We start from the raw sequence: 56,137 nt of genomic DNA, 5'->3' as shown, positions 1-56,137 counted from the left end.
ATCCAAGCACCTCAAGAACAAAAAACCGAAACACGCCAAGCCAGAGAAACCCGTGGTCCGCCAGTTATTCTGCGCTGCAAGCAGTGGGAAGATTTCTTGACGCTCGCTTACCAAGCTGAAACCTTGTCTTTCCTATATCGCGAAGCTGAGAAGAGTTTTCAGGCAGATGCTTTGAAGAATGGGCAGATAATAACATACAGTGGTGAGCTTCCGAAGTATACTTCTCTTTTGAAGACGTGGCTTGCGAAACAGTTGGATGTACCGGAAAAGAAGATTTTGGAAGGTATTTTGGCTATCGGCTGAGTTATGCGTTCATGTTTGTATGTTCTTTTTATTCAGTAATCTTTTTATAGCTGGCTTGTGTCTTAAGTCTTACGATGCAATTGGAGGGCTAAGGTTGAAGGCTAAGCCACAATCAGCCGAGAATCGGTTTTTCCGTTTTTCGAAGCCTTCTCCTTTCTCCTCGATGACGGAAAGTGGCTGGTTGGACTTGCCGACAAACAATGAAAGCCCTCCACAAAAACGTTAAGGCGAATAAGCTAATGAGCGAAAACGAACGTGTAATACGAAAAATTCGCGAAGAATTCTTAAAATTCGAAAAGACAATGGAAGAACTACATTTCCTCAGAAACGTAGCGCAAGACCTTAAAAGTTTCAGAAAAATGATGAAATTAAAAAGATACGACTAGAAACCGCTTACGTTTTGTTATGTGAAAACACTTAGTCTCTCTCTTATAAATAGGTTCAAATGCAGGCTGGACTTTAGTGGATTGTCCATTGACTTTCTCCTTTCGGAAAGGTATCGATTTCTGTTATTGCATAAATTTCATAGAATAAGACAACCCATGTTTTAACTGTTAAGAGGTTTATGTGGCTGTGACCGCTACTACAAAACCTGTGGCAATGTTATTCAGTGTTTCACCTGAAGAGTTTAATCCTGACCCCTCTATGTATTTGACCGCTGGGGTTTGGGCTTTTACGCTTGACGAGCAACAATTCGCAGCCTGCACAACAGTCCAGTACGGCTTAAGCCTTCACCCAACATGACCATAAAATTTCTTTTCTTTCATTTTTATATTTGTATTTCACATCTTTCACAGTTTTGTCTGCATGTAATATGGTTGAACCTTTATGTTAGAAGTTGAATGTGAATGGGTAGTTTAGTGTGGTTTTGCGTTTTGTGGACGGTATAGCCTCTCTAAAAATAGGTTGAACGGTCGGTCCTATTTTGATGGGAAGAATAGTCGGTAGGAAAACTTGCTCTAGAGAGCTGGTAGGTAATTGTCCAAAAAGGGTGATGTTTGTTTATTTCTGAATTCATGAGAGGTGGATGGATATATTATTTTTAGGCAGTATTACAATACACCTATACATCTCAGGAGAATTGCGGAGAAAATTTGGCATTTAGTGTAAGTAGTGGACGTTTACTTTAAGAATCATTATGGATGTTTCGCAAGACTTAATAAACGCTTTATGCTCTAAACTATTGTACACGTGTAAAACACATAGGGGAACCAGCGTGGCTAAACAGGAATCTCTTGGGAAAAAACCTTTACAGGTACTTGAGAAAATCAGGGAAAATCTGGAAAGGTTAAACGAGAAAATGGAAGTTATGATTGAATTGCAAAAACATGGCAGAAAGGACATTCAACCCCTTCCAGAAACACCCTTAGACGTTATGACCTTACTTTCCATGCCAGATCACTTAAGAAAAACAGCCATGACCGTTTGCAGGCTCGGACGTGCCACAGCCGATGAGATAGCTCAACAAACGCACAGAGCTAGAGCTGTGGAAAGCGCGTATCTTAACCAGCTTGTCATTATGGGGTACTTGAAGAAAGAAAGGAAAGGACGAAAGGCGTATTTCTACGTGGATAGAGAAAGTCAAGGAGGGTAAGCATTGGGCAAGATAATTGCGGTTCATTCCTATAAAGGTGGAACGGGGAAAACTCTTCTTTCAGTTAATTTGGCCGCAACATTCGTTAAGCTTGGAAAGAAAGTTTGCCTGTTTGACCTTGACTTTCGAGCTCCAAGCCTTGCCACGCTCTTGAAGATTGAAAAGGCGGAACATTGGTTAAACGATTATTTGAATGGAACATGTGAAATCGACAAAGTCTTGGTGGACTTAAGCGACAGAATTCACAATGGCGGCAAGCTTTTTGTAGGATTCGCTAATCCAACAACAGAAGCAATCAGAGACATGACCGCGAAAGATAGGAAGTGGGAAATGCGCGCTTTAGGAAGACTATTATCTCTTAGAACTTCTCTTTTAAATGATAAAGGCTTTGACTATCTAATTTTTGACACAAGTCCTGGCTTGCAGTACTCTTCTATAAATGCTATTGTAGGCGCTGATATTGTACTTGTAGCGACAACCTTTGACAGGTCTGATGTTGATGGCACTCGACGCATGTTGCGGGAACTTTACGATTTATTCGAGAAGAAGACGGAAATTGTGCTGAATAAGGTTTTGCAGGATGTTGTCTCAAAGTCTGGAAAAGAGGCGATGCAAGCTAAGGTTAAAGATTTGTATATGGTTCCTCTGTTAGGAGTTATTCCTTGTTTCTGTGACATTTTAAAAGGGGAAGGAAACATCATTTTTGCTCAAGAGAAACCAGAACATCCATTCACGAAAATCTTGGAAGAAATAGCAAGTAAAATAGATAAAATGCCTTAAGTGTTCATTGTCCTGCTATTTTATTCACTAATTGGTAGATTTTGCAGGTTTTGCACTTTTCGTATTCTTTTTCCTCGCATTGTTTGCATATTAGACGGTTTAGTTCTTTGATTTCGGAGTTCATTGTTTTCTCCCTTCTCGGTGGATATATTAGTTCTGTGTTTGGTAATATACTGTATTCCGTTCTCGTAATATTTCATACACCGAACTTATTTATTATCATACATTCAACACAAAACACGATAATTTTATATCCGCTTTGCATGTTAACATTTGATGGGGTGTTTAAGCTTGAACAAGAACGTAGCTTTAACAGCGCTGGCGTGGGGTTTGTTTTTCGTCCTCATTGGTATAAGCTGGGCGCTGACAAACTATTATGTTATAGATATTGTGCCTTATGTGGCTTTAGGGGCAGGTTTGATTTTGATAGGGCTTAATATCGCGAGAACAAGTATGGAAATGGGCTTGAGCAAGTTCAGCTTGTTTATCGGGATAATAGCGTTTGCTTTTGGTGGAGCAGGGTTAATGGGATATAAATTGCCATTGCTTGAGACAATTATAGTGTTGATTGGTTTGTTCATTATCGCTGAAGCAGTAAGGTCGCTAACAAAATCTTGATAAGCATCATTCAATTAGAAACTGGAGACTAGCCTTTGAATAGGTCAGCAATTATTCTCGCAGGCGGGTTCTCAAGCAGGCTTGGACAAGATAAGGGATTGCTGCAGTTAGCAGGCAAACCTCTTGTGGAGCATGTCTTGGATGCTGTTTCTTCTGTTATTGAAGAACGGATAGTTGTTGTTAGCTCTGGTTTGCAAGCCGATAGCTACAAAAAACTTCTCGATTCGAGTGTGAAAGTTGTTGTTGACGATGGAGAATTGCATGGACCGCTTGTGGGCACGAAATCAGGTTTTAAAGTGGCGTCTGGAGATTTTTCTCTTCTTCTTCCATGTGATATGCCTTTTCTTTCTAAAGATGTTCTTTCTCTTCTTTTTGAGTTGTGTGTGAATAGGTCGGCTGTGATTCCGAGGTGGCCGAATGGTTACATAGAGCCTTTGCATGCGGTATATCAGACTAGAATGGCTTTGGAAGCTGCTGAAAATGCGTTGAGAATGGATGAAGTGAATATTCGCTCTATGGTGGATAAGCTGAAGGGTGTGCGTTTTGTTTCTACGCTTGTATTGCAGCAATTAGACCCTGAACTTAGAACATTCTTTAATGTTAACACTCTGCTTGACCTTAAGAAGGCTGAAAACATGCTTAAAATGCGAAAGGGCAGAATTTAATGGAATTTTTAGGCAGCTTTGTTTTGTTTTGCGTATTTTTCCGTTTCTGCAAACAGTTTCTCTACGTCTGCCTTTGAGTGAGCTGTGCTGAGGGCTCCCGTGTGTGCTGGCAAGAAGAAAATTCCATTAGCTATCAGTTTTAAATCATACTCAACAAGCTTTTTTCTGTCAGCCTTGAACACTGCAGTGGCATCTTTGACGGTTTCTCGCGTGAAATGAATGTTGAACAGTGAGCTTGCGCCGACAACTTGCACGTCAACGCCATGCGCTTCAAAGATTGCTCTTAATTGTTCTCGTATCTTGTTTCCCAACTTGTTCAGCTTATCTATTGAAAGGCCATCTTCCAAGATTTTTAATGTGGTTAAGCCAGCTGTCATGGTTATCGGGTTTGCCGTGAATGTTCCGCCGTGAAATGAGAAATGTGGGCGTTCGTAAATGCGTGAATCTATTCTTTCCATGATTTCGTGTGGTCCACAGAAAGCGCCAACCGGGAAACCTCCTCCGAGAATTTTTCCGAAAACTGTCAAGTCTGCTTTTACGCCGTAATATTGTTGGGCACCACCTGGAGCTAAGCGGAATCCGGTGATTACTTCGTCAAAGATTAATAGTATGTTTTTTTCGTTGCAGAATTCTCTTAGTCCTTTCAAAAACTCTTTTTCGGCGGGAATCCCTCCGCCTGCGCCTAATATTGGTTCGATGATGATGGCTGCGACTTCCGTGTCTTTCAGTTTTTTCTTTGCTCCTTCTAGGTCGTTGAAGGGTAAACAAATGGTGTCTTTTACTGCGCCTTCTGTTAATCCGGCAGATTCTGGAATGTCAAAGGGATGTTTGACGCCTACGTGAAGTGCGTCGTAGCCTCCGTGCCATCCTCCTTCGAATTTTGCGATTTTCTTTTTGCCCGTGTATGCTCGTGCGAGTCGTGTGGCGTACATGTTTGCTTCTGTTCCGGAGTTTGTGAAGCGGGTCATTTGGGCGTTGGGAACCATTTTTTTGATTTGTTCTGCGAGTGTGATTTCTAGTTCGTGGCATGTTCCATAGTGGGTTCCGTTTTCTAATTGTTTTTTCACTGCGTTTATGATTTTGGGTGGACTGTGTCCGAGTATGAGTGCGGTGTGTCCGAGCCAGAAGTCGACGTATTCGTTTCCGTCTACGTCGTAGAGTTTGCTTCCTTTGGCTTTTGCGGTGTAGAATGGGTATGGTTCGAAAAATCTTATTCCGTATGAAACTCCTGCTGGGAGAACTTTTTGGGCGCGTTCATGTAATTTTTTTGAGGTTGGAGTTTTTGATGTGTAATCTTCAAACATTTTTTATTGTCCTTCTGGCTTTTTTGTTTATTATTGAATTTTCTTATTATGTTTTCCATGTTTTCTTTTTTAAACTATTTTGCTTGTCAAGTTTGCTTTTCCAATTTTTATAGGAGAAATTATGTGCGTTGTGGAAATATAGCCCCTCCCTTATAAATAGGTTGAACCTTGACTTCTAACGTGTTTAGTCGTGTGTTGTTGCGTAGGCTTTATTTGTGTGGAGTTTTGTGTGGTTGGTTGGTGTCGTTTATGTGTGCAGAGGAGATGAGTTTGACAGAGGTTGAGCAGTTTTTGTGTTGTGCGCGTGTTGGCAGGTTGGGTGTGGTGCTTGAGGATGGGACGCCTTATGTTGTGCCAGTTGGTTTTGGGTATACCAATGGTAAGGTTTTCTTTCACACTTGCAGTAAGGGTTTGAAGATGGATGCGTTGAGGCGAAATGCGAATGTGTGTTTTGAAGTGGATGAAGCGTTGTCGAATGCGTCCATGTTCAAGAGTGTGATATTGTTTGGCAAAGCAGAGATTATCAGCGACAAAGAGAAGATGATACCTTACCTGCAAAAGCTAATAGACAAATACCGCGTTCCAGAAAACTTTGACACATGTATGAGCAAGCCGGGAAGAAATAGAGAAAAAGAGCTAGAAGCAGTAAGAATAATCACAATAACACCAAACAAAATCACAAGTAAAAAATGGATTATGAAACCGTAAAAGAATGAAAAGCTCTATTATGTCTTGGTTAGTTCTATGACTTTTTCTCTGATTTGCTCATAAGTTTTCCATGCTTCTTCTTTGTTCATGCCGTATGGGTCTTTGATGTTCCACACTATTATCTTGTCTTTGCATTCTGGACATAAGCTCAACACGTAATCTTTATGCCTATCTTCCATTGCTACGATAACATCATACTCCATTAACCGCTTACTGCCTAGGCTTTCTGGCTTACTCTTCAAAAATTGCTCCGCACCTTCCATCGCCAAATACTCTTTAACCTCTTCAGCTATAGGAATAGCCACATGCACACCAGCAGAATCCACCGTCCAATCAGGCTTAAACTTCCGTAACAAAGCCTCCGCTAAGGGGCTTCTATGCGCGTTACCAGAACACACAAACAACACACGCACGCTCAACCACCATGCCTTAACTATTCATTGAAGTTTTATAAACACAAACCACAAAATAAAGCAATAGAGGAAGAAAGGAGCATGACAGTAGAAGCCTACATCCTATTCAAAGTCGCCTCAGGCAGAGAAAGAGAAGCCTGCCAACAAATTGCAAAAATAAAAAGAAGTCACAACAGCAAGTGTAGTCTATGGCGAATACGACTTAATAGCAAGAGTCGCCGTTCCAGAACTCCACGCACTAGAAGATTTCCTATCCGAAAAAATAAGAAAAGTGCCAAGCATCATCCTAACATCCACAATGGTCATAGCCCAAGAATGCAAACAAAAACAAACCAAAAAATAATCATGAAATCATGACGGCGGCCTTTTCTGTGCATATTGATATCTGCGTGGTTTTCCTTCTCTTGTTAGTATTCCATCTTTTACTAAGTCTATCAACGCATGAGCCACCGCAGTTCGGTCGTAATGAAAGCCACGCTTTGCCATTTCACTGTGCACTTCACTTAGACCTTTAGGCGTTGAGAACCATCCTTCCTTCCAGAGTTTCTCAATGACTGTTTTGCACGTTTCTGCTCTCGGTTGCGCTTGAACCCGCTCGCTTATCAACGATGTCTCTTTCAGCTTCTCAGTTACGGTGGAAAGGATTTTATCCACTGTCGCTTGCAACTGGTCTTCTTGGCATTCTATTTCGAATTCCACGTCGCCTATTTTCATTTTTACGCGTATTGGTGGTTTTTGGCTTGTTTCTGTCAATTTTCCACCTTGTTGCTTATTGTATTGTGCATCTTGTTCATGCACAACACTTAAATATACCTTACGCAAACAATTGCGTATTGGTGAATCAAGGTGATTCAACAACACACTATAACAACAACACAGAAATATAATTTTCCACACCCAACCACCGACACAATGTTACCCCAACGCCTCATCCAACTAAGCCTACACACACTAAAAACCGTCCAAAACAACACCATTCAACTAAATCAACAAACCATTCAACAACCCAACACAGAAACCCACACAATACAACTAAACCCAAAACCCATCACGCTAAAACCAAACCGTACACAAACAACAATAGCAGCAGTAGACACCTCAAACATAAAAATCGGCGAAACCCCAACAGGCATAATCGCAGCCGTCAGAGGAGCAGCAGTCTGGAAACAAAACAAACACTACCACTACACACGCTTAGGACCATTCCTATTCCACATAACAGAAGAAAACAAACGCCAACTCTACCAAACACTCGCAAACGCCTACCTCAACACAAACAACACAATACACGCGTATCCACTAAACCTCACACAAATGCCAAACCGCATCGCAAACCTACTCGAAAAATGGCTCCAAACAACACTAACAAAAACCCTCACAAACAGCCTAATCCTACTCGACGGTTCACTAACCGCAGGAACTCCAGATACGCCCACGCAACTAATGAAAGAAACATTAGACAATGCAAGAAAACGAAACAACACAGTCCTAGCCTTCTCAAAAATGACAAACCTAAGAGCAAATGGCTACCTAATAACAGACGCCCTACCACCACACACACCGCCATACATGCTGGAAACTTACGGATTAAAACCAAAACCGCCAACGGTGCTCTTAGGCGAAGTTTACGTGGCAAAACTAACAAACGGAAACTACGCATTCAGACTTGACATAGACAAAGAAATAGCCTATGAACAAAAAATAGAAGCAGTCCAAAAACTCTTAGGAAACGACCACCTCCAACAAAGCTATCCAGAAACACTACGCTTAGCCCATATACTCTGCACTTTCACAGCTAACGAAGTCATAGCCATGCAACACTTCACCACACGCCACTACAACCTCAAAATAGTAAACCGTCCAGACATGCACCGCCTACTCTTCGGACCATACGGCAAAGGAGACCTAAACGCATGAAACTCTACAAAAAAGAAGGCAACATCCTCCAAATCCTAAGCTTCCCAAACGAAACCGCTGAAAAAGGAGACTACTTGCTTGTCGAAGACGCAGACGCCGGAAAAGCTCTAATCGCACAAGTAATCGACATGCAATTCGCAAGCATCCCAGGCGTTTTAGAAGAGCTATTGCGTAGTTTGCCAGACGGCGGAGAACTCATCCAAGGCGAAGACTTCGACCCGCTGGAAATCGCGCCACACATCACATACATTCAAGACGCAAGCTTACTCGTCTGCAAAATCCGCGCAACAATAGAAGGCGAAACCCTAACACCAAGCAGTAGCTGGCTCCCGTCCCGTTCACAATCAACAATAAAAAAACTCCCAATCCCAACACTGCTTAAACTAGCGAAAGTTGACGGAAAACTCCCAATACTCATGGGCAGCACAAAAGACGCCTCGCCATTAACAATCGACGCTTCATCACTAGACGGAAGACTAAACATTATAACAGGCAAGAAAGAAACAGGCAAATCTCACTTAAGCAAACTTTTAATGCTGAATCTAATTGGCTATGGAGCAACGGTTGTCGTTTTCGACCTAAACGGTGAATACCACAGTCTAGGCATGACATCAGACGGAAAAAGAAACACTTACTACGACAAAATCCACGTCTTAACACCCGCACAAAACTTCAAAGTAGCCCTAAAACAACTCAACCTTCAAGTCTTACTAGGTATACTCATCCACGCACTTCACTTGCCAGGCACATCAGCCCGCGAATTCCGACGCATATGGCAATCACTCAAAGAACGCGACATGCTCACATTGCATGAGCTCGGCGAAGCCATCCGCAACTGGCACTGCAACCAACATGTTCGCGATGCTCTTTTCTCACGCTACCACGCACTGGTTAACTCGGGCTTCTTCACAGACGAAACAGGCGGAACCACGCTACTAGAAGAATGCCTATTCAAAGCCAAAGAACACGGCGGAGCCATTATAATAAACCTTCGCAACACATCAACAATCGACCGCCAAATAGTCGTCGAATACGTCCTAGGAAAACTCGTAGAATTACTCACAAGCTGGAAACTTAAAGCGGCTTTTCTATTCGCTGAAGAAGCACATCTTTACCTTCGCGAAACCTACTGGGACGACATCGTCACACGCATGCGCCACTTCGGAATATTTACAACCTTCATAACAAACCAGCCGGACACGATCCGTGAAAACATTTACCGCCAAGCAGACAACATATTCCTCTTCAACTTTACAAACGAGCACGACTTAGAAGTGGTTTCACGAGCAGCACGCGTAGACGCAGAAACAGTAAAATCCATCGCCAGAGACTTGCCGCCACACTATTGCCTAACGCTTGGAAAAGTTGTAAAAGATTTCCCAATGGTCGTCAAAGTTAAGACTTTAGACGTGAAAACAATGGGAGAAACACGGCTTTTCTTCAAAAACGCCGACTAAAATGCACATTACAAACTTAACTTTTCGTCTCCCTAAAAAGAGTGAAAGAGGACACAGATGCGCATTTTTGGGTATGGGTGTCCTCTCCAACTCTTAAGTTCTCTATTGTTTCCAAAATCAGCTAACAAAAGTGATTATAAAGGATTATGAAGCGACAATTTGAATCAGTAAAATCTACAATTTCGAATCGGACCTAGAACATTAACCAGAAAATATTACTGGATAAACCGCAAAAAATCTTGAACACGGCATATTTAAGCCTTAATCTGCATAGTTTTTTGCGTGTTCGAACATTTCAAATGACCGTTCGAAAGTATCGTTTTAATAAACTAATACACTATAACATTTTTGAGGAGGCCCAGTTCAACAATAAGGTGTACACTATTGTCTTCTGATAGCGAAAAGAAGTATGAAGAAATTTCAAAAAGCACACTACTTGTGTATTTATATCTTCTCAAGAAAAGACGAAGCTGCGGCGTCAGAGAGATACAGAGGGCCTTAGGTTTTTCAAGCTCAAGCTCTGCCCATTACCATCTTGAAAAATTGGTGCAAGAAGACATTCTGACCAAAGATTTATATGGAAACTACAAAATCAAATACGGCGCAAAAGTTGAATTAATCAATCGCTTCTTTGTCATTCATGGTTTCCTGTTACCTAAACCACTTATTTACGCAACTATAACCACCATAATGTGCCTACTCTACATGTCAATATTCTGGAATCTCATCACACCAACTGTTATACTTGCTTTACTTCCAGGAGTCTTGGCTTCAGGAATTTTCTGGTACGACACAGTTAAAACATGGTTAAGTTTGCCCTCATTCAAAAATGACCGTTCGATAACCGCGAAAAATCGTTCGAATATGTAGATTAAAATTTCTGAAAGAAATTTAAAAAGAATAGGAATGAGAGAAAAATGGTAAAGAAGTTAAGACATGTTAAGGCAAATCTGTTGATGGAAAAATTATGTGCTTTAATTCTCTGCATTTTTCTAGTTATTTCTTCGCAGACGCATACAAGCACGGTCACTGCAGAAGAGACGTCAAATACGACAATTTTCACTGACCCATTAATAATTCAAACAACCGAGCCCAATGAGAGCCTTACTGTGAACATTAACATATCTAACGTAGTAGACCTTTATGCATGGCAGGCGGGCATCACATTTAATCCGAACATTTTGGAGTGCACAGGCTTTTACGAAGGCGATTTCCTAAGGAATGGAAGCATGGCTCCGACTATTTTCGTGGAACATTATAAGGACATGGACAATATGTTAGGCATAGTGTATTTCCGAGGTTGTTGTCTTCTTGGACCAGTGCAAGGGGTAAATGGAAGCGGACAGTTAGCGTACGTGACTTTTAAATCGATTGGAATAGGTGTTTCTGAGCTTCACTTAACTGATATAATATTGCTAAATTCAAAGTTAGAAGATATCGAGTTTGAGGTTGTAGAGAGCTTGAATGTTTTTCTAAGTGGAACATATCACTTGGTGGAGATTGTGAATAATCTAAAAGGGTTACAGAATGCTGAGCAATCGCCTGTTTCGGGAGTATTCGGCACAAGCTTCAGCATGGGCGACAAAGAAATAAGCTTTAATATTATGAGCGAGAGCGCTTGGTTCTGCCAAGTTAATGTTCCAAAATCGGTCTTAATGTGTAGCATTCCATCAGAGTGGACGATTAAGTTGAATGGAACGCCCATATCTTATACCGCTAGTGAAAACGCAACGCACACTTCGCTATACTTTGAATATGATAAGGGTAATTATAGTATTGAGATTGTCGGAAAAGAAATTCCAAGCGGACCTCCTCCTGCTCCACCCCTTTCTCCTTCAGTCCCACCCTTAATTTTGGCAGCAACTGCAGTTCTAGGTTTCTTTGCTTTAACAGTAGCTTTGTTAGATTTTAAGAAAACAAAAAGATTAACATGGTATCAAGTAGTGAATCCATCAACAACTTCTTTCATTTAAACTCCCCTATTTTTTGAAAAGCTTCAAAATAATTGAAACATGTCCACAGCTTAAACACATGAATTAAGTTTTTCCAGTTTCTGTTTATTTCTTTGGAAAAACGCCCTAAAAGTTTTTGTCAAATCATACTTTTCCACTTCATTCAACGAGACCCATTGTAATTCGTCTGCGTCGCTTCCAACAGTGAGCGTTCCGCCTTTCAGTTTCACGAAATAATCAAGTATTATAAAGTGGTATTTTATTTCTCCATTTGCATCTTTAGTTATGTTGTCAACAATGTCGATTTGTTCTGGCTTTTCAACATCTAAACCCGTTTCTTCCTTAACCTCTCTAACAACAGTCGCTTCTACGCTCTCGCCCAGCTCCACCAAACCGCCTGGAATACTCCATTTTCCCCTTCCAGGCTCACCCTTTCTTTTCTCAAGCAAAATTTTGCCATCACAGATTATTATTGCGCCGACGCCGACGATTGGTTGCTTAGGGTAAAGCCTTTTCACCAAAGCCGAAGCCTCACACGCTCAGAGAATTATCTTACTCATACCTTAAAGCTTCTACGGGTTTAAGTTTTGAAGCGCGCCACGCAGGATAAATCGCAAAGATTACGCTGACTCCTACGCCGAAGGCTAACGCAAGCATAGTCACGGTTGGAGTTAAAACTGGGTTAATTGACATTGCGTTAAAATTGCCGGTTTGAGAGACTTGATTTCTCAGTCCGAAGCCTCCGCCACTCAAGGCATATGCGACTATATTCGCCAAGCCCCAGCCAGACACTACGCCAATCACTGCGCCTAACAAGCCAATTATTATGGATTCGCCCAAGAAAATAAGAAGTACCGTACGACTTTTCATGCCCAACGCTTTGAGAATGCCTATTTCACGTGTGCGCTCCATTAACGAAACAATCATAATGTTCATTATGCCTATGCCGGCTACTAGAAGCGAGATTGCGGCAATCCCAGCCAAGAAAAGCTCTATGATTGAAAAGACGCTCGAAAGAGTGTTAAGCACTGCCGTGGCGGATGTCACTGAGACTTGGTCGCCGAGAGCAGCCTTTATGGCTTTGGAAACACTTTCAATTGTATCCTTATCATCGTTTGTCAATTTTACAATTATTACATCGCATTCGTCTGTTCCAAAGAAGCTTTGAGCTTGAGAAATTGGAATGTAAACGTTGAAGTCTGACGGTCCGCCTATGCTGAAGCCTCCTATTTCTTGGAGAACAGCTGTGACGTTGCCAGTGTAGTTTTCATATTTTGGTGGGCGTGCGGTTGCGTTAAGCCAGACGATTGTTGCTGTGTCATTTGCGTTGCATAGTATTGTTCCATTTTTCCACGGGTCACTTACGCGTTTGCCAACTACTATAGCGTCATTTGCAGGGTTACTCGGTATGTTTCCTCCTTCTTCTGGTGCGAAGGTAGTTCTGTAAATGCTTGCATATTCAGCGAAGTCAACACCTACTATGGTAACATTTCGAGCCCCAGCGGTAAAATTAATAGCGCCCGCTCTTTGAATTATCGCAATCGACAATTCAACATTTTCTAATTCATTAATTGTTTGCGTGTCATTAATGAATAATTTAAAGCCAGAATCACCACCGCCGAAAACCCCGCCTCCACCAGCAGAAACAATCAATGTGTCAGTTGCAAATCCCCTCTGAAGCTGCGTAGTAATGGTTTCCTGTAAACCTTGAGTGATTGAAAGCAAGGCGACTATGGCGGCGATGCCTATTACGACGCCTAGAGTCGTTAAACCCGCCCGAAGTTTCCTTAATCTTATTGCACTGAAAGAGTAGGAGAGAATGTCGCTTGCTTTCATTTGTGATTCACCCTTTCATTAATTATTAAACCATCAAACATCTGCAGTGTTCTCTGTGCTTGCGATGCTAAGCGCTGATCGTGTGTGACCATTATTATGGTTACGCCTTTCTCTTCATTGAGCCTCTTGACTAGTCCCATTATTTCGCTTGCAGCCTTAGAATCGATATTTCCAGTCGGCTCGTCCAACAACAAAAATCTGGGGTTATTCGCTAAGGCGCGTGCAATTGCCACACGCTGCTGTTGGCCACCGCTGAGCTCGGCTGGCTTATGATTCATTCGCTCCTTCAATCCCACAATTTCAAGAAGCTCTTCCGCGCGTTTTCTTCTTTCAGCTTTGCCTACATCAACTATAGACATTGATAACTCCACGTTTTCTCTCGCTGTAAATCGAGGAATCAAATTAAAGAATTGAAAAACAAAGCCTATGCGGCGTCTAAGGTCTGCCAATTGATTGTCATTAAGCGTTGAGACATCCACTCCTTCAATCAGCAATTTTCCTTCTGTCGGCTTATCTAAAGCGCCTATCAAATTCAGCAGTGTTGATTTGCCGCTTCCAGAAGGCCCGAGAATAGCGACGAAGTCACCGCTTTCAACCTTTAGATTAACACCGCGAAGGGCTTCCACTGGAACCTTGCCCAGCATGTAAGTTTTTTTAAGGTTAGCCGCTTCAACAATTGTTGTCATGCTAAGTCTCCATTTTTGTCTTTAGCTTTTACTTTGTGAGATACTTCCATGAGAGCAGTATGCCGATTATGGAGAACACAACTGCGAAGATGCCGAGAAAAGCAAAGTCAAACATCAACGATGTCGCGTTTAATTCGTACACTGTTAGTTGCCTAATAGCGTCTGTCAAGTAGCTTATTGGATTCACACGTGCTATTGCTTGTATCCAGTCTGGCATCTGAGAGATTGGAAAGAACGTGTTGCTCGCAAACATCAATGGCAAGTTAATAAGGTTCACAATCGCCATCTGCGTTTCCCATTTAGTAGACCGCAAAGCGAGCGCCAAAAACACGGAGGACAACCCTAGACAAAGAAGGAATATTGCAGCGTATAATAAGAGTATGTTTAGTGGAGTAAAGGTTGAACTGACTTGCAAACCAAATATTACCGCGAGCACTAGGATTATTGTGGCTTGAAACATTGCTCTCAAAGACGCATTAAGAACCTTTGAAAATATGATTGCTGCTCTCGAGACAGGCGTGCTGAGTACTTTGTTTAAAAACCCCAAGCGTCTGTCCCAGACTATGGACATGCCACTGAACATTGTGGTGAACAACACGATGAAAGATATCATGCCCACTGACATGTAGCTGAAGTAATCCGTAACGCCGAAAATATTTTTCATCACGCTTGGACCCATATTGCTAAACATGTTTTGAAAAATCGGCGAGAGCACTGAACCGGGAATTGTTATGTTTCCAGCAATTGGTGGGTAATAAAAAGTAACGTCTGGCATATTTAAATTGAAGTTGCTGCTTGAGAACATGTTGCCCAAGTTCATTGCCTTTCCGAACAGACCCATCCATATTATCGGTTGAAGTATGGCCATAAGAAGTATTACGGGCTCGTTTAGCCATTTTTTAAGTTCTCGGTTAGTCAAAGCCCAGAGTCCATGAAGTTTCTTCGGATGATGCTCATTCTGTTTGCTCATGCTCTTGCCCTCCTCATGGTCATTCTATGCGCCCTAAAAGTTTCGCGAGACTCTTCAGTATCACGCATTGACCTGCCAGTATATTCCAAGTAAACCTCGTTCAATGTTGGTTCCGTCATTGAAAGCTTCGTTACCGTGTATCCTCTACTTCGCAGAGCTTCAATTATAAATGGGGCGGTTATTTCGCCATATTCAACCTTAATTCTGTATGAGCCATCTTCATTCTTAACTTCCTTCACGTGCTCCACAGAGCGGATAAGTTCGCTTACATCCGCATTCTCCTTAATACTTAAGGTTATGATGTCGCCACCTAAGCTGTGCTTAAGCTCTTCTGGCGTGCCAATCACAACTATTTTTCCATGGTCAATTATTGCAATACGGTCGCAAAGAGCATCTGCTTCCTCAAGATAATGTGTAGTCATGAAAAGCGTCATCCCATACTCCTTCTTCAACTTTCGAATGTAGTCCCAAGTTGCAGCTCTAGTTTGAACATCCAACCCTAACGTAGGCTCATCCAAAAAAAGCACTTTTGGTCTATTGACTAATCCGCATGCAAGCTCGAGCCTGCGGCGCATCCCGCCAGAATAAGTTTGAACCTTCTTGTCTTTAAACTCGGTTAACTCCACCAGCTTAAGCAGTTCCATAGCTCGTTCTTTTGCGATGTCTCGTGGAATCCCGTAAAGGTAAGCGCATAAGAGAATGTTTTCTAAACCGGTTAAGTCTTCGTCAGCAGTATATTCCTGCGGCACAACTCCAATCACGTTCCTAACTTCATTGTTCTGTTTCACAATATCAAAGCCTAACACTGATGCTTTGCCTTCGGTAGGCTTCAAAATCGTTATCAACATGTTAATCGTCGTTGTTTTTCCAGCACCATTAGGACCCAAAAAACCGAAAATTTCGCCTTGCTTCACACTGAAGCTCACGTGGTCAACAGCTACTAAACTCTTATTGAAAACTTTCGTCAAGCCTTCAGTCTCGATTACATTTTCACTCATCGGATTTCCTCTCCAATTTTTTATTCAACTCTTCAATTTTTTCTGCTGTTTCATCCAAAATTTTCTGAACTTCCTCCAACGCTTTTTCAGAAAACTTTTTCTCTAAATTGCTTCCAAGCTCGAAGAAGGCAGAAAAAACTCTATGCATAGACTTGCGCAGTTGGATGGTTTTTTCCGGAGGAATACGGAACCACAAGGCGCCTAAGAAAGGCGGCGGCATAAAACGCACTTCTTTTCTGAACTTCATCTTTATCTGCCGCTGTTCCTCGAGAAGTTTTTTGCCTTTATCAGTAAGCGCGTAACGTTTCATGCCATTTTCTTCAACGGGCAACTCTTTCACGTAAGCGTTATCCTGCAACCATGACAAGAGCGGATAAATCGAACCGGGGCTCGGTCTCCACCGCCCATCCGTCCTCTTTTCAATTTCGTCCATTATTTCTGAGCCAGACATAGGTTTTTCGCTTAATAGTTCGAGAACTTGATAACGTATGAAGCCCTTGGGAACAAGTGCTGTGTGTTTCATCCAATGTCTTCCAAAGGGACGCATATATTTATCACCATTGATATCGATAGCGATATCGACAGTGATATTTAAACTTGTCGCAAACAACCAGCTTACTCTATTAACGTTCCAATATGCTCGCCATTAACAGCGGCCAAAACATTTTCGGGTTTAAAGCCGTTCAAAACAATCATCCTAATTCTCTTACGTCCCAGAATTTTAATCGCTTCTGGGTCAATAATCTGGTGTATACCCGCTTTGTGCTTATTCTCGGCAAGCACATGTGACAAATCCTTAAACTTTAAACGCTCAAGTTTAACAGCGTCTGCGTATTTCCTCGGGTCTTTATCATAAACGCCCTCTTGGTCAGTAGCCTTAACCAGCAAACTAGCATCTGCTTTCTCGGCGATTAAAGCAGCAACAGTGTCCGTTGTCATGCCAGGCTTCAAACCTCCCATGACCGCAATTTTCCCTTTACGCACGCATTCTACAGCATCCTCAACCGTCAAGGGAACATGTTCGCAGCCTAACTTTCCAAGTGCTTTAAGGAAAAGTTGCGCGTAGAGTCGCGAAACGGAAATGGCAACTTCGTCTTGAGCCTTTTCATTCAAGCTCAATTCTTTTGCGGCTTTAATGAATTCTCGGGCTAAGGTGCCGCCGCCAACAACAACCGCCACTTCATGTCCCTTTTTACGCAAATCGTTCAATAAACCCACATATTTACTGATTAAGTCGGAATTCAACGGAGAAGCAACAACCGAACCGCCTATCCTCAGCACGACACGCATTGCTTTTACATCCTTCAGCCCATTATACAAGTGGTTCTAGTTAAAAATTCTTTAGAAAAACCTGTCTAAGCCCTGCTGCGTTTTTCTAGACGCTTGAATGGCTATTGCTTCACCGAAATCTATCAGCATACCATCTGTAGCGGCAACTGTGGGAACCCCTGTCTTCTCTTTGATTAATCCTGCCTCGTTCGCTGGTCCCTTAAATATCATTTGCATTCCAAGATGCGTTAAAACCGCCTGCTCCGGACGCGTATTCTCAATTATCTTTATGGCATCGTTTGTTGTCATGTGTCCCTTCCAAGGTTTTCCCGCTGGTCGCATGACACACAGTAACAGAAGTCTCACATCCTCGTAGTATTTGCTTATACCCTCAAAATATTCAGTGTCACTTGTATACGCGAAGTCACCAAACTCTTGAGTTTCAAACCTAAAACCCACAGCGTCCGGATCAGTATGCCGCGCTTCAGTGACTAAAACATTAACATCTCCAACTTGAAATTTCACGCCAGGCAAAGTCACAATTTTCTGCTCCGGCATTTGCTGATGATATTTCGATATTGAAGGTTCACACACATCGCTCCCATTCAAAACGCTACGAGCAGCGGCAAGCACGCCTCGCTTTCGGGTCATACCCCGCGTCATAGCCTCAATCAGAACCTCAGCATCCGTATAATGGTCAGGATGGCAATGAGAAACAAAAACGGCGTTAATCTTCTGCGGATCCAATCCTTCATTAATGGAGTATACAAGAGCCCCAGGTCCAGGATCCAAATGCAAATTTAAACTGTCATTTATTATGCGTATTCCTGCAGTGCGTCTTTTCTGCGTGATTGTTGCGAATCTTCCGCCGCCAGTTCCAAGAAACACTATCTTGAACGAAGACATGAGTAGATTTATAGTGTTTACGTGATTTTTGTTTTGTGCAAGTTTCTGTTTAGTTTCGATTAAAAATGTGGGAAACACTTTTAACGGATATCAGTTAGGAATTAAGAAAAGGAGCGGGTTACCTTGTTCGAGGGACTGCTGGTTAATGTCATAATTCTTATAGTATCATTGGTTGCTTTAGACAAAGCCAGCGACTGGACAATCACAAACTCCGCCAGAGTCGCGGAAATAACAGGAATAGGAAAAACCACCGTGGGATTCATACTAGTCGCATTTTCCACATCCTTACCTGAACTCAGCGTAGCCATTTTTGCTGCAGTGTCAAGAGAAAATGTAGGCGTCGCCATAGGAAACGTTTTGGGTTCAAACATCGTAAACATTTGCTTAATACTAGGCATCTGCTTTTTGATTGTGGTTTTGAAATGTCCAAGATACACTTCTATGTACCCTACTATGGCAAAAGAAGAAATAGGAAGCTTATACTTCGGACTTTTTATAGCTTCAGTTATCCCGCTAACTCTGCTTTACATTGGATATGCAAGCCAATACATAGGAATAATTCTGCTGACAATTTTTGTTTTCTATCTTTTCCAGCTTTCCAGAATAAGAAAAGTAAAAGAAGAAAGCTCCCTAGGCTCAGAAAAGCAGAAAATAGGCAAATACGCACTTCTGACATTTCTCGGCGCCGCCGGCGTAGTAGCCAGCTCTTACTTCATCGTTGACTCCGCCTCTTACATAGCCCTCAGCGTAGGCGTGCCACGCGTTGTTATCGGCGCGACAGTTGTTGCCTTCGGTACAAGCATACCGGAACTGGCGACGAGCATTGACGCAACAAGAAAAGGACATTTAGACATGGCATTGGGCAACATTGTAGGAAGTTGCTTCATAAACATAACGTGCATTCTCGGTGTAACCCTAGCAGCATCAGCATTCACAGTTAACATGACTGCTTTCTCTAACTTGGTTATGTTCTCGTTAATAACAAATCTTTTCTTATGGTATTTCCTTTCAAGCGAAAAAGTAAGCTGGAGAGAAGGCGCCGTTCTACTTTTCATTTATAGCATATTTCTGGCAACTACGCTCGGGGGCTATCGAACTTAAAAAATGGAAAGTTTTTAAATTAAGCCGAAAAATATCCTATTCGTGTTTGATTACGTTTTAATTCACTACGGAGAACTCGGACTTAAAGGATTGAATAGACCATTCTTTGAGAAAAAACTAATTGAGAACATAAACAATGCTTTAAAAAATGTAGAATACGAAAAAATAAGAAAAGTTCAAGGACGAATAATTCTAGAACTAAACAAAAAATCAAACGTAAAAATAATTGAAGAAGCGCTTAAGAAAGTTTTCGGCATAGCATGGTTCGCCCCTTGCAAAACCACAGACGCCTCCAGCATAGACAAAATAAAAGAGCTTGTAAGAAAAAATTTCCCGATAGCCGCAGGCACAAAAGCAAGAGTCTCAGCGAACAGAGCAGACAAGACAGTACCCTACACGTCAATGGAAGTTAACCGCGAATTAGGCGCTTATCTTGTAAAACAATTCAAGGCTAAAATCTCATTGGAAGAACCGGAAACCACCATTTTTGTTGAGATTGTCGGAGGAAAAGCATACGTTTTCGACAGAAAAGTTAAGGGACTGTACGGTTTGCCTTCTGGCGTTTCAGGAAAAGTTCTACACTTGTTGTCTGGCGGAATAGACTCTCCCGTGGCAGCATGGCTACTAATGAAACGCGGATGCACTGTTGACTTTCTACATTTCCACGCTTTTGAACGGTTTGATGAAGCAAAACTTGCCAAGATTTTGGATTTAGCGAAAGTCTTGACACAGTACAGTTTCAAAACGCGCATGTTTTTTGTTCCTTTTTATCCCTTCGAAGCCGAAGCCGTAGAGGCGCCATCGAGATACAGGTTGGTTTTGTTCCGCAGGTTCATGGTCAAGGTTGCAGAGGAAATAGCCAAAAAACACAGCATAAATGCTATAGGAAGCGGCGAAAATTTGGCACAAGTCTCCTCGCAAACTTTAGAAAACATGGCGGTAATCAGCAAAGCAACAAATATACCCATACTTAGACCACTCTTAACTTACGAGAAAAACGAAATCGTCCAATTAGCTAAGCAAATTGGCACTTTCGAAATTTCCATCCAACCCTATAAGGACTGCTGCTCAATTTTCATGGCAAAACATCCCACAACAAAAGCTAACTTAGAAATTGTGGAATCAATCGAAAAAAGACTGAACTTGAAAGACGCTATAGGAGAATGCTTCGAAAAAATCGAGATAATTGACATAGAATAAAACTTTAACGCTTCTTTTTGATTTTTTTCGTTCTCTCATACTTTTTCTTTACTTTCTTCTTGAAGAAACCCGGATAGTGCTGTACGTCTTCATGTATAGGTCTTGGAATATTAGTTCGCGGAAAATAAACATCTACTCGCCCTTCAGGCGGAACCATTGGATATTTTGGTTGCACTTTCTTCCAAACAAAATGGTAGATTCCATAATTGTAGAATAGAAAGCATGCAGTGAATAAGATAATGTTCATGATATGGCGAATCATGAGAGAAAACAGCAAAAATGGCGCGTATATACTAACACCTAATAAAAATAACATCCAAAATTTGACCTTTTTTCTCAATGATTCTCCCATCTTTATTATTGTCTAAACTGAGTATTACGTTTTGTGTTTAATCAAGAATTTAACAACTTCATCTTTTAATAATAAAACAACTACTCTGTGTACTGTTATGTCGTCAGCTGAAACCGCAGTGAAAGTGTTCCGCACCTTAGAGAACGAAGATTTCAGAGTACTGCAAGTCATAGAAGCAGCAATGAGCAAACACGAATTCGTCCCAAAAGAACTAATCGCAAAATTCGCAAAATTCAACCTTGAAGAAATCGACTTTCGCCTAAAGCGTCTCCACAAATTACGTTTAATACGCCAAATGCAAGGAGCATACGTAGGCTACACTTTAAATTATGCCGGTTACGACTGCCTAGCAATAAACGCTTTCGTCAAAGCCAACGTGCTCGAAGCCTTCGGAAAACCCTTAGGCGTAGGCAAAGAAGCAGACGTATACGACGCTCTAAACCCAAAAGGAGAAAAAATAGCCGTAAAATTTCACAGACTTGGAAGAATAAGTTTCCGCCAAACAATGCGGAAAAGAGCCTACACAACTGAACACGCCAACTGGCTTTTCCAATCAAGAATCGCAGCAGAAAAAGAATTCCAAGCCTTAACACTCACTTTTTCTCATAAAGTGGCAGTTCCAGAACCAATAAACCAGAACCGCCACGCCATAGCCATGGGAATGATTGAAGGAGCAGAACTTGCAGAATGGAAGGAGCTTCCAGAACCAGAAAAAATATTGAAGCGAATACTGCATAACATTCGAAAAGCCTACTTGCAAGCCGGCGTAATCCACGCTGACCTAAGCGAATACAACATTATACTAAAGCCGAACATGCAAATACTCATCATCGACTGGCCACAATACGTCACAAGAAAACACCCAAACGCCCAACAACTGCTAACCAGAGACGTAAAAAACGTTCTGCAATATTTCAAACGCAAATTTATGTTAGAAATCACACTTAAAGAAGCTCTGGAATACGTGACAGGAAAAGGAAAACTAACCGCTTTCTAATGCACATCCAACATTATATAAAGTATGTTGTTTCCACGCAACAAAAGATTTCCATAGTTAGCAATGAGCTGATCATCCTTGCTCTCGGCTGCACCTTCCAAAAGAATATTCATATGCCCGTCACATTTGATCATTTTTCCCTTGTATTCGCAACCGTTCTTCAGTACAACTGCAATGTAAGCGTTCAGTTGCTTAACCAACACGTTCAGCGGTTTTTTGCTGGGTTCCATGCGAGCACCTTAATAGACTAATTATTTACTCATATCCAAATCCCTCAGATATAAAAGTTTTATGAAAAACCAATTCCAAATTTGAAGGCAATTTAGTCATACGCGAAGATTTTTCAGTTTTTTCAAAAAATAAATCGAGTTTTCATGATTGAATGAGAAAGAAGATTTATACCCTAAAGGATTAAAGTTTAGAAAGTCCCTATTCGTAATCGGAGATAATTATTATGCATGCAGTGCAAGTTGACGGGGAAACATTAACAATTGAGGATATCGTCAAGGTTGCACGAGAAAACGCCAAAGTAACAATTCCAGAAGAAACGAAAAAGCGAGTAAAAAAAAGCCGCATGGTTCTGGAAAAACTAGTCAGAGAAAAGCGCGTCATCTACGGTGTGAACACGGGTTTTGGAGCATTAAGCAACATAACAATTCAACCAGACAACATTAAACAGTTACAAGTTAACCTCATCAGAAGCCACGCGTCTGGTGTTGGAAAACCCCTAAGCACGGATATAGTACGCGCTTTAATGCTTCTGCGTGCAAACACTTTGGCTAAGGGATATTCAGGCGTGCGCTTGGAAACCTTAGAAACACTTGTTGAAATGCTGAACAAAGGCGTACATCCAATAGTTCCAGCTAAAGGTTCTGTTGGCGCCAGCGGCGACCTCGCACCTTTATCCCATATGATTCTGGTGCTCATAGGCGAAGGAAAAGCCGAATACCAAGGCAAAGTGATGAGCGGAAAAGAAGCCATGCAAAAGGCTGGAATAGCACCTGTCCAGCTTGAGTTTAAGGAAGGAATAGCGCTTAACAATGGCACGCAACTGATGACAGCCATCGCGGTATTAACGGTTCACGATGCTGAAAACTTGATTGAAGCAGCAGAAGCAGCAACTGCATTATCGCTTGAGGCTTTGCTTGGAGTTTCTGATGCTTTTGACGAAAAAATCCACAATGTCAGGCCGCATACCGGTCAAATGTGGACGGCAAAGAATATTAGAACGCTTATTGCGGGAAGCCAGCTTGTCCAAACAGGAAATGAAGCCATGCAAAAGAGGCAGCGTCCCCATGACCCTTACAGTTTAAGATGTGCACCACAAGTTTTGGGCGCTGCAAGAGATGCAATAGCTTATGCAAGAAAGGTTGTGGAAGTTGAAATTAACTCGGCAACGGACAATCCTCTAATCTTTCCTGAAGAACAAGCTTGTCTTTCGGGTGGGAATTTTCACGGGCAACCAGTATCCCTCGCGATGGACTTGCTTGGAATAGCATTAGCAATGGTTGGTAACATTTCTGAAAGAAGAACGGCAAGGTTGCTTGACGGTAAACTAAACAATGGTTTGCCAGCCTTCTTAATTCCGCCAAAGGCAAGAGCAGGCGTGAACAGTGGTTTTATGACTGTGCAGTACACTGCTGCGGCTTTAGTCTCGGAAAATAAGATTCTAGCGCATCCTGCCTGTGTAGATTCTATTCCAACATCTGCAAATTATGAAGACTTTGTGAGTATGGGAGTGACAGCTGCAGAAAAAGCCATGCAGATTTTGGAGAACACAGAATACATAATAGCCATAGAACTATTATGCGCGGCTCAAGCAGCAGATTTTCGCGGACTAGAAAAGCTTGGAAAAGGAACAAAAAAAGTTCACGCGCTCATAAGAAAGCATGTGCCAATGCTCGAACAAGACAGAGTGCTAAGCGAAGACATAGAAAAAATTAAACAACTACTCAAAGAAACCAAACTTTAACAATATTCTTAAGTGAGTCTGGCGTAATAGCTTTACAACCGCGTTCAAATTCCTTGCATATCCGGACTATGCTCTCAATCCCAGTTTAGAGTGGCATGAACATGGCGCGGACTTGTTGAATTCCATGCATTCCTCTAAGTCTATTGATAAGATTCAATATTCGGTCGTTATTTCCCTGAGCAATGAAAATTTCTAAGCAGTATCTCTCGCCTATGTGCCTATGGACGTTTTCTATTACAACATCATCAAACTCATGTCTTATTTCGGTCATTTTTAGATCAACATCTTTCCTTGCATAATCACATGTTGTCATTACGGTTGCAGCTACGTTTCCAGTTTCGAGTTTGGCAAGCTCAGATTCGGTGATAAGACTTCTTATGGCATCTCGAAAAGCCTCTGACCTGCTGTAATATCCCCTTGCTTTAATGAAATCATCAAATTTGCTGAGAAGTTCCGCCGGCAAGGTTATGCTTATCACGGTCATTTTTCAAACCAATCCACGCTGCTATTAACATTCTAACATATTGCTATTAATATATTAATATTTTTACCAAAAAATCTAGCACTATCTTAATATAGAATTCGATGGTTTTTACACATACATGAAACAATATGAAAAGAAATGTAGGAGGCGAGCTTAAAGAATTTGAAGAGAGCAGAAACAAAAGAACATGGATTTTGCTCGCTCTGGCGTTAGGCTCAACCATTGTTGTTGGTGGTTTGTTAGATTTATTTGCTCAAGGAATCCCGCTAGGCTTTGTCATACCAATTCTTAACGAGACTGCGACCCTCTCCCTAATCATATATCATGTTTCCGTAATTGCAGCAGGAATATACATTGGATTTATCGGAATAAGAGAACTCGTAATCGAGAAAAGATTCTCAGTAGAATTCCTCATGGCGGTGGCTGGTTTAGGCGCAGCGTATTTGGATTTTCTTTTTGAAGCAGCCTCGGTGCTGTTTCTCTACTCATTGGCAGAGTATTTCGAAGGTTATATTGAAGACAGAGCTCGCAAGACAGTTGAGAAGTTGTCAAAGTTTATGCTTGATGAAGCGAGGGTGATAATTGATGGCACTGAAAAGAACATAAGTGTTAGAGAAGTTTTGCCAGGCACGACTATACTGGTAAAGCCTGGTGAGAGAATTCCCTTAGACGGGACAATTGTTGAAGGCTTTTCACATGTAGACCAGTCCCTAGTAACAGGAGAATCACTGCCTATAATAAAAAAGATAGGCGACCCCGTGTACGCGGGTACATTGTGCACAAGCGGTGTCCTTAAAGTGACTGTCAGCAAAAGGGCCGAGGATACTCTTGTTTCCAGAATCGTGAAGCTTGTTATAGAATCCAGAAAGAGAAAAGCGTCTATTGAAAAGTTAGTTGACAGATTTGCCAAAGTTTACGTGCCCATTATTATAGTGCTCGCCGTACTCATAGCAACAGTCATGCCCAGAATTCTCGGCGGACCTTTCCAAACGTGGCTATACCGCTCTTTGATACTTCTGGTGGTTTCTTGCCCGAGCGCATTCATAGTACCTGTCCCAGCGACAATATTTACCGCAATAACGGTTGCTGCCAGAAAAGGTGTCATCATTAAGGGTGGCATCTATGTTGAAAAACTGGCTAGAATCAAGACTGTCATATTCGACAAAACCGGCACGCTTACTTTAGGCAAGCCTGCAGTTCATGAAGTTAAATCTGTGGAGAACTATGGTGAGCAGGCTTTGATGTACGCAGCTGCATTGGACCAGTTTTCAAACCACCCTGTCGCGCAAGCTATTGTAAAGAAAGCATCCGAGAGAAACTTAGACATCACTAAGCTCAAAGTCACCGATGTGACAGAAATTCCCGGCAAGGGGATAGTAGGGTATGTCAATGGCACTCATGTCGCCGTAGGCAATATGGAACTGATGAAAGAATACGCATGCAACTGTGAACAAATAGAAGGAATCTACGCCAACGAGAAGCACACATCTGTGTGTGTTTCAATCGACAAGTCAGGAATCGCTTCTGTCTGTATGTTTGACGATGTTAGAAAAGACGCGATTGAAGCCATTAAGACTTTAAGAAAAGCTGGAATCAAAACTGCAGTGCTAACAGGCGACAAAACTGAAATTGCAAAAGAAATCGCTGAAAAACTGGGCGTTGACAAAGTGCATGCAGAACTCTTTCCAGAGGACAAATTGAAAATCGTTGAAGAAATGAAGAATAACAACGGCTTGGTAGCAATGGTTGGAGATGGTGTCAACGACGCTCCAGCCCTAGCGGCTTCAGATGTAGGTATTGCAATGGGTGGCGCAGGCGTGGATGTTGCGCTGGAGTCGGCAGATGTTGTGCTAGTTAAGGATGAATTGGCTCAGATACCCTACTTGATCAAATTAAGCGGCAAGACTGTTGAAATTGCAAAGCAGAACATAGCTGCATCACTAATTGTTAAGATACTCTTGGGCGGATTAGGATTGATGGGTTTTATTCCTTTATGGTTTACTGTCGCATCTGGCGATGATGGAGTAACTATGTTCTTGCTTCTTAATACTTTGCGTTTAATGAAGGTAAAACTCTAGGCAATATGAGACGAGATTTTAAAACCTTAAAGTAAATGTTGCCTTTCTAGGACTTATCGATAATAGAGAAAGGCGATGTTAAACCGTCTTACCAAAATAAATTCAATGTAGCCTTATTTCAGTAAAAGGGGCTTGGTCGGGCGGGCGGGATTTGAACCTGCGACACTCCGGTTTCTGTGCGCTTGATAGGCTGGGTAACACCCACCGTGGGTAGGCGTCTACAGCGTCTCCGTCTGCTAAGCGTGTTAGCAGGCTCGGAAGCTCTACCAAGCTGAGCTACCGCCCGACCGAAATTTTAAGATGCGAATAAAAAGATTTATGCATTTCGTAGTCTGTGAAGCTTGTAAACCTTTATTATTGTTACCGTTAACTCTTACAGCAGCATTGTTGGGTTAAAATCTTATATACTCATCGAATTGACCTATATATCTGCGGTGAAATTATGAGAGAAAAAGCCATTGGCAAAATGGTAATCATAGGCATCGTCATCGTTATAATCGTAATTGCCGGAGTTGCTGGTTACTACCTAACAATGCCGAAAACTCGTTTGAAAGACACATTAATAATGGGAACGACAGACTCCGTGGAATCATGCTTAGACCCTGCAAGAGCATACGACTTTTTCGGTTGGGAAATAATACAGTCTTTAGGCTGTGGATTAGTGGAATACCGAGCTGGAGCAACAGGTAGCGCAGCAGATATTGTTCCATCACTAGCCACTTCATGGGACGTGTCATCTGACGGCTTAGTTTGGACCTTTAACCTTCGTGAAGGAGTTAAGTACGACGATGGAACAGAGTTCAACGCAACCCACGTTAAATACACTTTTGACAGAGGAATGGGCATCGCAGACGAAGACGGACCCTTCGTAGGCATAGGCTACAGCGACATCATAGAAAACGTTACTGTAGTAAGCAAGTACGTTGTGAAATTCTACCTTAAGATTCCATTTGCCGCTTTCCTATCGCTTATGGCTTGCCAAGCATCATACATAGTTGACCCAACCTATGCACCCATGAACTCCGTTGTAGAATATGTGGAAGGCAACCCACGAGCTAGCCACCCAATGGGTCTTGGTCCTTACAAACTCAAAAGCTGGACCAGAGTGGCAGGCAAAGATAGCGAGATTCGTTTAGAAGCCAATCCCAACTATTGGAACGCAACAGGAGGCTATCCAAAAACCAAAAACATCATAATAAAAATGTACGCCGACGCCACGGCACTCGCAACAGCAATGAACGCGTTAGAAATCGACATAGCCTTTAGACAGCTTTCCGCAACAGACATAAACTCCATGAAAGCCAACACCAACTTGAAAGTTTGGGAAGGCACAGGAGCTTTCATCCAATATCTTGTTCTACAAGAGAAATATGCACCCTTCAACGAAACAAAAATAAGACGTGCCATAGGAGCCGCAATAAACAGAACAACAATAGTTCAAACAGTATTTCTCGGGCAAGCACAGAAACTTTACAGCATGATACCAATAGGCATGTTCAGCCACACCAATGCCTTCCAAACACTCGGCGATCCAAACTATACGCTAACCAGAGACCTTCTCAGCGAATTCGGATACAACGAAACCAACAAACTATCATTCAAGTTGTGGTACGAAAGTTCAGGACATTACCCGCAAAGTCCACAACAAGCCCAAGCATTAAAAGCCTCATTAGAAGCCAGTGGAGTAATAAGCGTAACACTTGACAGCGCAGACTGGGCTTCGTACAGAGAGAAACGGCGGAACGAAGAAATGGAAGCCTTCATTTTAGGCTGGTATCCAGACTACATTGACCCAGACGACTACATTTACCCATTCGTTCATTCCTCAGGCGGATCATGGCTCCACCATAACTATAACAGCACCCAGATGGACGAGTTAATAGCGTGGGCAAGAGGCAACACAACAACAAGTGTACGAAGCGCTTTGTATGAGGATATCCAAGACTTGCTGGTAGAGGACTGCCCACTAATTCCACTCTATCAAGGCTCGGCTTACGCAGTAACAAAAACTAACGTTAAAGGAATTTATCTTGACATAACACAGTCTTGGCGCCACTGGATGGTTTACGCGGAAGAATAAACAAAGTTTAATTCCCCTTTCTTTTTATTTATCTCAAAGAGACGGCAGGATAAAAAATGACACTGCGCACGTACATAATTTCACGAATCTTACTAACAATTCCCATGATCTTCATACTATTAACGATGGTATTTATTATCGTAAGAGTCTTGCCGGGCGACCCAGTTTTGCTTCACTTTGAGAAAGCAGAAAATCCCGAAGCCATGGAAGAAATGCGACGTGAACTGGGTCTTGACAAGCCGCTTTGGATTCAATATTTGGATTATATCTCAGGACTTTTCAGGGGAGATTTAGGCAAATCCATGGCGCCGGGATTTGAACCTGTAGCGCAACAAATTTTCTCAGCGTTTCCTGCAACTCTGGAATTGGCAATTTTTTCCATGATAATCGCAGTCTTAATAGGCATCTTTTTTGGCGTCGAAGCAGCAAAAGCCTACAATAAACCTACGGACCACGCCATTCGCATTTTTGGAATAGTAACTTATGCTATTCCAGTTTTCTTTTTGGGCATGATTTTCCAACTCACTCTTGGAGTAGGATTACATTTGTTGCCAGTCGGCTTAAGAAAAAGCCCTGCAATGGACGCCCCTGTTGGATTAAACATAGGCGGTGCTCAATTTTCCACGGGTTTATACACTATTGACAGTCTTTTAGAGGGAAACATTTACAAGTTTGTAGAAAGCCTTCGCTATCTTTTTCTGCCTTCATTAACCCTGGGTTTGGTTCTTTCAGGGGTTTTCATTAGGTTGACGAGAAGTAACATGCTGGAAACTTTGCGGCTTGACTTTGTAACTGCCGCGAGAGCAAGAGGACTAAAAGAAAGGGTCGTAACCTACGGCTATGCTTTAAGAAATGCTTTTCTTCCCGTGCTAACCATGATGGGACTGCAGTTTGCAACGCTCCTCGGCGGAGCAATATTAACAGAAACCACTTTCTCTTGGCCTGGACTTGGCAGGTACATCGTTGACCGAATAAACTTTCGCGATTACACAGCCATTCAAGGCGCAGTTGTTGTTTTCGGAATTTTCGTCTCTATAGTTAGTTTAGTTGTTGATTTGCTTTATGCTTATCTTGACCCTCGAATACGCCTTTGAGGTACCATGAATGGAAAAGCCCAATATTAAGAAAAGCATGCTTTCAAGAGTAATTCCAGGCTTAACCTCACTAACTAAGAGGGGCTTAGCTGGGTGGCTTGTGCTTTTTGGTGCAATCATAGTTACATCTATCATTGTAATGACTCTAATTGCTCCTTGGATAAGGCCTCATGATCCTTCTGCTATTGAGGTTGGTCCACCTTTGTCTCCGCCTAGTTCGCAGTTTCCTTTTGGAACTACCGATATGGGAGGAGACATGTTCAGCAGAGTCATTTCAGGTGGTGGAATAATGCTTCAAGTTGCTGTGTTCTCAGTAATTATCTGTTTGGCGGCTGGGGCTCCGCTCGGTCTGTTTTCGTCGTACGTTGGAGGCATAACAGACCGTGTCTTCTGCCTTGTAATGGATAGTGTCTATGCGTTTCCAAGCTTGGTTTTAGCCATTGCGATAGCGGCGATGCTGGGAAAGGGCGTCGTTAACATGGCTCTTTCAATAGCCGTGGTTTATGTTCCCTCTTATTTCAGAGTTATTCGAAGTCAAGTGCTCAGTATAAAAGAAATGCCTTATGTGGAAGCAGCAAAGGCGGCTGGGGCAAAAAGTGGCACGATATTGTTCCGTTACATTCTTCCAAATGTTGTTCCATCCATAATTGTGATTTTGACAGTAAATTTTGCAGATGCCATCCTAACGGCTGCTGGATTAACCTTCATAGGTTTAGGCGTTTCCGTAGATGTTCCAGACTGGGGATGGGACTTAACAAACGGACGAAGACTTCTGAATAGCGGTGCATGGTGGGTGATAACATTTCCAGGTTTAATGATAATCCTTTTGGCTTTAGGCTTCACGTTCATGGGAGAAGGACTGAGTGAGCTTTTGAACCCGAGACTTGAAGATTAGGGTGAGAACGGTGGCTCAGAAATTGTTGAACGTGGACGCACTAGCCGTGGAATACTGGGCTAAGCGTGGAAAAATACGCGCTGTAGAAGATGTTTCTTTTTCGGTAGGAAAAGCGGAAACACTAGGCGTGGTAGGTGAGTCAGGGTGTGGAAAATCCACGTTAGGTTTGTCTTTGGGCTTGCTGGTTCCCTATCCAGGTAGAATAACTAAAGGGCAAATAATTCTTAGGGACAAGGATATTTTGAAACTTAAAAAGAACGAGTTGCGGAACCTTAGAGGAAGAGAAATCTCCTACGTGTTCCAAGACCCCATGACTTCTTTAAATCCAGTTAAAAGAATCGGCGCCCATTTTGTTGAACTTATCCAAACTCATGAGCCAAAAGTAAGCAGCAAAGAGGCACTGGAACGAACAAAAAAAATTCTTGCAGATGTTGGGATTCAACCAGAACGCATAAACGATTACCCTCATCAGCTCAGTGGAGGAATGAGACAACGAGTAATGATAGCATTAGCAATGGCGCTTAATCCAAGCTTAATAATTGCTGATGAGCCGACAACTGCTCTTGACGTGATAGTTCAAGCCAAAATTCTAGATCTTCTTGATGCTTTACGAAGAGCTTACGGCTTGACTCTTATCATAATAACACATGATTTGAGCCTAGTCTTAGAAAGAAGCGACAAAATCCTAGTCATGTACGCTGGACACATGGTTGAGTACGCCCGCAGTGCAGACATCTACTCTAATCCGCAGCATCCCTACACACAGGGACTCTTAAAGTCCATTCCAAATATTGAGCTCGCTGAACAAAAACTTGAAGCCATAGCTGGCTCTCCACCTGACATGCTTAATCTGCCAAAAGGCTGCCGTTTCTGGCCAAGATGTTATCGCGCAAAAGAAAGATGTCGCACGCAAGAACCTCCGCTCGTAGAGACCAACGCTGAACATTACGTTCGATGTTATGCTTATGAAGGAGTGAAAAAGCGTGAATCACAGTGATATTCTGAAAGTTGAGCATCTCAAAAAGTATTTTCCAGTTGAGAAAAGCTTTCTTGAAAAACTTTTAGCGCGCACAAAAAGTTTTGTTAAAGCGGTTGATGACGTAAGTTTTTCAATTCGTAGAGGAGAAGTTTTTACTCTTGCTGGAGAGAGCGGTTGCGGAAAAACGACAACAGGCAAATTGGTCGTACGGTTAATACCGCCTACTTCTGGAAAAATTTTCTTCAACAACACAGAAACCACGACGCTTAGTCCAGAGAAACTTAGGATACTTAGGAGAAAAATGCAAATAATATTTCAAGACCCTTATGCATCATTTAATCCTCGAATGAAAATCGGAGATGCAGTGGGGCATCCACTTGAGATTCACGGTTTAGTAAAACATCAAGAGAAAAGAAAAAAAGTCTTAGAAATGCTTGAACGCGTTGACCTTACTCCACCGGAGCAGTTCGCTGAGTTGTACCCGCACCAGTTAAGTGGAGGACAGAGACAGCGAGCAGCAATAGCACGCTCTTTAATTCTAGACCCAGAATTTATAGTTGCAGACGAGCCGGTTTCTATGATTGACGTTTCTTTGAGAACAACAATTATCGATTTGATGTTGGAGTTAAGAAAGGAATTGAATCTTACTTACCTTTTTATAACTCATGATTTGGCAATTGCTAAATATATTTCAGACAGAATAGCGATAATGTACCTTGGAAAAATTGTGGAGATGGGAGATAAAAAAGAGATTTTCTCCAACCCTCTACACCTCTATACCCAAGCTTTGCTTGCTGCTATACCAGTTCCAAATCCGGAAAGAAAACGAAGACCAATCGCGTTGAAAGGTGAAGTGCCCTCAGCGATAAACATACCTTCTGGATGTCGTTTTCATCCGCGTTGTCCACATGAAGAAAAAAGGTGCAGAGAAAAAGAGCCAGAATTGATTGAAGTTTCGCCTAATCACTTTGTTGCTTGTCACTTAGTTGAAAAGTGAAACCGCTTAAGAATATGGAAGTTAGGCGCAGAAAAGTCTTGTTTTATTTTAGCCATTAACATTTAGTAGGGTGAATGTTTATGCGTTGTTTTTTGATGCACGCAGCCAGAGAGCGCCTGAAACTATTATAAAGGCTAAGGTGACGAAAAAGAGAAACATTAACATTTTGACCGCGTCTGCAGCAATTTCCTCGAACATTTTCTTAAGCCTTCCCACAATACTTTTCGCGTTACTGCCTAAAAGCAAAGTTTCCAAAGCTGAAATGAGTGTGTAATAGGGTATATTTTGAGAAATGATATATGCTTGTGTGTATAGCAAGGGTTTTATAAAAAGACGCATTTACTGAATATTCAGCCTAAGCGGGAAAGGAGAAGGCTTCACTCATCACTTCTTTCTTCTTCTGTTTTAAGAATTAACGGATTCTTTTTCGCAGGTCGTAACAGTAATACCAAGCAGTCCAGCCTCTGTAGAACGTGTCTTCTTTCTTCTTTTTCCTTCTGCGATAAAGCAGAGCAAGAAGGATTACGAGTATCAATGCTAGTGGGAAGAGCAGATACCAGAAAAGTGACCACCATGGGAAATATGCGCCTGCTCCGGTAGAGTGATAGTAGGCTGTCGCGTTGTGAGGGGCATTCATGAAAACGGTTATTGTGCGTGTTCCAGCGTTTTGAGTGGTTTCGTCAACTTTCCAATAGTTAAAGTCGTATCCTTCAACAGCCGGAGCTGTTAAGGTGACATTTTCAAATTGATCATACCAACCTTCTCCAAGAATCATCACAATTGCAGATGGGTCAACTTTCACTGTTAAGTAATATTGCGTTTTCCAGACAGCCACCGCTGTTTTAGGCTTGTCCATAAATATTTCCTCACTTTGCATAAAATGAGACCCGTAAGCATCTCCGCCCCAACGGGTAAACACTCTACGAGTATTGTTTCTGTGGTCAATAACGCCAGCATCTAAAGTAGCATAGGCTATGGTGTTAGCGTCATACCATCCTTCTCCACCGGCTACTCCATAAGATGAGAGAACAGTTAGATAATACTGCAAAGTGTAATATGCTGTGACTGTGTGATTGGTGTTCATAATTACCGTTATTGAGTTAGCCAGATTCTGTATTCCATTCACAACCCAATGGTTAAACATATAGCGCACGCCAGCCGATTTAAGAACATAATTAGGAGCATCTAAAGTCACGTTTGAACCTTCATCATACCATCCTTCACCAGAAATAAATGTGGCATCAGAGGGTTCTACATGTATAGTCAGGTAATATTGCCTAAATCTAACCTCAATAACTCCATCTTCGAAGAGATTGTCTACGTAATCGGCTTCATTAAGTAGATAGGGGATAAACGCCGTTAGCGTATAGTTTCCGGGACCAAGAAGGGATGTGTCAAAGATGCAAGTTAGCATTTTTGAAGAGTATGGTTCGAGTAGCTCTATACTCATGTTTTGAACAAAAAAATTGTCATAATAGATGCTCACAACGAAGTTTTCTGTAGCTGTTCCTTCATTTCTTACCGTTACATTAACAATAACCAACTCACCAATCTTTACCGAGTTAGATGAGGGGAGAACTTTTACTATTGAAACGTCATGAAAATCCATTGTCATGAGATTTTGAATTGTGATGTAGAATGAAGTTGATATTCCAGGGCAGTATGGCACTCCATTCTGCTCTACTGGAGCAGTTAAGGCAGACACAAAAACGGTTGCTCTTCCAATAAATGCCCATTTTGGAATGAACAATTTGAAGTAAACTTTAACTATTTTTTCGTTTGACTGAAGTTCAAAATCATTTATGTGGAAAGAACTTATTGGAACCATTAATTCGTCTTCTATGGTTATCGCAATTGTAGCATTTTTCGTTGTCATTGCTATGTTCCTAAGGGTCACTTCTAATCCGACATACCCTCCGATTCCAAAGGCATTTCTTTCGGTGAGGTTTCCGTCGATGGTCTTTACTGAAAGCAGTTTTACAATCCAATCTACTTTAAAAGATAAAGTATCTTGAAAGTTATTACCATTAATTGCAACAGTTGCAGAAACAAACCATACTCCAAAAATATCAGTTACGTTAACAGATTTATATGGTATTGTAAAGTTAACTCTTGCAATTCCCGTCTCGTCAGTTTTCTCAGTAAGATAAAAAATAGAACCATTTGGACTTTGCACATAAAAGTTTACAATCAAATTTTGCACTGGAGCTTCATTATATGTAACTAACGCATATAAGACAACTAGTTTACCTGGTTCGAACGCGTCGCTTGGCATGTTTGGACCTTTTCCACTGTATGGCTCGTTCTGTGTATAGAGGTCAATTTTTCCTCCAATGCTTTCTGAAAAAGTAATTTTCATGTTCATGTGTATTAATCCTATAAGAAAAACTGCGATTGTAAGCGTCACAGCTAATCTTTTTATCTTAAAGCCCATCTCCAATCATGCATATAATTAATAGAGGATACTTTAACAAATATTCCGCAATCATGAATATTACTATAAAGGATGCGTTTTCCAAGAGTCACAACCACAAAATTTTAAAAAATAATGTCAATACGCCTATAAACGGGCCCGCCGGGAACTGTCCCCTGGAAAGGCACAAACCTTCCAAGTTTGAACCCGGGACCCCCGGGTTAAAAGCCCGGTGCTCTGTCCTTACTGAGCTACGGGCCCGTGTCGTTTCTCTCGGAAGAGAACCGACGGTAAGAGATATAGAGCTTTCGGTTTTGTTTTGTTGAGCTAGGTATTCGAGGATTGAGTTTAATGCTTGTTCGAGGATTCGGCTTAGGTTTAGGTTGTGCTTTCGTGCTTCAGCTAAGAGTGTTGGCTTTATGGTTAATCCGACTGTGATTTTAGCTTCTTTTTTTGGCGTGGTAACTCGAGTGAAAGTGAATGAACCGCTCGAGTGGTTTAATCCGTGCTCATACTCACTCATTAGAAGCACCTTCCTTCTCAATTTCATGTAAAACTAAGGATATGTTTTCAATTAAGAATGGAATACCTATTTCTCGCAGATACCTTATTTTCCTTAGCTCCCTTATATCAAACAAAAGAGATTCCGCTGAAATTGATGCAAGGGCTTCACTGACTTTTTTAAAGGCTGGCGAAAGTTTCTGTTTGAATGGTGAAGGAAGTTTCAGCCATAACAATCTTGCTTTCATATATGCTCTCACAGACTCATTATAAAGATTCAGCTTTTCGATTTCCTCTTCCTCTCTCCATAAACGAGTCAGCAGATAGGTTGAAACTGTTTTAGTATTAGATTTTTCTGGTAAGGAATATGTTTGTTCTCTTCCTATAGGCGGATTCGGTTTTACACATCCTTCTAACATAAGCTCGGAAATGTCTCTCTGGATAGTTTTCTTGTTATAGTGAAGCTGATATTTCTCGTTAATCTTATTAGTGAGCTGAGTTGTTGATAAAGCTCCAAATTCTCTTAGAAACTCTTTGATTCGTTCCTTTCTTTTTTCTTTAGTGTCCTTTTGGGACATTGTCTTGTCGCCTATTCTTATTAATGTTCGACACTTTTATTTAAAACTGTCGAACGACGGTGAAAAACATGAACAGAAGAATTGGAATCCGCATAAACCAAACAGAAAGACAACAGCTCGAGGCTCTAATCAAAGCTGGAAAATTCAAAACTATAACCGAAATAATCAGAACCGCACTCAAACAATTTCTCGAAACCCAAGTACAAGCAAGCTAATTCAAGCTTAAAACAGAAAAAAAGGAAGTGTAGACAAATGGAAAATAGCAAGAAACCAGATATAAAACTTTCCAAAAACCAAAACACAACACAACAAAACCAAAACGATAACACTGAGAGTATTACAAAGGTGCACTTTCGTTTAGATGCGCCTCGAAAAAGTGTTAGTTTCAAGTGTAATTTGGAGCTTTGGAATGCCTTTAAATCGGAAATAAAGCGCAATTCTTTGAGCATTTGCCACGTGCTCGAACCCATGATTTTCGGATGGTTAGAAGGCAAGGTGCACCTTAGTCGTACTATCAAGCCGATTAAGATTGAGAATTTGGTTGTTGAGCGTGCCGTCAAGCGTGTGCGTAGGTATGCGGAGGAGTCTGTGGGTGGTGAGGGTGTTGTTCGTGGTTCTTTGGAGTGTTGTGCGTTTTGCAGTCGGAAGGCGGTTTTTAAGGCGTTTGATTGTGAAGGTGTGTTGTGGTTGTGTGAGTTGCATTTTCTTAGGGTTAAGAGTCGGTTGGAGGGGTGGCGGAAAATTGGCCGGTGAGGATTTGAAGATTTTAGCGGAGGACATTATTGATTTTCTTAATGGTGTTGAGGCTTCAGTTGTTAAATTTCGGAGGCAAATTGAAAAGTTGATGGGAGAGGCTAAGCCTTCGGTTAAGTTGCCTTTTGACGCTGGTAAGATAAATTGGCAAAAGCGGGAAGGTGCGAAGGGAGAGTTTGAGGTAAGCGAAGACTATAACAATCCTGAGCATAAGGCATTGCTGAAGTTTCTTAATGAGCATGCTGGGGGCTGCGTGAATTCGGAAGGCTGGTTTTATTGGGTGTATAGGAATGGTTCAACTGTGGGAAGGAAAAAGCGAGAGGTTAAGCGGTAATGGTTGTTTTGCATTTGGTTAATGGTAAGAAAGGGCCTAACGATATTCTCGTGCTTGTGGAAGCCTACACTGAACCGTTAAGCTTTGCAGAGTTGCTTTTCATTATTAAAAGCGTTCTGGATAGTGAAGATTCATATTATCCAATAGCTGAAGGCAATATTGGGAAAGCCATGTTTCTTAATGCAGTTAATGAGTTGGCGTGTGGTGTTCCCTTCGAGAAGGTTTTGAAACGCTACGGTTTAGATAGGAAAAGGAAATTGGACATTGTGGATAAGCGGAAGCCTCAAACTTCTCAAACTGAAGTTAAGCCTATCGAGAAACTGCATGAGGTTTTAGAACATGGATAATGGCGATTTTCTCTTTTTGATTTTTGCGTTGTTAGTGTTTATCGTTATGGTAGGTGGTTTTGAACGTGGAAAAAGTAAAGGTGAAAAGGAAAAAGCATAAGCGCAAAACACTTGAAATGCGCATCCTGGAGAGGGAGCTGGAGTTAGATGAGCTTCAGCTTTACAACGAAACTATTCATTCACGCATGACTCAGGAAGCTTTCTTGTTAGAGCGTAAAAGGAATCCGAGGGACTACATAACTTAGAGTAATACGCAACCATTAACATTATTTCTTTACCACATACATCAACAACAATGCTTAAATTAATAGTGAAACGAAAACAAGCTTAAATTGAGCTTTTCCATGCAAAATTAATCTAGTATGAGATAAAAATAGATTTTATCTCATTGGATAAAGAAAAAAGGGAAGGTTAGGGTAGATGCTCGTAGTGTTCTTTTGAGTTATGGTATGTAGAAGGCTAGGTTGAAACTGTACGAGCCAATTGGCAAGGCTTTTGTTAGCTGAAGTGTCACGGTTAGGTTTGTTGTTGCGCCAACGGGTAGAATCCAGCTTGTCTTGTCCATGCTGACTGTCCAGCCGTCTGGCAAGTCTGTTACGGTTGCGTTGAAGCTTAACTCTGTGTTGCCAATATTATGATACGCTATTCGCCACACGGCGTGTGGCGGTAACTTCAGGTTGCGTTAAAGTTTAAATTTTTCCCAAAACATCTTTCAAAGATGCAGAGTCTGCATCTTTGATATTTTTAAGTTAAAGTTTAAATTTGGAAACAAACCCATTATCCTAAGGGCAATATGGGTTTATATGAACAGTTAAGCGAAAGCTTCCCTTTGGAAGACACGTTTTTCGGCTCGTGCCTTCTAATTCCACATGCACTTTTTAAGCCTGAATGGAATGAACAGTTAAGTAAGGAAGGCGTTAAGGTTTTTCAGCAAGCATATAATGGCAAACTATTCTTTTTCTTAAAGAAATCCGACAGCAACAACGAGAATGTAGCGGCTAAGCCTTCCGAGCTAAAGCCTATCGTGTGGAACGAGGAAACTTACGCTTTCATAGAGAAACTGCAAAAAGAAGGGTTAAGCCTCCGCAAAATAGCCGCTAAAATGAGGGAAATCGGCTTTCAAGTGACTCACACGTCAATAGCTAAGAAAATGAAGCGGAGAATGGCGCATTCGCAAAGTTTAAACGTTCAATGTGAAGGTGACGGTTTATTCCGAGAATTCCTGGAAGCTTCGGAAACGCTCTATCCAAAGTATCGCAAAGCCTGTGCAGTTTTGCTTAGGGAAGCCGCAAAAATTCTGGAATAATAGTCCATAAACCAGTCACTATAATATTATAGTTCACTATTATCGTGCTTAAATACGCTTTACCATTCAACTTTTATACATGGAAAAAGAAAGAGGTGAAAGAGTATAGTGTTTAAAAAACTGAGGAAGTTTCTCGAAGACAAGAGGGCTGAGGCACCTATGGGCGGCGGCGGAGTAATTGGCGTTCTGGTTGGAATCATGGTTTCGCTGTTGATAGCTATCATAGTGATTCAAAGCTTGGTTAACAGCCAATCTCAAGCCGGCTGGACTGCGCAAGCGAACAGCACTTGGGCTGCATTGCAAAGCAACATTTGGGTTGCAATGACACTGCTCGTAATCATTCCAATAATAGTTGGAGCAGTGATAATCCTCGGCTACGTTAGAAGAGGAATGTAACAACACTACGAGCATCACAGCCTCTTAACTTCCCTTTTTTTGTTATTCTAATTTTCTTAGCCAATATCGAATAATGTTTCTTCTAATTTTAAACTCTATTTCGTCTGGAACACCCGTCAAAAGATAAATTGAATTTTCCTTTTTCAACTTGGCTATGTTTTCGTTGTATAATGCTGTAGGGTGCGGGTTTAGATTATGGGTGTCTGCATAAAGGACAAGCCTATTCCATGCTTCAACATCGTTTCCTTTAACAGCGTCTTCTTTGATTAACTCAATTTCTGAAGGCTTCTCAGCTTCAGAGGTTGGTAAACCAAATTCAGCTAATCCATAAAGAACTCTTCGATCTTGGAGAGTAAGCTTTAGAATTAGCTTATCTTTTTTGATTAATCTGTATGCTTGTCTTTCGCTTATGTTTAGTTTCTCTCTTACTTTTTTGAGGAATTTGCTGCTCTCAATCCATTTTCCATGCTCCTTTAATATGTCAGCAACTGACATGTCAAACATATGTAAAAATGTCAGTGTACTCCTATATAAGCGTTTGACACAGCTTTTTAAGGTGAAAACTTGAAAGCCCAAAAACATGACGAACGAATTGCATTGCGATTGCCTTCAGAATTTAGGGAGAAAATACAGGAATTAATCAGGCAAGGGAAATTTAAGAACCTTTCAGACGTGGTTCGTGCAGCGTTGGAGCAGTTTCTCCAAACTGCTTAGGGTTAAAGGGGGAAGATGGGCTGGTGCAAGTAAGAGTGTGCACACACCTGAACAGACACCAGCTTTCCCTCCCCCAACCAAACTAACGGGGGTTTCTATTTTTGGCTGAAGATGTAAATAAAACTTTAACCGTTGACGATTTGATTCAGGTTTTAGGTTCAACCGTAAAGCACGATGACGAAAACAAGGCTATAACGTTCCTTGCCATGCTGCTTACTTACACTGAAGAAGACCAGATTAACATTGGCTATTTGGCTGAAAGCAGCACGGGAAAATCGTATATTCCTTTGGAGTTAAGCTGGTACTTTCCAGACGAAGACGTTATCAAGTTGGGTTATGCTTCGCCAACGGCTTTTTTTCACGGTTACGGCAAACTGATGCTGAAAGAGGGAATCCCGGTTAATTGGGAAGCGAAGCCTACGAAGGCTAAGATTAAGGAAAATTTAGAGTTTGACATGGATAAACCTTCCAGAGAACATGTCGAAAACGTGTATAGAAAGAAAATGCGAGAGTGGAATCAACTGTTAAAGGGCAGCTACTACCTTATTGATTTGCAGAAGAAAATCATTATTTTTTTAGACCAGCCACATGACCAACTGCTTCAAAGATTGCGCGCATTGTTAAGCCACGACGAGAAGGAAGTCGTAGCGTGGATAACGGATAAGAAGGAAAAGGCAGGGTTAAGAACTAAAAACATTGTCATCAAAGGCTTTGCTACGGTTGTTTTCTGCACGGCAAAATTCACGATGGCGGAACAGGAGAAGACACGTTTACTATTGCTTAGTCCAGAAATTAATCAGGAGAAACTGCGAGAAACCATCGCTTTAAAAATTGAGAAGGAAGCGGATAGGGAAGCCTTCAATAAACGTATGATGGAAGACCCAGCAAGGCGCTTACTTAAAGAACGTGTGGCAAATGTGAAAGCAGCACAGATAAAGTATGTGCGAATTCCAGAGGAAAAACGCAGCCAAATTTACCAGCAATTTCTCGAAGACCATAAGTTTCTAATTCCGAGACACCAAAGAGACATTACGCGACTTTTAGCCATCATTAAAGCTCATGCATTGCTAAATTTTATGCACCGCGAACGTGTAGGTGACACGATAATAGTGAATGACGAAGATGTCGAGGCAGGCTTCAGGCTTTACTATGGCGTTGCGGAAGCTAACGAGTTAGGGTTGCCGCCTGAAATCTTCCGCATATTTCAACATTTAAAACCCTATTTGGAAGACAAAGAAAATGGCATTAACCGAAAAGAGTTCCAGCAATGGTATTACAACACTTATCATAAGGTTATTGGAAGGGATAGGGCTTCGGATATACTGAAAATTTTGGATGGTTCTGGATTAATTGTTGAGCAGCCTGACCCGTTGGATAAGCGTTACATGAGATATGTGTTGCCGGATATGGGGGTAAAAAATTCTGCAGGTGTAGAAAATTCTACCCCCAACTTCAGCCACACATATCTTAACCAAAAGTTAAACTGATAGTGAAGGCTAATGGCTCGGCTGTGCTGTCCAGAATGTGGTTCTCAGCTTCTCTATAAGGATGGTTTGCGTTATCTTAGTGATGGTTCAACAGTTCAAAGGTGGCTTTGCCGAAACTGTGGTTATCGGTTTAGTCAGAAATCTGACAAAAGAAGCTCAGAATCAGCTTCTTTTGTAAATAAATTTACAAGTGACAAATGTCACAAAACAAGCTTAAATCAAGCTTCTTTTTCAGCAAATGCTGAATCTCAGTCTTCTTTTGTCACATTTGGGGAAAGTGGGAAAGGCGGAAAGTCTTTTAAGAATTGTTTGACACAATGCAATAGCGATGCACATGGCAAGAAGGTTCTTGTCATGGAAGCGGCAAAAGCAACAAGCGAAAAGCGGGAAGCGGGAGCCACAGAAACCGCACAGCAAGACGTTAAAGGAAAAATTGTTCAGTTTATGTTTCAGTTAGCCAGCGATGGAATAAACGAGGCAACAATACAAAACTATGTTAAAACTTTGAAGTTGCTGTTGAAGTATGGAGCAGACCTTTCAAACCCTGAAAGCGTAAAAGAAGTTATTGCTAAACAGAAAAGATGGAGTGAATCCACAAAGTCTTTGGCAGTGATAGTTTACGGAAAATTTGCAGAGTTAAACCAAATAAAATGGAAACCGCCAATTTACAAGCCAAACCGAAAAGTGCCTTTCATTCCCTTAGAAAGCGAGCTTGACAGTTTAATAGCAAGCTGCGGAAAAAAGCTTAGTGCATTGTTGAGGCTGCTTAAAGAAACAGGAATCCGTGTAGGTGAAGCGTTAAAGCTTCAATGGAAAGATCTTGACACTAAAACGGACACTATAATATTGAACAGCACGGAAAAACATGGCGTGTGCAGAGTTATCAAAATTTCAACTGAGCTTATGGCGATGCTTAACAGTCTTCCGAAAACTTCAGACCGCATCTTTGGATATAGGCACTTGTCAAGTTGGGAAGGAAGCTTCAGCTTGCAAAGAAGGAAAGCAGCAGTTAAACTTCAGAATCCAAGATTGCTGCAAATTCACTTCCACACGTTTAGGCATTGGAAGGCAACAATGGAATACGCTAAAACCAAAGACATTCTGCACGTTATGAAAACTTTGGGACATAGAAACTTGCAGACGACTTTAATCTACACTCAACTAGTCAACTTTGAAACCAACGAATACCATTCGGCAACAGCTAAAACTGTGGAAGAGGCTAAACAATTAGTAGAAGCAGGGTTTGAATATGTCTGCGAAATTGACAATGTTCAACTGTTCAGAAAGAGGAAATAAACTCATGCGTAGCCAAAAAACGTGTAGATATAATAAAAAAGAATTACGTAGCGATATATCTACATGTTAACAAACGTTATCTCTTTCTTTTGCGGCTAAAACTGAACGGTGTTAATAATTGATTTCGTGGAAACACTCTTTTAAGCGATTAAGCGAAGAATATGAGATGGCGAAGAAAAAGAAGCAAGCTTTGGACAATTTATTGAACACCGGCAAAATTTCGCCGCCGACGCATGAACTTTTCAACAAGGAAATCGACGCGACAGTGGAGGAAATTGAAAAGCAGCAGAAGGCTTTGCTGGAGAAAATGAATACTAAAATGAAGGAGCTTGAAGAGCAAATCAAAACGTTGGAGATGTTTCTTGCAAACTTTGAGATTCAGCATGTGACAGGCGAGGTTGACGATGAAACTTATCAACGCGAAATCAACCTTCTGTCTGTTGGGCTTGACACTGCAAGGAAGGAGTTAGGCGCTGTTAAAGAAGCCATAAATCAGCTTTCGACAAATACGCTGAACCTAACAGTAGATGTGAGCGTGCAAGAAAAAATTGAGCCACAGCCTTCAGAAAATATTGATGGATCTAAAGTTGAAATCAAAGTTGTCGAAGAAGCTCCGCCAGTTGTTGAAATCAAAGAAATAACAACTTCTGAGCTTGCACAAGAACACGCGCAACCAGCAGAAGCTCAACCGCAAACTGCAGAAAAACAAGAAGCGTAGCAAGCGAATAGATAACTTCGCTCTTTTTTTCTAGTTAAGCTCAGGATTACAGAGTTTCTTATATATCGTAACGTGTGTTTATCTTTTTTGAGAGTGCATGGCGATTGGTTGACAAAGTGATGATGACTTTTCACGAGAAATTTAGACAGTATGATTTGGGCGAAGGACATCCTTTTAGAGGAGACAGATTCGCAAATGCTATGAAGTTTTTTGAAAATCAAGGTTTGTTTAAGCTTTCGGAAATTGTTCTTGTTGAACCTCAACCAGCATCGAAAGAGGAGTTGTTAAGGGTTCATGAAGAGGGTTATGTGGATTTGATTTTTCGTTTGGCAAGGGAGAACAAGCCTTATGATGTTGAGACGCCTGTTTCACCGGAGATTTTGGAGGCTGCACTGTTAATTGTTGGTGGTGCGATTCGTTGTGGTAGGGCTGTTTTTGGTGGGGAAGTGAAGCGTGCAATTTCTGTGGGTGGTGGTTATCATCATGCTGGACGCAGTTATGGCGGTGGATTCTGCATATTTAATGATGTGGCTGTTTTGGTTGAGCATTTGAGAGCAAAGTATAATGTTAAGCGTTTTCTAATATTGGATTATGATGTGCATTTTGGAAACGGCACAAGCGACATCTACTATCAAGATCCAAGCGTGCTCTACATCTCTTTGCACCAGGACCCGAGAACAATTTATCCGGGAACTGGTTTTGTTGAACAGATTGGAGAGTACGCTGGAGAAGGTTGTAACATTAATGTGCCTTTGCCTCCAGGCACAAGTGATAACACGTATCTTTATGCGTTAAATGAGATTTTTGTTCCGTTGGCAGAGGAGTTTAAGCCCGAGGTGATAATTGCTAATGGTGGAAGCGATGCGCATTTTGCTGATATGCTTGGAGGTTTGAATTTGACTGTGAATGGTTTTTTTAGAGTTTCAAGGCTGATTAGAGAAACGGCGGATAAGATTTGTGGTGGAAAAGTTGTTTTGATTCCTGGAAGTGGTTATAATCCGCAGGTTTTGCCGATGTGCTGGTATGCGCTTGTTGCTGGAGTGGCTGGTTTGAACGAGATTCATGTGGAAGATTCTTTTCCGCTGCCGAAAGAGCCAGCTCATTGTATTAGGGTGGTTGAGAGAACTATTGATGAGTTGAAGAGGTTGTTGCGTAGGTATTGGTCGTGTTTTGGTGGTTTTGGGTTGAATGTTGTTCCTTGAGTTTTTTGTTTGTGTGCTCTGAGTAGCTATACCCCCCTTATTTATAGGTTGAATTTTCGGTTGATTTTGGGTGGTTTTGAGGAACTCTTTTATGAGTGTTGCATGCAAATATATGAGCCATAATGGAGGTTAGGTATTGGATGGAATTGAAAGGTAGCAGAACAGAGAAGAATTTGTTGGCGGCTTTCGCTGGCGAGTCACAGGCTAGAATGCGCTACACCTTCTTTGCCAGCGTTGCGAAGAAGGAAGGTTACGAACAGATTGCGGCGATTTTCACGGAGACAGCGGACAACGAGAAAGAACACGCTGAGCTTTTCTTTAAGTTTCTAAAAGGCGGCTTGGTGGAGATTACTGCAGCCTATCCAGCAGGCGTTATTGCTTCGACAGCAGAGAACCTGCGGGCTGCGGCTGAAGGTGAAAAATACGAGTGGGGTACGCTTTATCCTAATTTTGCAGAGATTGCAGAAGAGGAAGGTTTTCCAGAGGTTGCTAGAACTTTTCGGAATGTTGCGAAGGTTGAGGAGTATCATGAGAGACGATACAGAAAATTGCTAGCAAACGTTGAACTTGGCAGAGTTTTCAAAAGAGACAAGCCTGTAATGTGGAAGTGTCGAAACTGTGGATACGTGATGGAAGGCAGAGAAGCGCCAGAAAAATGTCCAGTGTGCGACCACCCGAGAAGCTATTATGAGCTTTGGACAGAAAACTACTAAAAATCACTATTGTATTTTCTTTACGCTCTATTTTTTGATCATTTACAGTTAAAAAGCTATACAAAGCGCTCTTATGTGTTTTCTAGAAATTTGACTGCTTTTTCAAGTATTACCTCGTGTAGGTTTCCTCTGTTCTCAAAAGTAACCACATGCACTTCAGCGTCTTCTCTGGCTCTAATTTCATTTATCAGTTTATCCCCTGCCTTCCAATGAATTATGCCAACCACAAGCTTTCCACTCTCAGCAGCCCGCTTAACCGCTTCCCTAAACCGTTCAGAAAACAACTCCATCGGTCCAACCTCATCAATAGCAACCACGTCCAAACCATCAACAGCCCTCAAAATCGCAGCAACGCCCACACTGTCAAGGTCTTCCAAGTTCACGCGGTACTTGCCAACCCTTGGACCGCTAGGCTGATTAACATGCGCAAGCCACCCACGCTCGCCACTGCTTAAATCCAAAATTTCAAAACCAACCCGTGTGCCGCAAGAGCGAACTTCACGACTTAACATTCCGCCAACACGGTAGCCTCTAGCTTTGAACGCCTCAACAATTTTCAAAAGAACACTTGACTTCCCAACACCCGGAACGCCAGTTAAAAGCAAAATTCGTTTCTGCAACTTAACCAGCTTCAAAACACCTAAGAAAGATTCGTAAGCAAAGACGAAATCCCCGCTGCAGCAAGCACCAGCAACTCAAACGTCTTATACGCGTCAACCATACTCTTCGCCGTGTATTCCACACATAACCCGTCAACTCGCTTAACTGAAGGTAGCAACCCCGCCACATCCGCAAAGTGACTCGCCAAAAAAGTAACACGCGACTTAACAGGCTTACCAGCAACCAACAGCTTAACCTTCTTGCGCTTAAAGTTGGCAACCGCCTTATCAACAGCCTTTCTCAATTCACTCTCAATTTTCACCATTCCAGGACTCTTAGCGGAAACTCTGCTCAAAGAACGCTTCAAAGCCACAGTTTCAACCCAAGGCGCATACTTCTTAACATCATCTTCTAACAGTTGAGCGTCGCCAGCAACCAGCATCACTGGAACCTTAAAGTCTCCCGCAGCATACGCATTAAAGAGAAACTCGCTAACCTCAACACCATTAATTTCTAACTTGTTAATGCTTCCGCCACTGTAGGTATGGTCAAACGAAGACTTCGCCGTTCCAAACTTAGAATGATAACCAAGAAAAACAGCAACATCACACCCTTCAACACCCGCAACCATACTCAGCGGACGCGGAAAACCCCTAATAATCTCCACGTACTCAGGCAAATCCTCAACATGAACATTAACCATTGGACCGTGACTGTCAGCAACAACAACCTCGTCAAAACCCTTCTTATGCAACTCATCAACAACCACAAGCGTAACTTTAGTAGCAATCTTCCTAGCCTCCTCATACAAACTACCCTTCAAATTCAAATGCCCCGGAACAACAACGTACGGCATGCCCTCCATATCAACCGAAACAAACGCTTTCATACACTCTCACGCGCTACACATCTACACAAAACGCATTAAAATATTTCGATACCCAAATACTCTCGGAGAAAAACAAAAACATGAAAAAAACAAACGCCACCATAGACTTTCCAACAGAAACAATCCAAGAAGGCAAAACCAAAATTCTCGTTCCAAAACTCAAAGCCTTCATAAAACAACCCTCAGACTACGCACCCTCAAAAGCTCCAGTCTTCTACAACCCAATAATGGAACTCAACCGCGACATAGCAGTCGTAGCCTTACAAGCCTACCAAAAAACAGCAAACCGAGAAATCTCCGTTTGCGAACCCTTAACCGGCTGCGGCATAAGAGGAATACGCTTCGCAACAGAAGTTAAAGGCATAAAAAAAGTTTTGATAAACGACATCAGCGACAAAGCCGCCCAACTCGCCAGAATCAACGTGCAAAAAAACAAACTAGGCAAAAGCGTCACAGTCAAAAACGAAGATGCAAACCTTCTCCTAGCGCATTACTCTGCACCACACAAAAGATTCGACGCCATAGACATAGACCCGTTCGGTTCACCCGTACCCTACATAGACTCTGCAATCCGCGCATTACGCAACAACGGACTCTTAGCCTTAACAGCAACAGACATGGCGCCTCTCTGCGGAGTCCACCCAAAAGCTTGCATACGCAAATACGGTGGAAAACCCCTACGCACAGAATACTGCCACGAAGTAGCCGTTAGACTGTTAGCTGGATGCTTAGCCACGATAGCAGCAAAACACGACATAGGCATAACCGTAATCTTCAGCCACAGCGCAAACCACTACATACGCGTATACGCAACAATAAACTACGGCGCAAAAAAGGCAGACGAAAGCATAGAAAAAATGGGCTACATACTTCACTGCTCCAGATGCTTCCACAGAGAAAACACAAAAAGAGTATTCAAAACAGACCAGCTTAAATGCAGCGAATGCAACTCAAAGATGAACTTCGCAGGTCCATTGTGGCTAGGAAAACTAGCAGACCAGCAATTCTGCGAGACAATGAAAAACGAAGCTAAACGCAAAGTTTTGAAAACAGGACAAAAAATAGCGAAAATCCTAAATCTAATAAGCAAAGAAGCGGACGCGCCACCGACATACTATGTCATCGACGAAATATGCGACAAAATGGCGCTTCCAGTCCCATCAACAGAAAAAATAATTGACATCTTGAAAGAAAAAGGATTCGAAGCAGCGGCAACCCATTTTAACCCAAAAGGAATCCGAACCAACGCTAACGCTTCAGTTTTGACGAAAATTGTCAAAGAATTCTTTTGAAAAAGGGTAATTAGCCGATAGCGAAGACTCTGGTTAAGTCGGACACTGATTCCAACGTGACAAATTTTAAATACCGATCATGTTATCAACTTTGAAAAGGTGTTCAGAATTGAAAGAAAAACTTTTGTTATCAACTTTAATGGCAGCACTAATAGCGTTATCTTTTGCGTCTTCCGTTAAAGCTGCCGCCAGCATAGAGATTTACGGCTACGTAGACAAACCACAGTACAAACCAGGCGAACAAGGAACACTTCGCATCTGGATATACAACGACGGAACAGAAGACGTCACCATAAAGAGCATCACCGTGGAATATCCATGGCATGATGACTACATATGGGAAGGAAACGAAACAATCAAAGACATACAATACCCAACAATCGACCCAAGTGAAAACCGAAGCTTTACACTAACATTCACGGTGCCCACAGACGGCAGAGCAATAGCTTCCGGCATCCCAAACATAAAAGTACAAGCAGTAACTGACAAAACAACAGAAACAAGAAACATTCCAATCAGCATAGCAAGCACACCAGCTCCAACGAGCATTCAAGACATGGACAAACTAACAACATTGTTCACAATACTAACTGTACTAATCATCGTCTGCACAATGATAATAGCCTCAACCATATTCCTGTCAACACGCAGACCACAAGTAACATGGAAAACCACGGAAGAATAACAACAGCACACTTCCATCAACATTTTTTTCTCATTTATCTTTAAGTAATAGAATTTACAAGAGGATAACAGTTTAAATGAAAATTTGGAGGTGCCGTGAAACTCGGAAAAGTCGTAGTCACATGCGCTTGGCCCTATGTGAACTATCTCCCACACTTGGGCACGCTAGTGCAAGTCTTATCAGCAGACGTTGCCGCTCGATACTACCGCTTAAAAGGCGAAGAAGTAGTAATGGTAAGCGGTTCAGACGAGCATGGAACCCCAATAGAAGTCGAAGCGATAAGACAGGGAATTTCGCCAAAACAACTAACAGACAAAATGCACGCGAAAGTTGTTGAATTATTCAAGAAATGGGGTTTCTCATTTGACAATTACACCCGAACAGAAAACCCCGTTCACATAGAATTCGTGCAAGACCACCAAAGAAAAATTTACAACAACGGTTACATCTTCACACAAGAAACAGAAATGCTCTACTGCGAAAAATGCAGTCGCTTCTTGCCAGACAGATTCGTCGAAGGAAAATGTCCATACTGCGGATACGAACCAGCCCGCGGAGACCAATGCGATTCCTGCGGGAGACTACTAGAACCCTTGCTGTTAATCGAACCCTACTGTGTAATATGCAAAAGCAAACCAGTCATAAAAAAGACAAAACAATGGTATTTTGACCTGCCAAAATTCTCAAAAAAACTCGCCCACTACATCAGCAACAACAAACAACTACCACTAAACGCCAGAAACTTCAGCCTAAACCTCATAAAAGAAGGATTAAAACCAAGAGCCATGACAAGAGACGTAGAATGGGGAATCCCAGCGCCGTTCCCAGGAGCAGAAGGCAAAACCTTCTACGTATGGTTTGAGAATGTTTTGGGCTACATTTCAGCAACAATAGAATACTTCAAAAATCGTGGAGAACCAGAAAAATGGAAGGAATACTGGTTCAACAAGGACACGCGCACGTTGTATTTCATTGGAAAAGACAACATTCCCTTCCACGTAATAATCTTCCCAGCCCTGCTACTGGCTTCTGGAGACGACTATGTTTTACCATGGAACGTGCCAGCAACCGAATTCCTCCAGTTCAAAGGCGAAAAAGCCTCAAAAAGCCAGAGAATCGGCATATGGGCAGACGAAGCCCTAGAACTTTTCCCAGCAGACTACTGGCGCTACTTTCTAATGGCAACAAGACCAGAAACAAAAGATTCAAACTTTTCATGGGAAATATTTCTCGAAAAAGTAAACGCTGACCTAAACGACACGTTCGGCAACTTCATCCACAGAACACTAACCTTCATAAACACCCAATTCGGCGGAAAAATCCCACAACCAACAACCCTAAGCAAAAATGACCAACAAATTCTGAAAACTCTCAAAGAAAAAGTCGAAACAATCGCAAAAGAAATCGAAGACTGCAAATTACAGTCCGCCACTAACACACTAATAAGCATCAGCCGCATAGGAAACCAGTACCTAAACGAGAAAGAACCATGGAACCTCATCAAAAAAGATAAAGATAAAGCAGCATGCATCCTTTACGTTGCAGCACAAATTGTCAAAGCACTATCCATAACTTCAGCACCGTTCATGCCATTCACCGCACAAGAAATCTGGAAAACCCTCAGCTTACCAGGCAACGTGCATGAACAAAACTGGAACGAAGCCCTAAAACCCTTGCCAGCAAACCACGAAATAGCTAAACCCAAGCCATTATTCCGAAAGATAGAGGCTGACGAAAAAGAACTGGACGAGATGTTAGAGAAAGCTAGAGAACGCTTAGGAAAGACTGTGTGAAACTTTGCAGTTAAAAATCGACCTCCACGTTCACACTCACTATTCTTACGACTCCTCAATCACGCCAGAACAACTCGTTTTCTACGCTAAAAAACGCGGATTAAACGGCATAGCAATAACAGACCACGACAGAATCGACGGCGCCCTAAAAATGATCAAAAAAACCGACTTTTTAATCATTCCGGGAATTGAAATTTCAAGTTTGAACGGACACATCTTAGGACTTAATGTTCAAGAACCAATTCCGCCAAAACTCACCGTAGACGAAACTGTGGATAAGATACATGGGGCTGGCGGCATTGCAGTAGCATGTCACCCTGCAACTTTCTTTAAAGGAAGTTTGGGGAAGCACACGAATTCAAAGTTTGACGCAGTGGAAGTGATTAACGCTTCTGCCTTCCCATTCAAATATTCTGTTAAACATAGTAGAGAAATTGCTTTGCGCTTAGGGATTAGCCAAGTTGCTGGCAGCGACGCTCATTACGCTCCAGAAATCGGTTGCGCATACACAATTGTTAACGCTGAATCACAGATTGACAAGATAATGAGAGCAATAAAAAAGGGGTTATGTGAACCCTTGGGCAGTGCTATACCATTAACGATGAGATTGAAAAGAGAGATTTTGTCCTTGAAAAGGAAATTGCATTAACAATTCACTGTTCTTTAAGGATGAGAATGTCTTGTTCTCTACTCAAATTCTTGAAAAACTTTAGAAGTGTAGGTTTCTTGTTGCTGTGTAGAAGTGGGATTTACCGAGTACTTTTCTGAGACATATTTACAAAAAGAGAGAGGAGTTAGAGGAAGTTTTCCATTTGGTAGAGGTTTAGATTTAAGTCGAGTTTCTTTTCTGGCTCTGCGTAGGGTTCTAGATTGAAAAGTTGTGGCGCGATTGTTCCGAATCCGCTTAGAATATGTGGTGAGTTTACGCCGGTCATGACGAGCGTGACTTTTAGTTTGCCGTCTTGTTCTGGGTTGACTCTTGCTCCCCATATGACTAATGCGTTTGTGTCCATCATTTCAGTAACGATTTCGCCTACACGGTTTGCCTCTTCAATTGTCATGTGTGCATCGCCTGTCACGTGAATTAGGGCTCCGGTTGCGCCGGCATAATCCACGTCAAGCAGTGGACTTCTTAGAGCATTTCGCACGGCTTCTTCTGCTCTGTTAGGCGCGTCAGATTCGCCTACTCCTACAACGGCCACTCCGCCTCGTTTAACAATGGTTTTGAAGTCTGCGAAGTCAAGGTTTATGAGGCTTGGGGCTGAGATTGTTTCGACAATGCCTTTAATCATGTTTGCTAACACTTGGTCTGCAATTCTGAAGGCTTCGTTAATGGGCAATTGTGGCACGAGCTGCATTAACTTGTTGTTATCTATTACGACCACGGTGTCGCAGTTTCTGCGCATTTCAGTTAACGCTGCGGCGGCATATTCAATTCGACCCTTTTCTATTCTGAAGGGGGTAGTTACAACGCCTACGGTTATTGCGCCTTTTCGCCTTGCAATTTCCGCGATAACTGGTGCAGCGCCAGTTCCAGTTCCGCCTCCTAAACCAGCAGTTATGAAAACTATGCCCGCGCCAGAAAGCAAATCTTCAATGCGCTTTTTGGATTCTTCAATTGCTGCTCTTCCAAGTGTTGGGTCGCCGCCAACACCAAGCCCCTTAGTGAGTTTTTCGCCTATCAGGATTTTTTGGTGTCCTCTTGAGGCGGTGAGGTGAAGCGCGTCTGTGTTTATTGCTATGCATTCGGCGCCTGTTATTCCCATCTCCATTAGTCGCGAAACAGTGTTATTTCCAGCTCCGCCGACTCCGACTACTACAATGCGGCAGTTGCTAGACTGTAGAATCTCCTCGGCGGTCATGCCTTGCCACGCGTACTTAAGCGCATGTTCTGCGGGTTGCATTTTAGCCAACCTTTTTCCACCGCATAACTTCATCATTAATTAAGTCACGGATAGCTACGCGGATTGCTTCTGCACGGTTTGGGTAAAACTTTTCGTTTACGAGGTGGTCTAAAGCTTTAATATAGGGTTCGGGTAAATACAGTGTGATTAACTTCAATTCATTTCTCCCTCCGGGTAAGCAAGAGAATTAGGGTTACAAGTTATACTTCTTCATAATATGATATAAATATGTTTTAAATATGTTAGTTCCTTTCTATTTAAACATTCTTTATAACCCGTTTCAGATTTCTGTAAATTCCGGCAGTCGGCAACCTCTATGTTTTTATTCCTTGTTAAAGCATTTAATGTATCGCGATGAAGTGGCATGCGCGTTTTCGTTAAGAGTTTCGGGTGTTCAACAAATTTAGCGGACGGCGAGGTTTTGGCAGGTTGTTTAGCGGAAGCTGGTTATGAGCTGGTGAATGATTTAACAGAGGCAGAGATAGTTGTTTACAACACTTGCGCTGTTAAAGGACCCACGGAAAACCGCATGATTGAAATGCTGAAAAGAGTCCCGAAAAGTAAGAAACTGATTGTTGCTGGATGTTTACCATTAATTAATTTTGAGCGTTTATGTAGAGAGGTGCGTTTTGACGGGGTTGTTGGACCAGCGGCAGGCAACGCAATCATTAAGGTTGTTGAGCAGGTTTCAAATGGCAGAAGAACCGTTTTTTTAGAAGACGTTTTGAAGACTAAACCTGGCTTGAATCTTCCATGCGTGCGAATGAATCCAGTCATAAGTATTATTCCTGTAAATTATGGTTGTTTAGGCTCATGCGCTTATTGTTGTGTGGTTTTTGCAAGAGGACGCTTAAGGAGTTATGGTATTCAAGAAGTTATTAAAAGAATGAAAAGAGACATTGCCGGTGGCGTTAGAGAGTTTTGGCTTACTTCGCAGGATACGGCTTGTTATGGAAGGGACATCGGCACGAATCTTGCGGAACTGCTTGAAGCCGTGTGCACTGTTGAGGGTGACTTTAAGATTCGCGTGGGTATGATGACTCCTAACCTAGTAATGGATATATTAGAAGATTTAATTTGCACTTTCAAAAGCGAGAAAATCTACAAGTTTGCTCATTTGCCGGTGCAGAGCGGCGACGATCAAATTCTTAAGCGTATGCGGAGATTCTATTCGGTAGAAGAGTTTAAGAAAATTGTAAACGCTTTTCGTGCAAGTTTTCCACAGATAACCATAGCAACTGACGTTATTTGTGGTTTTCCAGGTGAAAACAAAGAAGCTTTTGAGAAGACTCTGCGGTTAATTGGAGAGGTTAAGCCTGACATAGTGAATGTTTCAAAGTTTTTTGCAAGACCCAAGACGGCGGCGGCTAGGATGCAAGCGGATTTGGTGTCTTTGACGGAGATTAAACGCAGAAGCAGCGAAGCAGCAGAGCTAGCGAGGAAAATTGCTTTTGAAAAAAATCAGCGCTGGATTGGATGGGAAGGCGAAATTCTAGTCAATGAGATGGGTAAGGTTGCTGGTTCTTGGGTGGGACGCAATTTTGCATACAAACCCGTTGCCGTAAAAGGAGATAGCAATCTGCTTGGAAAGAACTTGTGCGTTAGAGTTGTGAGAGCCTTTTCAACGCATTTGGAAGGCGAGATTATTGAATAAATTATTTATGTAAATGCTACTCTTATTGTGTTTTTAGGAGATGTGCTGCTTGAGTGAGGAAGAAGTTGTTGAGGTTGGGCGTGTGACTCACTTTTTCCCAAAAATCAGCGTGGCTGTTGTTGAGCTTACTAAACCCTTGTCTGTAGGCGATACCATACTCATTAAGGGACCCACAACAGATTTCGAACAAGTTGTAGAATCCATGCAGATTGAGCATAAGAACGTTCAACAAGCCAAAGCAGGACAGAGTATAGGTTTGAAGGTTGCAGAGCGAGTCAGAGAAAAAGACACGGTATACAAGAAACTTTAGCATTTCTCCTCTTATTTTTCCATTCATTAATCTCTCATTCAACAGGTTCTTCCCAATCTGTTTGACACCCACCTTGAGGAACTAAAATTATAACTGTCCCGTCTGGCAGGGGCATTTGCGGATTTTCTCTTGCATTCAGCAATTGTGATTTCACGTATGCTTGAATTGCAACTTGCTTGTAGAATCTGTTTTCGAGTGAGTGATAAACCATTTGAAGTAAGCTTTTACGCTTTTCTACCGGGAACTTGCCGCATTTTTTCTTTATTTCTTCATCAGCAGCGTTGATAGCGTTGATGGTAGAAGCGCTATCTTCTAGCGTGAGTAGAAAACCGTTTGGGAAAATCTTGCTGATTTCGTTTTGGCGAACAATCAAAATAATCCTTTTCATACACAATCGATTACCTTTGCGTCATTATGGAACCATAATCCTTTTGTTACGCTTTCCTAATGTTTTAACGCCTCAAGTCGTTTGTTAACTTTTTCCAGTCGCTTTGTTAATGCTTCTTTGTATTCTTCAAGCATTTTGATTTCTTCGTCAACATCCATTAGTGGCATGTGATAGCCCATGCAGATTCCGTGTTCGTGATGCCCATGATGATGCCCGGTTCTATAACAGCATTCTCCACACATTCACTTTTCACCTCCCGTTTTCTTTCGCAAAATGTTCTTCATAGAAGCGTGCTAAGTCGTCGAAAAGCAGTTTTCTCTGCACAATTGATTTGAGCCCCATTCTGAGAGCTTCCACGCCATTTTTGGTTACTTTGTAAACGCGTTTGTCTGGACCGCCTTCGGTTTTCTCCCATTTGGACTCCAGCAAGCCTCTTTCTTCCATTCTTCGTAGAAGTGTGTAAATGGAACCTGGTTCAAGTTTGTGGCATCCGCAGCTTCTTTCTTCGATTTCTTCTAGAAGTTGGTAGCCGTGCATTGGTTTTTCGTAGAGTATTCTTAGCATTAGGAATTGTATCCAGCCTCGTTCTGGATAGTCATGTCGGCAATGACATTGGTTGGAACCGCACATTGTTTTTGCCTCTTGTGTGCTCGGAGCACGTATATAACAGTGTTACATATATAACTGTTACTCTCAACAAAATATGCAGCGCAAGGCAAACCACACAAAAGATTCTTTAACAATCAACACCATAGATTAAACAGAATCACTATGAATAGCGAAGTTGTCAAAGTCAAAAGTTGGGAAGAATTCAAACGTTTAGTCATGGAAAAAAAGCCCAGCTCAATTGTTTATAACATAGAACAGAACGGTTTGTCTCCGGCAAGAGAACTTACAAATTTGAGACTAATAATACCGTGCAAAGAATCATATTACGTTTTTATCGATTTTTGCAAAGGAGACAGATTAAAGGAAACAGGTATATCTTTGAGTAGAGACAAAACGGGAAACCGCTACATTGACGAAAAAGACGTGATACAATTCCTAAAAAATCAGTTTGGAGAAAAATTGGCAATCTGTTCTTACTGGACCATCTGACGTTTCTTTCTTGGAAAATATTTTCTTGTTCGCAAGCCAAGTTTAACGACTGAGAGCATCAAAGGCACTTCCAATAACGGACCTATAACTGTAGCTAATGCTGCTCCAGAACCGATGCCATAAAGGGTAGTTGCGACGGCAATTGCGACTTCGAAGTGGCT

Annotated in this window: 69 protein-coding genes and 2 tRNA genes (2 of these 71 running past the window's edge); 42 read left to right on the top strand and 29 right to left on the bottom strand. The window is 41.9% G+C overall.

What is annotated here, in order from left to right; genetic code table 11:
* Positions 1-303, top strand: partial view of a hypothetical protein gene (locus QXW63_01230; protein MEM3460522.1) — the 3' portion only. It extends 252 nt beyond the left edge of the window; the window shows 303 of its 555 coding nt (coding positions 253-555); its start codon lies off the left edge, out of view; its stop codon occupies positions 301-303.
* A 69-nt stretch (positions 304-372) separates the two neighbouring features.
* Here the strand turns inward: QXW63_01230 and QXW63_01225 are convergent, their stop codons facing one another.
* A complete protein-coding gene (locus tag QXW63_01225; GenBank protein ID MEM3460521.1) occupies positions 373-504 on the bottom strand; it encodes a hypothetical protein in 132 nt (43 codons plus the stop codon).
* Between the two features lie 38 nt (positions 505-542).
* On the opposite strand from QXW63_01225, the gene QXW63_01220 reads away from it, so the two are divergent.
* The 6 genes from QXW63_01220 (at position 543) to QXW63_01195 (ending at position 3,960) form a co-directional block, all read left to right on the top strand.
* Positions 543-689 carry a hypothetical protein gene (locus QXW63_01220; protein MEM3460520.1) on the top strand — a complete coding sequence of 49 codons (147 nt, stop codon included), beginning with the start codon at positions 543-545 and terminating at the stop codon, positions 687-689.
* 181 nt (positions 690-870) lie between these two features.
* Complete coding sequence (locus QXW63_01215) at positions 871-1,047, top strand: hypothetical protein (protein MEM3460519.1); 177 nt, start codon at positions 871-873, stop codon at positions 1,045-1,047.
* Between the two features lie 472 nt (positions 1,048-1,519).
* The gene (locus QXW63_01210) at positions 1,520-1,897 is read left to right on the top strand and encodes a transcriptional regulator (GenBank protein MEM3460518.1); all 378 of its coding nucleotides are present in this window, start codon (positions 1,520-1,522) and stop codon (positions 1,895-1,897) included.
* 3 nt (positions 1,898-1,900) lie between these two features.
* The gene (locus QXW63_01205; GenBank protein MEM3460517.1) at positions 1,901-2,677 is read left to right on the top strand and encodes a MinD/ParA family protein; all 777 of its coding nucleotides are present in this window, start codon (positions 1,901-1,903) and stop codon (positions 2,675-2,677) included.
* Between the two features lie 291 nt (positions 2,678-2,968).
* Entirely contained in the window at positions 2,969-3,295 is a 327-nt protein-coding gene (locus QXW63_01200) for a hypothetical protein (protein MEM3460516.1), read from the top strand.
* Positions 3,296-3,330: 35 nt separating this feature from the next.
* Entirely contained in the window at positions 3,331-3,960 is a 630-nt protein-coding gene (locus QXW63_01195) for a molybdenum cofactor guanylyltransferase (protein MEM3460515.1), read from the top strand.
* Positions 3,961-3,968: 8 nt separating this feature from the next.
* On the opposite strand, the gene QXW63_01190 is transcribed toward QXW63_01195, so the two are convergent.
* Positions 3,969-5,264 carry a glutamate-1-semialdehyde 2,1-aminomutase gene (locus QXW63_01190; GenBank protein ID MEM3460514.1) on the bottom strand — a complete coding sequence of 432 codons (1,296 nt, stop codon included), beginning with the start codon at positions 5,262-5,264 and terminating at the stop codon, positions 3,969-3,971.
* A 270-nt stretch (positions 5,265-5,534) separates the two neighbouring features.
* On the opposite strand from QXW63_01190, the gene QXW63_01185 reads away from it, so the two are divergent.
* Entirely contained in the window at positions 5,535-5,972 is a 438-nt protein-coding gene (locus QXW63_01185; protein MEM3460513.1) for a pyridoxamine 5'-phosphate oxidase family protein, read from the top strand.
* 17 nt (positions 5,973-5,989) lie between these two features.
* Here QXW63_01185 and QXW63_01180 read toward each other — a convergent pair whose 3' ends face one another.
* A complete protein-coding gene (locus QXW63_01180) occupies positions 5,990-6,385 on the bottom strand; it encodes a hypothetical protein (protein MEM3460512.1) in 396 nt (131 codons plus the stop codon).
* A 205-nt stretch (positions 6,386-6,590) separates the two neighbouring features.
* On the opposite strand from QXW63_01180, the gene QXW63_01175 reads away from it, so the two are divergent.
* On the top strand, positions 6,591-6,728 hold the full coding sequence (locus QXW63_01175) for an Lrp/AsnC ligand binding domain-containing protein (GenBank protein MEM3460511.1): 138 nt from the start codon (positions 6,591-6,593) through the stop codon (positions 6,726-6,728).
* A gap of 8 nt (positions 6,729-6,736) precedes the next feature.
* Here QXW63_01175 and QXW63_01170 read toward each other — a convergent pair whose 3' ends face one another.
* Positions 6,737-7,138: a hypothetical protein gene (locus QXW63_01170; protein MEM3460510.1), complete on the bottom strand. Its 402-nt coding sequence runs from the start codon at positions 7,136-7,138 to the stop codon at positions 6,737-6,739.
* A gap of 93 nt (positions 7,139-7,231) precedes the next feature.
* Here QXW63_01170 and QXW63_01165 point away from each other — a divergent pair, with 93 nt between their 5' ends.
* The 4 genes from QXW63_01165 (at position 7,232) to QXW63_01150 (ending at position 11,732) form a co-directional block, all read left to right on the top strand.
* On the top strand, positions 7,232-8,302 hold the full coding sequence (locus tag QXW63_01165) for a hypothetical protein (GenBank protein ID MEM3460509.1): 1,071 nt from the start codon (positions 7,232-7,234) through the stop codon (positions 8,300-8,302).
* Entirely contained in the window at positions 8,299-9,759 is a 1,461-nt protein-coding gene (locus tag QXW63_01160; GenBank protein ID MEM3460508.1) for an ATP-binding protein, read from the top strand. The genes QXW63_01165 and QXW63_01160 overlap by 4 nt, the downstream gene beginning before the upstream one ends.
* Positions 9,760-10,143: 384 nt before the next feature.
* Positions 10,144-10,629 (top strand): hypothetical protein, encoded by a 486-nt coding sequence (locus QXW63_01155; protein ID MEM3460507.1) that lies wholly within the window; start codon positions 10,144-10,146, stop codon positions 10,627-10,629.
* 47 nt (positions 10,630-10,676) lie between these two features.
* The gene (locus QXW63_01150) at positions 10,677-11,732 is read left to right on the top strand and encodes a cohesin domain-containing protein (GenBank protein ID MEM3460506.1); all 1,056 of its coding nucleotides are present in this window, start codon (positions 10,677-10,679) and stop codon (positions 11,730-11,732) included.
* 50 nt (positions 11,733-11,782) lie between these two features.
* Here the strand turns inward: QXW63_01150 and QXW63_01145 are convergent, their stop codons facing one another.
* The 8 genes from QXW63_01145 to QXW63_01110 form a co-directional block, all read right to left on the bottom strand.
* A complete protein-coding gene (locus tag QXW63_01145; protein MEM3460505.1) occupies positions 11,783-12,229 on the bottom strand; it encodes an NUDIX hydrolase in 447 nt (148 codons plus the stop codon).
* A 34-nt stretch (positions 12,230-12,263) separates the two neighbouring features.
* On the bottom strand, positions 12,264-13,547 hold the full coding sequence (locus QXW63_01140; GenBank protein MEM3460504.1) for an FtsX-like permease family protein: 1,284 nt from the start codon (positions 13,545-13,547) through the stop codon (positions 12,264-12,266).
* Positions 13,544-14,233 carry an ABC transporter ATP-binding protein gene (locus QXW63_01135; protein MEM3460503.1) on the bottom strand — a complete coding sequence of 230 codons (690 nt, stop codon included), beginning with the start codon at positions 14,231-14,233 and terminating at the stop codon, positions 13,544-13,546. Before QXW63_01135 ends, QXW63_01140 begins: the two co-directional genes overlap by 4 nt.
* 28 nt (positions 14,234-14,261) lie before the next feature.
* Complete coding sequence (locus QXW63_01130; protein MEM3460502.1) at positions 14,262-15,203, bottom strand: ABC transporter permease; 942 nt, start codon at positions 15,201-15,203, stop codon at positions 14,262-14,264.
* Entirely contained in the window at positions 15,200-16,201 is a 1,002-nt protein-coding gene (locus tag QXW63_01125; GenBank protein ID MEM3460501.1) for an ATP-binding cassette domain-containing protein, read from the bottom strand. Before QXW63_01125 ends, QXW63_01130 begins: the two co-directional genes overlap by 4 nt.
* Positions 16,194-16,724 (bottom strand): PadR family transcriptional regulator, encoded by a 531-nt coding sequence (locus tag QXW63_01120; GenBank protein MEM3460500.1) that lies wholly within the window; start codon positions 16,722-16,724, stop codon positions 16,194-16,196. Before QXW63_01120 ends, QXW63_01125 begins: the two co-directional genes overlap by 8 nt.
* A 92-nt stretch (positions 16,725-16,816) precedes the next feature.
* The gene (pyrH, locus tag QXW63_01115) at positions 16,817-17,491 is read right to left on the bottom strand and encodes a UMP kinase (GenBank protein MEM3460499.1); all 675 of its coding nucleotides are present in this window, start codon (positions 17,489-17,491) and stop codon (positions 16,817-16,819) included.
* Between the two features lie 51 nt (positions 17,492-17,542).
* Complete coding sequence (locus QXW63_01110; GenBank protein ID MEM3460498.1) at positions 17,543-18,454, bottom strand: MBL fold metallo-hydrolase; 912 nt, start codon at positions 18,452-18,454, stop codon at positions 17,543-17,545.
* Positions 18,455-18,499: 45 nt separating this feature from the next.
* Between QXW63_01110 and QXW63_01105 the strand changes: the two genes are divergently transcribed.
* Both QXW63_01105 and thiI read left to right on the top strand, forming a co-directional pair.
* The gene (locus QXW63_01105; GenBank protein ID MEM3460497.1) at positions 18,500-19,477 is read left to right on the top strand and encodes a sodium:calcium antiporter; all 978 of its coding nucleotides are present in this window, start codon (positions 18,500-18,502) and stop codon (positions 19,475-19,477) included.
* Between the two features lie 42 nt (positions 19,478-19,519).
* Positions 19,520-20,677 carry a tRNA uracil 4-sulfurtransferase ThiI gene (gene thiI, locus QXW63_01100; protein ID MEM3460496.1) on the top strand — a complete coding sequence of 386 codons (1,158 nt, stop codon included), beginning with the start codon at positions 19,520-19,522 and terminating at the stop codon, positions 20,675-20,677.
* A 4-nt stretch (positions 20,678-20,681) separates the two neighbouring features.
* On the opposite strand, the gene QXW63_01095 is transcribed toward thiI, so the two are convergent.
* Positions 20,682-20,924: a hypothetical protein gene (locus QXW63_01095; GenBank protein MEM3460495.1), complete on the bottom strand. Its 243-nt coding sequence runs from the start codon at positions 20,922-20,924 to the stop codon at positions 20,682-20,684.
* A 202-nt stretch (positions 20,925-21,126) separates the two neighbouring features.
* On the opposite strand from QXW63_01095, the gene QXW63_01090 reads away from it, so the two are divergent.
* Positions 21,127-22,026 (top strand): serine/threonine-protein kinase RIO2, encoded by a 900-nt coding sequence (locus tag QXW63_01090; GenBank protein MEM3460494.1) that lies wholly within the window; start codon positions 21,127-21,129, stop codon positions 22,024-22,026.
* Here the strand turns inward: QXW63_01090 and QXW63_01085 are convergent.
* A complete protein-coding gene (locus QXW63_01085) occupies positions 22,023-22,256 on the bottom strand; it encodes an LSM domain-containing protein (protein ID MEM3460493.1) in 234 nt (77 codons plus the stop codon). The genes QXW63_01090 and QXW63_01085 overlap by 4 nt on opposite strands.
* A gap of 224 nt (positions 22,257-22,480) precedes the next feature.
* Here QXW63_01085 and hutH point away from each other — a divergent pair, with 224 nt between their 5' ends.
* Positions 22,481-23,998 carry a histidine ammonia-lyase gene (hutH, locus tag QXW63_01080; GenBank protein MEM3460492.1) on the top strand — a complete coding sequence of 506 codons (1,518 nt, stop codon included), beginning with the start codon at positions 22,481-22,483 and terminating at the stop codon, positions 23,996-23,998.
* An 85-nt stretch (positions 23,999-24,083) separates the two neighbouring features.
* On the opposite strand, the gene QXW63_01075 is transcribed toward hutH, so the two are convergent.
* Entirely contained in the window at positions 24,084-24,482 is a 399-nt protein-coding gene (locus tag QXW63_01075; GenBank protein MEM3460491.1) for a CopG family ribbon-helix-helix protein, read from the bottom strand.
* 128 nt (positions 24,483-24,610) lie between these two features.
* Here QXW63_01075 and QXW63_01070 point away from each other — a divergent pair, with 128 nt between their 5' ends.
* Complete coding sequence (locus QXW63_01070) at positions 24,611-26,560, top strand: cation-translocating P-type ATPase (GenBank protein MEM3460490.1); 1,950 nt, start codon at positions 24,611-24,613, stop codon at positions 26,558-26,560.
* Positions 26,561-26,693: 133 nt separating this feature from the next.
* Here QXW63_01070 and QXW63_01065 read toward each other — a convergent pair.
* Positions 26,694-26,846 (bottom strand) — tRNA-Tyr (locus tag QXW63_01065).
* A 156-nt stretch (positions 26,847-27,002) separates the two neighbouring features.
* Here QXW63_01065 and QXW63_01060 point away from each other — a divergent pair.
* From QXW63_01060 to QXW63_01040, 5 genes are read left to right on the top strand one after another with little or no spacing between them, the layout of a single operon-like run.
* Entirely contained in the window at positions 27,003-28,640 is a 1,638-nt protein-coding gene (locus QXW63_01060) for an ABC transporter substrate-binding protein (protein MEM3460489.1), read from the top strand.
* Between the two features lie 56 nt (positions 28,641-28,696).
* Positions 28,697-29,734: an ABC transporter permease gene (locus tag QXW63_01055; protein ID MEM3460488.1), complete on the top strand. Its 1,038-nt coding sequence runs from the start codon at positions 28,697-28,699 to the stop codon at positions 29,732-29,734.
* 10 nt (positions 29,735-29,744) lie between these two features.
* Positions 29,745-30,629 carry an ABC transporter permease gene (locus tag QXW63_01050; GenBank protein ID MEM3460487.1) on the top strand — a complete coding sequence of 295 codons (885 nt, stop codon included), beginning with the start codon at positions 29,745-29,747 and terminating at the stop codon, positions 30,627-30,629.
* 10 nt (positions 30,630-30,639) lie between these two features.
* Positions 30,640-31,626 carry an ABC transporter ATP-binding protein gene (locus QXW63_01045; GenBank protein MEM3460486.1) on the top strand — a complete coding sequence of 329 codons (987 nt, stop codon included), beginning with the start codon at positions 30,640-30,642 and terminating at the stop codon, positions 31,624-31,626.
* Complete coding sequence (locus QXW63_01040; GenBank protein ID MEM3460485.1) at positions 31,613-32,605, top strand: ABC transporter ATP-binding protein; 993 nt, start codon at positions 31,613-31,615, stop codon at positions 32,603-32,605. The genes QXW63_01045 and QXW63_01040 overlap by 14 nt, the downstream gene beginning before the upstream one ends.
* A 412-nt stretch (positions 32,606-33,017) precedes the next feature.
* On the opposite strand, the gene QXW63_01035 is transcribed toward QXW63_01040, so the two are convergent.
* The 3 genes from QXW63_01035 to QXW63_01025 form a co-directional block, all read right to left on the bottom strand.
* Positions 33,018-35,039, bottom strand: a complete 2,022-nt coding sequence (locus QXW63_01035) for a hypothetical protein (GenBank protein ID MEM3460484.1) — start codon at positions 35,037-35,039, stop codon at positions 33,018-33,020.
* A 133-nt stretch (positions 35,040-35,172) separates the two neighbouring features.
* A tRNA-Lys gene (locus QXW63_01030) sits at positions 35,173-35,279 on the bottom strand.
* Positions 35,280-35,533: 254 nt separating this feature from the next.
* On the bottom strand, positions 35,534-36,097 hold the full coding sequence (locus tag QXW63_01025) for a hypothetical protein (protein ID MEM3460483.1): 564 nt from the start codon (positions 36,095-36,097) through the stop codon (positions 35,534-35,536).
* Positions 36,098-36,165: 68 nt separating this feature from the next.
* On the opposite strand from QXW63_01025, the gene QXW63_01020 reads away from it, so the two are divergent.
* The 4 genes from QXW63_01020 (at position 36,166) to QXW63_01005 (ending at position 37,776) form a co-directional block, all read left to right on the top strand.
* Positions 36,166-36,312, top strand: a complete 147-nt coding sequence (locus tag QXW63_01020; GenBank protein MEM3460482.1) for a ribbon-helix-helix domain-containing protein — start codon at positions 36,166-36,168, stop codon at positions 36,310-36,312.
* 527 nt (positions 36,313-36,839) lie between these two features.
* Positions 36,840-37,184: a hypothetical protein gene (locus tag QXW63_01015; GenBank protein MEM3460481.1), complete on the top strand. Its 345-nt coding sequence runs from the start codon at positions 36,840-36,842 to the stop codon at positions 37,182-37,184.
* Entirely contained in the window at positions 37,184-37,531 is a 348-nt protein-coding gene (locus tag QXW63_01010) for a hypothetical protein (protein ID MEM3460480.1), read from the top strand. Before QXW63_01015 ends, QXW63_01010 begins: the two co-directional genes overlap by 1 nt.
* 65 nt (positions 37,532-37,596) lie before the next feature.
* Entirely contained in the window at positions 37,597-37,776 is a 180-nt protein-coding gene (locus QXW63_01005; GenBank protein ID MEM3460479.1) for a hypothetical protein, read from the top strand.
* Between the two features lie 197 nt (positions 37,777-37,973).
* On the opposite strand, the gene QXW63_01000 is transcribed toward QXW63_01005, so the two are convergent.
* Positions 37,974-38,186 carry a hypothetical protein gene (locus tag QXW63_01000; protein ID MEM3460478.1) on the bottom strand — a complete coding sequence of 71 codons (213 nt, stop codon included), beginning with the start codon at positions 38,184-38,186 and terminating at the stop codon, positions 37,974-37,976.
* Positions 38,187-38,324: 138 nt separating this feature from the next.
* On the opposite strand from QXW63_01000, the gene QXW63_00995 reads away from it, so the two are divergent.
* Together QXW63_00995 and QXW63_00990 are read left to right on the top strand one after the other, a co-directional pair.
* A complete protein-coding gene (locus tag QXW63_00995) occupies positions 38,325-38,837 on the top strand; it encodes a hypothetical protein (protein ID MEM3460477.1) in 513 nt (170 codons plus the stop codon).
* A 108-nt stretch (positions 38,838-38,945) separates the two neighbouring features.
* Complete coding sequence (locus QXW63_00990) at positions 38,946-39,233, top strand: hypothetical protein (protein ID MEM3460476.1); 288 nt, start codon at positions 38,946-38,948, stop codon at positions 39,231-39,233.
* A gap of 42 nt (positions 39,234-39,275) precedes the next feature.
* On the opposite strand, the gene QXW63_00985 is transcribed toward QXW63_00990, so the two are convergent.
* Positions 39,276-39,728, bottom strand: a complete 453-nt coding sequence (locus QXW63_00985; protein MEM3460475.1) for a hypothetical protein — start codon at positions 39,726-39,728, stop codon at positions 39,276-39,278.
* A gap of 69 nt (positions 39,729-39,797) precedes the next feature.
* Between QXW63_00985 and QXW63_00980 the strand changes: the two genes are divergently transcribed.
* The 6 genes from QXW63_00980 to QXW63_00955 all read left to right on the top strand — a co-directional run bounded on the left by QXW63_00980 (position 39,798) and on the right by QXW63_00955 (position 45,363).
* Positions 39,798-39,947: a ribbon-helix-helix domain-containing protein gene (locus QXW63_00980; GenBank protein ID MEM3460474.1), complete on the top strand. Its 150-nt coding sequence runs from the start codon at positions 39,798-39,800 to the stop codon at positions 39,945-39,947.
* 101 nt (positions 39,948-40,048) lie between these two features.
* Positions 40,049-41,434, top strand: coding sequence for a hypothetical protein (locus tag QXW63_00975; GenBank protein MEM3460473.1), 1,386 nt, complete (start codon positions 40,049-40,051; stop codon positions 41,432-41,434).
* A gap of 12 nt (positions 41,435-41,446) precedes the next feature.
* Positions 41,447-42,730: a tyrosine-type recombinase/integrase gene (locus tag QXW63_00970; GenBank protein MEM3460472.1), complete on the top strand. Its 1,284-nt coding sequence runs from the start codon at positions 41,447-41,449 to the stop codon at positions 42,728-42,730.
* Positions 42,731-42,848: 118 nt separating this feature from the next.
* Positions 42,849-43,448, top strand: coding sequence for a CdvA-like protein (locus QXW63_00965; GenBank protein ID MEM3460471.1), 600 nt, complete (start codon positions 42,849-42,851; stop codon positions 43,446-43,448).
* Between the two features lie 104 nt (positions 43,449-43,552).
* A complete protein-coding gene (locus QXW63_00960; protein MEM3460470.1) occupies positions 43,553-44,650 on the top strand; it encodes a histone deacetylase in 1,098 nt (365 codons plus the stop codon).
* Positions 44,651-44,790: 140 nt separating this feature from the next.
* A complete protein-coding gene (locus tag QXW63_00955) occupies positions 44,791-45,363 on the top strand; it encodes a rubrerythrin family protein (protein MEM3460469.1) in 573 nt (190 codons plus the stop codon).
* Between the two features lie 71 nt (positions 45,364-45,434).
* On the opposite strand, the gene QXW63_00950 is transcribed toward QXW63_00955, so the two are convergent.
* Positions 45,435-45,983 (bottom strand): NTPase, encoded by a 549-nt coding sequence (locus tag QXW63_00950; GenBank protein ID MEM3460468.1) that lies wholly within the window; start codon positions 45,981-45,983, stop codon positions 45,435-45,437.
* 20 nt (positions 45,984-46,003) lie between these two features.
* Positions 46,004-46,852 carry a M55 family metallopeptidase gene (locus QXW63_00945; GenBank protein ID MEM3460467.1) on the bottom strand — a complete coding sequence of 283 codons (849 nt, stop codon included), beginning with the start codon at positions 46,850-46,852 and terminating at the stop codon, positions 46,004-46,006.
* Between the two features lie 80 nt (positions 46,853-46,932).
* On the opposite strand from QXW63_00945, the gene QXW63_00940 reads away from it, so the two are divergent.
* The 4 genes from QXW63_00940 to QXW63_00925 all read left to right on the top strand — a co-directional run bounded on the left by QXW63_00940 (position 46,933) and on the right by QXW63_00925 (position 51,271).
* Positions 46,933-48,144 carry a tRNA (guanine(10)-N(2))-dimethyltransferase gene (locus QXW63_00940; protein ID MEM3460466.1) on the top strand — a complete coding sequence of 404 codons (1,212 nt, stop codon included), beginning with the start codon at positions 46,933-46,935 and terminating at the stop codon, positions 48,142-48,144.
* Between the two features lie 109 nt (positions 48,145-48,253).
* On the top strand, positions 48,254-48,829 hold the full coding sequence (locus tag QXW63_00935; GenBank protein ID MEM3460465.1) for a hypothetical protein: 576 nt from the start codon (positions 48,254-48,256) through the stop codon (positions 48,827-48,829).
* A gap of 95 nt (positions 48,830-48,924) precedes the next feature.
* Positions 48,925-50,622, top strand: a complete 1,698-nt coding sequence (gene metG, locus QXW63_00930; GenBank protein MEM3460464.1) for a methionine--tRNA ligase — start codon at positions 48,925-48,927, stop codon at positions 50,620-50,622.
* 4 nt (positions 50,623-50,626) lie between these two features.
* The gene (locus QXW63_00925) at positions 50,627-51,271 is read left to right on the top strand and encodes a CehA/McbA family metallohydrolase (protein MEM3460463.1); all 645 of its coding nucleotides are present in this window, start codon (positions 50,627-50,629) and stop codon (positions 51,269-51,271) included.
* Positions 51,272-51,416: 145 nt separating this feature from the next.
* On the opposite strand, the gene ftsZ is transcribed toward QXW63_00925, so the two are convergent.
* Both ftsZ and QXW63_00915 read right to left on the bottom strand, forming a co-directional pair.
* Positions 51,417-52,526: a cell division protein FtsZ gene (gene ftsZ, locus QXW63_00920; GenBank protein MEM3460462.1), complete on the bottom strand. Its 1,110-nt coding sequence runs from the start codon at positions 52,524-52,526 to the stop codon at positions 51,417-51,419.
* Position 52,527: 1 nt separating this feature from the next.
* Positions 52,528-52,683 carry a ribbon-helix-helix domain-containing protein gene (locus QXW63_00915; protein ID MEM3460461.1) on the bottom strand — a complete coding sequence of 52 codons (156 nt, stop codon included), beginning with the start codon at positions 52,681-52,683 and terminating at the stop codon, positions 52,528-52,530.
* 207 nt (positions 52,684-52,890) lie between these two features.
* On the opposite strand from QXW63_00915, the gene QXW63_00910 reads away from it, so the two are divergent.
* Both QXW63_00910 and QXW63_00905 read left to right on the top strand, forming a co-directional pair.
* Positions 52,891-54,180 (top strand): tRNA (N(6)-L-threonylcarbamoyladenosine(37)-C(2))-methylthiotransferase, encoded by a 1,290-nt coding sequence (locus tag QXW63_00910; protein ID MEM3460460.1) that lies wholly within the window; start codon positions 52,891-52,893, stop codon positions 54,178-54,180.
* Positions 54,181-54,229: 49 nt separating this feature from the next.
* Positions 54,230-54,490, top strand: coding sequence for a translation elongation factor-like protein (locus tag QXW63_00905; GenBank protein MEM3460459.1), 261 nt, complete (start codon positions 54,230-54,232; stop codon positions 54,488-54,490).
* A 34-nt stretch (positions 54,491-54,524) separates the two neighbouring features.
* Here QXW63_00905 and QXW63_00900 read toward each other — a convergent pair whose 3' ends face one another.
* From QXW63_00900 to QXW63_00890, 3 genes are read right to left on the bottom strand one after another with little or no spacing between them, the layout of a single operon-like run.
* A complete protein-coding gene (locus QXW63_00900; GenBank protein ID MEM3460458.1) occupies positions 54,525-54,878 on the bottom strand; it encodes a hypothetical protein in 354 nt (117 codons plus the stop codon).
* A 56-nt stretch (positions 54,879-54,934) separates the two neighbouring features.
* Complete coding sequence (locus QXW63_00895) at positions 54,935-55,120, bottom strand: DUF5320 domain-containing protein (protein ID MEM3460457.1); 186 nt, start codon at positions 55,118-55,120, stop codon at positions 54,935-54,937.
* 7 nt (positions 55,121-55,127) lie between these two features.
* On the bottom strand, positions 55,128-55,508 hold the full coding sequence (locus QXW63_00890; GenBank protein MEM3460456.1) for a PadR family transcriptional regulator: 381 nt from the start codon (positions 55,506-55,508) through the stop codon (positions 55,128-55,130).
* A gap of 141 nt (positions 55,509-55,649) precedes the next feature.
* Here QXW63_00890 and QXW63_00885 point away from each other — a divergent pair, with 141 nt between their 5' ends.
* Positions 55,650-55,976: a hypothetical protein gene (locus QXW63_00885; protein MEM3460455.1), complete on the top strand. Its 327-nt coding sequence runs from the start codon at positions 55,650-55,652 to the stop codon at positions 55,974-55,976.
* Here the strand turns inward: QXW63_00885 and arsB are convergent.
* Positions 55,961-56,137: the final stretch of an ACR3 family arsenite efflux transporter gene (gene arsB, locus QXW63_00880; GenBank protein ID MEM3460454.1), read on the bottom strand. Its footprint extends 876 nt past the window's final position; 177 of the gene's 1,053 nt are visible here — the last part of the coding sequence; the start codon falls outside the window, past its right edge; its stop codon occupies positions 55,961-55,963. The two genes, QXW63_00885 and arsB, sit on opposite strands and share 16 nt — an antisense overlap.

It is taken from the genome of Candidatus Bathyarchaeia archaeon (genome assembly GCA_038873195.1).
GTDB lineage: Archaea > Thermoproteota > Bathyarchaeia > Bathyarchaeales > Bathycorpusculaceae > DSLH01.
The sequence above is the reverse complement of the archived record's forward strand: the minus strand, read 5'-3'. Positions and strand labels throughout refer to the sequence as shown.

Bases quoted from the DNA above. Each gene is read 5' to 3' on its own strand.
- QXW63_00885 (MEM3460455.1), top strand. From the start codon at position 55,650: ATGAATAGCGAAGTTGTCAAAGTCAAAAGTTGGGAAGAATTCAAACGT.
- QXW63_01130 (MEM3460502.1), bottom strand. From the start codon at position 15,203: ATGAGCAAACAGAATGAGCATCATCCGAAGAAACTTCATGGACTCTGG.
- QXW63_01125 (MEM3460501.1), bottom strand. From the start codon at position 16,201: ATGAGTGAAAATGTAATCGAGACTGAAGGCTTGACGAAAGTTTTCAAT.
- QXW63_00995 (MEM3460477.1), top strand. From the start codon at position 38,325: ATGGGTTTATATGAACAGTTAAGCGAAAGCTTCCCTTTGGAAGACACG.
- QXW63_01090 (MEM3460494.1), top strand. From the start codon at position 21,127: ATGTCGTCAGCTGAAACCGCAGTGAAAGTGTTCCGCACCTTAGAGAAC.
- QXW63_01160 (MEM3460508.1), top strand. From the start codon at position 8,299: ATGAAACTCTACAAAAAAGAAGGCAACATCCTCCAAATCCTAAGCTTC.
- QXW63_01060 (MEM3460489.1), top strand. From the start codon at position 27,003: ATGAGAGAAAAAGCCATTGGCAAAATGGTAATCATAGGCATCGTCATC.
- QXW63_01050 (MEM3460487.1), top strand. From the start codon at position 29,745: ATGGAAAAGCCCAATATTAAGAAAAGCATGCTTTCAAGAGTAATTCCA.
- QXW63_01190 (MEM3460514.1), bottom strand. From the start codon at position 5,264: ATGTTTGAAGATTACACATCAAAAACTCCAACCTCAAAAAAATTACAT.
- QXW63_01135 (MEM3460503.1), bottom strand. From the start codon at position 14,233: ATGACAACAATTGTTGAAGCGGCTAACCTTAAAAAAACTTACATGCTG.
- QXW63_01220 (MEM3460520.1), top strand. From the start codon at position 543: ATGAGCGAAAACGAACGTGTAATACGAAAAATTCGCGAAGAATTCTTA.
- QXW63_00910 (MEM3460460.1), top strand. From the start codon at position 52,891: ATGCGCGTTTTCGTTAAGAGTTTCGGGTGTTCAACAAATTTAGCGGAC.
- QXW63_00970 (MEM3460472.1), top strand. From the start codon at position 41,447: ATGGCTCGGCTGTGCTGTCCAGAATGTGGTTCTCAGCTTCTCTATAAG.
- hutH (MEM3460492.1), top strand. From the start codon at position 22,481: ATGCATGCAGTGCAAGTTGACGGGGAAACATTAACAATTGAGGATATC.
- QXW63_00945 (MEM3460467.1), bottom strand. From the start codon at position 46,852: ATGAAAGCGTTTGTTTCGGTTGATATGGAGGGCATGCCGTACGTTGTT.
- QXW63_01120 (MEM3460500.1), bottom strand. From the start codon at position 16,724: ATGAAACACACAGCACTTGTTCCCAAGGGCTTCATACGTTATCAAGTT.
- QXW63_00985 (MEM3460475.1), bottom strand. From the start codon at position 39,728: ATGTCAGTTGCTGACATATTAAAGGAGCATGGAAAATGGATTGAGAGC.
- QXW63_01020 (MEM3460482.1), top strand. From the start codon at position 36,166: ATGAACAGAAGAATTGGAATCCGCATAAACCAAACAGAAAGACAACAG.
- pyrH (MEM3460499.1), bottom strand. From the start codon at position 17,491: ATGCGTGTCGTGCTGAGGATAGGCGGTTCGGTTGTTGCTTCTCCGTTG.
- QXW63_00940 (MEM3460466.1), top strand. From the start codon at position 46,933: ATGAAAAAAACAAACGCCACCATAGACTTTCCAACAGAAACAATCCAA.
- QXW63_00955 (MEM3460469.1), top strand. From the start codon at position 44,791: ATGGAATTGAAAGGTAGCAGAACAGAGAAGAATTTGTTGGCGGCTTTC.
- QXW63_01075 (MEM3460491.1), bottom strand. From the start codon at position 24,482: ATGACCGTGATAAGCATAACCTTGCCGGCGGAACTTCTCAGCAAATTT.
- ftsZ (MEM3460462.1), bottom strand. From the start codon at position 52,526: ATGCAACCCGCAGAACATGCGCTTAAGTACGCGTGGCAAGGCATGACC.
- QXW63_01010 (MEM3460480.1), top strand. From the start codon at position 37,184: ATGGTTGTTTTGCATTTGGTTAATGGTAAGAAAGGGCCTAACGATATT.
- QXW63_00900 (MEM3460458.1), bottom strand. From the start codon at position 54,878: ATGAAAAGGATTATTTTGATTGTTCGCCAAAACGAAATCAGCAAGATT.
- QXW63_01085 (MEM3460493.1), bottom strand. From the start codon at position 22,256: ATGGAACCCAGCAAAAAACCGCTGAACGTGTTGGTTAAGCAACTGAAC.
- QXW63_01070 (MEM3460490.1), top strand. From the start codon at position 24,611: ATGAAAAGAAATGTAGGAGGCGAGCTTAAAGAATTTGAAGAGAGCAGA.
- QXW63_01035 (MEM3460484.1), bottom strand. From the start codon at position 35,039: ATGGGCTTTAAGATAAAAAGATTAGCTGTGACGCTTACAATCGCAGTT.
- QXW63_01095 (MEM3460495.1), bottom strand. From the start codon at position 20,924: ATGAACATTATCTTATTCACTGCATGCTTTCTATTCTACAATTATGGA.
- QXW63_01140 (MEM3460504.1), bottom strand. From the start codon at position 13,547: ATGAAAGCAAGCGACATTCTCTCCTACTCTTTCAGTGCAATAAGATTA.
- QXW63_01055 (MEM3460488.1), top strand. From the start codon at position 28,697: ATGACACTGCGCACGTACATAATTTCACGAATCTTACTAACAATTCCC.
- QXW63_01150 (MEM3460506.1), top strand. From the start codon at position 10,677: ATGGTAAAGAAGTTAAGACATGTTAAGGCAAATCTGTTGATGGAAAAA.
- QXW63_01025 (MEM3460483.1), bottom strand. From the start codon at position 36,097: ATGTCCCAAAAGGACACTAAAGAAAAAAGAAAGGAACGAATCAAAGAG.
- QXW63_00890 (MEM3460456.1), bottom strand. From the start codon at position 55,508: ATGTGCGGTTCCAACCAATGTCATTGCCGACATGACTATCCAGAACGA.
- QXW63_00895 (MEM3460457.1), bottom strand. From the start codon at position 55,120: ATGTGTGGAGAATGCTGTTATAGAACCGGGCATCATCATGGGCATCAC.